Source organism: Enterococcus sp. AZ040 (assembly GCF_050499185.1).
Lineage (GTDB): Bacteria > Bacillota > Bacilli > Lactobacillales > Enterococcaceae > Enterococcus_D > Enterococcus_D entomosocium.
The window spans coordinates 740,172-797,842 of sequence record NZ_JBMHEW010000001.1 but is presented as its reverse complement, the minus strand read 5'-3'; the positions used below and the strand labels follow the sequence as shown (position 1 = coordinate 797,842).

Below are 57,671 nucleotides of genomic sequence, written 5' to 3'. Positions count from 1 at the left end.
TACGTCCATTTTCCTCAATAATTGAGTGATTTTCTTACCACTATTCAAGTCATAGAAATAGAAAATTATCTATTTATTCGTGGACCAGTTAATAAAATTATCCTCTTCACTAAAAGATTAAAGAAATGTTCCTCCATGATCTATGCATTTGTATCTGAAGGCTACAGCTAGCATTGATCCCTTAGAACCTAGATTTTCTGTCTTAAATTGAACAAATAAAAACGTGGATACAAAAAAGACGCTGAAGAGTCGTTTGTCACTCCTCCAGCGTCTTTGCATTTTTATAATTCCTTGATAAACCGTTTCTGTTCATGACTGCTGTGGTAGCCATGGTTTTCATAAAACTTGTGGGCAGCATGGCGTTTGACATTCGAATTTAATCGAATGCCTTGCATTCCTCGCTGTCGGGCTTCTGCTTCAATTGCCGACAGTAGTTTCCCGCCAACGCCTTGCTTTTGCACTTGATCATCCACTACCAAACCTAGGACATTAAAAAATCGCCCGGCAGAATAAACTGTTGAATATGGCTGTGCTTCAATCATTCCAACTGCTTTTCCCTCTATTTCAGCGACCAGCAAGAGATGATCCTCCTCAGCTAAAATTCTCTTTAGGCCTTCGATCAATACTTCTTCTTCGATTGGATAGCCTAGTACTTTCGACAAATGAGCTAGTTCTTTATGATCAGACAATGCAGCAGCTCTAATTCTCATAGTATTCTCCCACCTTTTGGCTTTTTATTCGGTCTTGTTTTAGATAACTCACATTCATTTATCAACTTAGAAATAAATGACAGCTAGTTGATTTGTACAAGTGCAATAGAAAAAAAGTATACAGACAATGTACTAGAAATCCCTTTGCTATGATCTTTTATGTTATTTAGCTAAACCAGTTTTTAATTTTGATCAAATGAAATGAGTGCATATTCGTTAGGAATATACCTGATTGTCGTATATTCGAATAATTTTCCCATATCATTATAGACCGCATTTTCCAATATTCCCACACAATTATTTTTTCCTAAAGCTAATTCTTTAAAGTCAGAATCTTTTGCAGATTCAACTTTCATTATAGACTTTGATGCAGCGATTTTAAAATCTAAGTTTTGTTTGATATGGTCGTAGATTGATCCGGCTATGATTTTCTCATTAAGACCCTTAACGATACTTTTTTTGAAATAACTCGTATCTGACATCATCGCTTTCCCATCAATGAGGCGTAATCGTTTCACAAGGTATACTCTTTCACCAACCGGAAATGAAATTTTTTTTGCTAATGAATCATCAACAGTCAACTCGTGAAATTCTTGCACAATTGTTTTTTTTTCGACCTCAGTATCTGCGGATAGTGCCTTCAATCCTTGAAAATTTCCTACCTTGAAAGACTTCTTGTCAATCTCGATTCTTTCAAGAATAACTACCCCTCTTCCTTTCACACTATAAACCAATCCATCTTCATTAAGCAGTTGAATCGCTCTGCGAACTGTATTTCTACTAGTACCAAATCGCTCAATTAACGCCATTTCGGTCGGTAAAACCATTGTATCGTTATAGAGTCCCTCATTAATTTCATTTTTCAAAGTGTCATATATATCCCGAAACTTATTCACCATAGTTCCACCTCACTCTTTCAGTTAATTATAACATGATATCATTCTACCTATAAAAAAACTTAAATTTGTTTAAACAAATGATTGATTATTTGTTTAAACAAATTTAAAATGAGCGTAACCGGTTAAAAGAAATGAGGAGGTTTTATTATGAGTGACAAACAGTTAGCGGAGTACATGATTGAGTACGTTGGTGGAAAAAATAATATCAAAAATGTCATCCACTGCATTACACGTGTTCGTTTCTATCTAGTGGACAAAGAGAAAGCCGATACAACTAAGATAAAAGAGTTGGATGATGTAATGGGCGTAGTAGAAGCTCAAGGACAATATCAGGTGGTTGTTGGAAACAAAGTAAATGCTATTTACGAGGAAGTAATGCGCCAGTTAAACAATGATCAAGTCTTTGATTCTACAGAGGGAGTGGTGGAAAATGATTCCAATAGTGATTTTCTTCAGCTATTTCGAAATGGCTTCAATCAGTTTATTGGCATAATTACAGGTTCAATGATGCCCGTCATCGGTCTTCTTGCAGGAGCTGGAATAATCAAAGGATTACAAGCTTCGTTGGTGACGTTTGGTTTATTACAAGATAGTTCGCAATCTTATCTATTGATTAGCACGATTGCAGATGGCATTTTTTATTTTTTACCTGTCATCTTAGGTTTTACTGCAGCTCAAAAATTAAAGGTGAATCCTATTGTTCTGGCAGTCGTCGGTGCGATACTCATTCACCCAAATATAGTCACTATTGCTTCAAGTACAGCTGCGAAGGTCGCTATTTTTGGCATAGAATTCCCCATTATGAATTATACAGCTTCGGTTTTCCCTATTCTGGTCGCTGCTTGGTTAGCAACGTATGTTGAAAAGTTTTTAAAGAAAATTGTTCCTCTCGTGATTTCTTCCATTGTGTCACCAATCGTTGAAGTTCTGGTACTAAGCTTAGCCGTTCTTCTTATCATCGGACCAATCATAACGATTATTAGTGATGGGCTAGCATTCGGAATTAGTACCATTTTTGACTTTAACACGATTATTGGCGGAGCAGTCTATTGCGCACTTTTTCCAGTCTTAGTGGTCTTCGGCATGCATTGGCCATTGATTCCGATCATCGTCAACGATTTAACTGTTAACGGATTTAGTATGATGAATGCCTTCTCGTCTGTATTGATGATGGGTATTGCGGGTGCAACATGCTCAATCGCATTGAAAACAAAAAAAGCTCAACTAAAACAAGTTGCCTTTGCTGCCACTCTTTCACAAATATGCGGTGTTGGCGAACCTGCAATCTATGGTATTCTACTAAAATACAAAAAAGTCTTCTATCTCGTGACCCTTTCAAATATTTTTGGTGGTGCTCTAGCAGGTTTCCTTCACTTGGTCAACTATGGATTCGCAGGTGGGGTTATAGGATTTGCCTCTTTTATCAACCCGGTTGCAGGGATCGATAAAAACTTCTATGCTTATCTACTCTCTCATATAGGAACATTTTTGCTATCCTTTCTTTTGACTTGGCTTTTTGGTTTCAATGATAAAATGAAAGCTGCAGATGAACTGTAAGGTGATATATGATGAAAAAAATAATTTGGCATCAAGTATTTTCTAATTACCAAGTACTAAACTTTTCTCCTAATGGACGTAAATTACGTTTAAGAATCAAGCAGCCGCTTTCTGGACAACGATTAGCACTCGAACTTTGTAACCGCTATGATTCTTTTGATTTAAACGTAGAGTCGATAAAAATCAGTAGTAATCCGGGAAACCAACAATCCAATGTTATTACCTTAGATAATCGACCACAATTCATTGTCCCAGCTGGATCCACTTTATGGACAGATGACGTTGATTTTTCAGTAACCAAAGGAGCCGATATTCTGATAGAGGCATTATTCTCCAACGAGATCAATCGAGTATCTTCCTCGGCAAACTTACTATCTGATCAAGTAGTCCATTCGAATATAAGAGAAACCAATAACTTTATTTTTGGGATTACTTCAGTTGCTCTAGAAACGAAAGTTGATGCAAAAGTCATTGCTTTTTTTGGCGACTCTTTGACGAATCAAGGATATTTTAGTGATAGTGTCATCGACAATCTAAACAAACGTGGTCTGATTGCAACAAGCTTTAATGCTGGCATATCAGGCAATCGTCTGACACATGCTGGTTCAGGGATTTCTCGTTGGAAAGACAGCTTTGGTGTTGCAGGAATCGACAGGTTCCAAGCAGATGTCGTGGATCAAAAGCCAGATTTGATTGTTTCATTGATTGGGTTAAATGACTTGTTTCACCCAGGAACTGGCTCACCGCTTTCAGAATTACCTATCAAAGAAGAGTTGATCCAACAATACAAAGTTCTAATAAATCTGGCAAAAAAAGCAGACATTCCGTTTGTTCCCCTCACGCTTCCCCCTTTTAACTATTCTTACAACCAAGGAAAGCCGAGTTGGACCGAGGAAAAAGAAGCTATCCGAACTGCGTTTAATCAATGGATAATGACTCAAGCAAATACGATCGATATCAATGATATGGTAAGAGATCCTTCTGATAAAACGAGATTAGCTTCTGCATTTGATTCGGGGGATCATCTGCATTTTTCTCAAACTGGAGGGGAAATTTTAGGAAAAGCTGTGGCTGAGAAAATTCTTTGCCTTTCATTGCTGTGAATTGATAGACTCTCAACAAAAACTGTTAAAAATAGTCAAAAATAAAACCTACCTCCCATACACATCTGGTTAAAATGTATACGGGAGGTTGACCTTTTCACTATGAATTTTCTTCAACTCTGCACTTGAATATCCTTACTCTCGATCACTAGCAATTATTCTACATACAATGTCACAAATTTTGCATGGCCTATCTTTTCAAGAGTGACTACATTCTTTTCCACAAGAAGTGCTTCTTTTGTAGCTTCTTTTAAATCGACTGTTTCTACTACGTTCACTGGATGGTTAAATGTGATCGTCGCGTGTCCAACTTCATCTAAAAGCCCATTGTATAGACGCAAAATATAACCTGGACGAGCTTCGGCTTTTTTCAATACACTTAGGGTCAAATTGCCATTGATCTCAAAAAGACTAAAGTTTGCCGGTAAGGTTGGTTCAACCGGCCCTAAAGTAAAAATCAATCGGGAATTCAGGAATTCTGCGGATTGATAAAGCGTGATCGGTGTTACTGCTTGTTTGGCACGTTGCGCAACATTTGCTTGATCAAATCCTTGCGCAAAGTAAGCAACAGAAAAATCAAAATGCATCGTTTTGTGACACTGCGCAGCTGGTGTCGCAATCACTGATTCTCCTGAAGCACGCCCTGGACGATACAGTAGATTCTCTTTCCCCATGAAGCCATAGGTTCGGAAAATCGTTAAGCGAATCGTATCAAACGCTTCCCCCACGATCTCATATTCACGTACACCCTGAGGCATTACTGCTACGCCATGGGATGCATCGAATAAACTGACAAACGATTGACACGTTTCTATGGCGATCGGTTGCTCATTCCATTGCTCTTTATTGGCTTCCCAAAGGGCCATTTCTTTTTCAAACATAACCGGACGCTGCAATGTACCAAACTGTTGGTCAGCCAGCGAAAATTTCGAGGCAATTCCGGTATCAAATAGCACACATACCCGATGGCTATCCACTTGTTGATTTTCAACCGTTAATTTGAAATCAATTTGTTGCGATTGTTTTTTTAACACGATCGTCAATTGGATCGGCAGTGAAGCCGAGATCTTCTTTTCTGCACGTTCAGCTAAATCCTTCGGAACCCTCAGGGTGAATGCCACATCAATCTTTTGGTAGATCGCTGATTGCTGAATCGAGATCGTTGGTTGCGCATCAATTGATGAAATCACAAAATCTTTCACAGGTGGTGAATAATTGAATGAATCACCATCGTCGCCATTTTCTTCAATAATCCCTTGATTTTGATAAAGTACTTGATTGGTTTTATCTAGAATATCCAACGAACCATTGCTATTGACAGTGATCTGATAGTACTCATTTTCGATCGTATTGGTTGTAATCTCCTGCAATGGTGCGCTTGTATCACCTTTTAAATCAATCGTCAGCTGGGTATACCCCATACTCGGCACGTCAGTCGTTTCTATGGCAATTTTTGCTTTATAGACTTTCTCCGGCAAATAGATCTCCTTGACTGGATCTAATATGTTCCCCTGATTCAACACATACTCCGTTTGGTCGGTAAGCTCTAAAATCGTATAAGGTAACGCCTGACCTGACTGGTCAAGGATCGCAAACTCTTTTTGCGGCAAATAAACCTCTGCTTCGATCACCCCATTACGTTTTGTGTCATAGGTATTGAAAAGCGTAAAAGTAATTTCTTTTGCTTGTGGGTTGTTGATTGCAGTAGAAATCTGTCGTAACGTCAATTCGACAAGATTCATAGAAATATCTCGCGCTTGCTTATAGCGCATATAGATATCTTCGTTGGTCGTATCAGAAACACAAGAACCAATCGAATCATGCGCCGCATTTTCAAACATTAACTTCCAAATCTCTATGACTGTTTCTACGGGGTACTCAAATCCTAATTGCATAGCCATGGTTAAGATAGGCTCCATGACATTGACTAAGTAATGTTGGATCTGGGTGTTCATCGCCTTCAAATCAGGACGTGAAGAAAAAATCGTTTTGTGGATTCGCATCAATTTGCCGTTGATCAGTTCACCAGCGATTTCTTCCAACTCAGGATGGCGTGCTTTGACCGCAGCAATGTATTTTTCGATCGTTGAAAATTGTAACACATACTCATCCTGATACAGTTGATTCATTCGATCAACCAATTCTGGAAGATTTTCTCTAACTGGTGCTTGATCGAAACCATTTGGAAAATACACTTGATCCGTTGCACTGCGTCCCCAAGTCGTTTTAAACGGTTCTTGATGTAAGAACTTTGCTAATTCTACTTCTCGCTCAGGAATGGCACCGCCAATGTAGTACCCACTTGGGATCTGATAAACATTGACCACAGAACCATCTTCTCCACGCCATTTGTACTCTGTGCATTTAACATCGTCATCACTGACACCGCGCCAAAACATCGTGTCAGTGATACCAAACTCACGATAGATTTGCGGCATACTAGCTGCTTGTCCGAAAGAATCTGGCACATAGCCGACATTCATGTAGGTTCCGAATGCTTCACAAATTTTCATGCCATATAACATATTTCGAACAATGCTTTCTCCCGAAATCACTAATTGATCGGTTTGTGTGTACCATGGACCAATGATCAACTTCCCTTGTTGAACAAGTTGTTGAATCCTTTCTTTGTCCTGCGGACGCCATTTCAAGTAATCATCTAACAGAGAAGCCTGTCCATCTAAGATAAAACTTTCATAAGGATCATCCTTTTCTAGTTGTTCAATGACGTTTTTTAGATCGTGCATCAAATAGATTTTCGAGCGACTCGTCGTAAAATACCATTCGCGATCCCAATGACTGTGGGGTACGACATGTACTGTTTTTTTCATTCAATCATTCCTCTCCCGTGATTAGAAAAGGCACGTAACGATGGGTGTCGTTCGTGCCTATTAATTTTTCTCAATTTTTTTACCATCTGGTACACATAATTTGATTCTTACACAAATACTTCGAATTTTGAAAATCGATTCTCTTCAAATACTCTCGTTTTCTTCCCCAAGTCTTGACATTGTCAGATGCCTTAAAGCGTTCTTGAAAAATCACCTGCTCGTGCCTTTTCTTTTGCTACTATTTAGCTAATCAGCCTTGTTGCTTAATTTTCAAAGCTCACTTCAATATCATCGAGGGCAATATCTTCTGTTTGTTCTTCTTGCTTATTGAAATTCACGAATAAAGGCGCGACAAAACCGATGAAGGCTGCTCCTGCAAATAGTCCAATCAAATACGCCCAACCGTTTCCAACAGTGAAGAAGCCGTATATTCCCCCAACTGGCGGCATTTTGTCATACATTCCTAATGCGATCCCCAAACCAGAAGCGATTGCTCCTCCCAACATGTTGATCGGCACAAGCCGTAATGGATTGACTAATGTAAAAGGAATTGCTCCTTCTGTGATTCCGATAAACCCCATAATAAAGTTATTACGCCCAGCATCCAGTAGCTCTTTGTTGAATCGATTTTTGTGGAACAAAGTTGCTAAGGCATATCCAAATGGTACCGCACAAATCGCAACATTCACGATGATAGCTGGCAAAAAGACCCCTTCCGCTAGTAACACATTTCCTGCCATCCAAGCAGCTTTGTTTACAGGTCCCCCTAAGTCAGAGCCAATCATTGCCCCCATGATGACTGCCAGTAAAATTTTGTTAACGTCATTTTCAATCATGGTTCGGATCCATTCAACCAAACTAGTATTGATCCACGCCAATGGCTCAGAGAGTAAGGCGCCCATGACGATTGCTACAGACAATGTAGCAATCAAGGGTAAAATTACCAGCGGCATCACCCCAGCAAACGACTCCGGTAATTTGATATGTTCTTTCGCCCACTTCACTAAGTATCCTGCTAAGAACCCAGCAATAACTGCCCCTAAAAACCCAGCATTGGTGCTAGAAGCGACTGCACCACCGATAAAGCCGGCACCTAGCGCAGCCTTATCTCCAACAGAATACGCGATAAAACCAGCCAAGACAGTATTGATCAAGCCGATTCCTGTCCACCCTACTTGTTCAATCAAATAAAGCGCATGTTTAAAGCCTTCCGTGTCAGCATAAGGATCTAAGCTTGTGATCCCCATACCAAGAGCAATCATTTTCGGAATGGCAACAACCAGTGAAGCACCAATAATCAATGGCAGTACAAAACTAATTCCACTCATCAAGTGGCCTTTTAAATCTGCTAGAACTCTTTTCATCATCCTTGCCTCTTTCCTTTAGTTTGCGTTTCTTTGTTCAACAGCAGCGACACATTTCTTCAGCACCGCTTCCGGTGCTTTGATACACGTATTGATATTTACTCGAATTTGCGGTTTTCCTTCAAACCGTTCCATCCCAACAACTTTTTGGTCAGTCGCTAAAAGCAAGAAATCTGCTTCTTTTGCTTCGGCTGCAGTGATCTCATTGACTTGCCCTAACGAGCCTTGCTGTTCGATCTTGACCTCATAGCCAAGTTTCGCACCAGCTTTTTCTAAAGCTTTTGCCGCCATCGGTGTATGTGCCAATCCTGCTGGACAGGCGGAAATCCCTACTATTTTCATATAATTTTCTCTCCCATCATTTCCTTTTTGATCAATTCTGCTAAATAAGCTTTGTCTTCTGATTGTTGAATCTGCTGGATGAATGTCTCTTCAAGCAATGCGGTTGCTAGACGACTCAGCATTTGCAGATGCACCGTTCCTTCATCTTTTTTAGGGACCATCAAAGCAAACACATTTTTGACTGCCGAATCATCGAAAGTTTCCCATTCGATGGCTTGCTCTAAACGAATAAACAAAACGGTCGGTTCCAAAACCGGTTCAGCTTTTGCATGTGGAATAGCAAAGCCTTCTTGTAAGCCGGTTGAATATTGTGCTTCCCGTTCAATGAATGCCTCACATGTATCTGCTGCATTGGTAACGATCCCTGATTCATAGGCATGATGCGCAATTACGTGAAACAGTTCTTCTTTTGATGTAACAGCCACATTCAAGAGAATATTTTTTTCCTGAAAATCCATCTCATCTGCTCCTTTCCTTTATTATGAAACCATTAGCGTAATTCGTGTGGTTTATTTTCTGTACACGTTTAATTTACGGTTTCTGATTCACCATGTAAACACAACAAATTTCCAATTCAAGCGGCAATCATTAGTAAAGCGTTTTCCAAAATGATTGCCAACTCTTCTGGAAACTTTCGGTACTGGTGAAGCATTTCCTTCTTATTCTTTCTATTGTATGATGAGAAAGAGCACGGAGGTGAAACAAGTGTCAAAACTTGCTTATCAACGATTAGATGATCTAATGGAAGTATTAACTAGACAAACGGCGCCGCTACCAATGAAGGAGTTAACAAAAAGCTTCTCGATTTCTGAGCGAACGGTTCGGACCGACATTGCAAATTTGAATGATTTGTTAACAAATGTAGGAGCCTCCATCAAGTTGATTCGAGGACAAGGCTATTTGTTGTCTATTGGTTCAAAAGAACGATTTCATGACTGGTGGACTGAAAGTATGTCGACTACCGAGTCCTTTCTAACTACGAGTGAAGAACGACAAGCTTATCTACTTTTCCTTTTATTTAAGAATGAAACCCCTTTATCCTTGGATGATTTTCTTGATCGATTATTTATTAGTAAAAACACCTTTTACTCATACTTAAAAACGGCTCGAGACAATTTAGCGACCTATCAATTAAAAATAGTAAATCGTCCAAATATTGGCTTTGAAGTCTTGGGTAACGAATTCGCCAAACGCCAAGCAATCAGTGATCTGTTGATTGAAAAAGATCTCCAAGAGTATTTGGTCGGCTTCACGGAAATGGAACTTGAGTTGTTTGATACGATTGATCTAACCCGCTTGCAAGAATTGTCATTAAATCATCTGGCACCCTTAGACTTATTAGACTCTGATTACTATCATAAAAACATTCTTTCTCATTTTGCTTTAGCAATCAGTCGCTTTATAGCCGGTCATCAGATCAACGAATTTCCCTTGCATGTGCCCGTGCTCAAAAAAGACGCCCAGAAAGTTGTAGGTCACTTCTTAGAAGAAATCGATCATGCATTTGATATACAATTGACTGCTGGAGAAAAACAATACTTCATTTACTATCTCGCGATGAACGCACCACGTTTAGTTGAAACAGGCGATGCAAGCGATTCTTCCACGAAAACTGCGAAAGCCATTGTGGAAGAATTATTAACTGCGATCAAACAGACGTCAAACTATGCATTAGAGACAGACAAGATGCTAATAGAAGATCTGACATCTCATATTGAGGGCTTTATCAATATGAATCTAATGGATGCACGCCGTAGCAATCCATTGCTGGCAACGATCAGAAAATCTTTTCCACAGGCTTATGATTTATGTTTGACTCATTTAGAAACGGTAAGCCTGAAACACGGTTTTTATTTTTCTCCTGATGAGATCGGCTATATCGCTTTGCACATCGCAGGTGCTATGGAAAGGAATTCCATCAGAAATCATCATAAACATCGCGTCATCCTTGTTTGTGGAACTGGTCGAGCCATGAGTCGTATTATTGAAGCAAAAATTATCAAGCACTATCAAGAAACGATCGAAGTCGTTGATCGCTTTTCTTACGTCGAGCTACAACAATGTGATCTTTCTGCGATTGATTTTGTGATCACAACCGTTCCATTAGAACAGTTTTCGGTTCCCTCTATTTACATCAACATGGCCAAGCTAGATAAAGAAATTGGCAAAATCGAACCGTTCATTGAAACGCTCAGTGAAACAAAAGACGGCATCTATTCATTGTTTCAAAAAGCATTTTTTCTTCATGAAAATCATGCAGATAAAGAAACCTTACTAAAGAAAATGGCGCAGCAATTGTACCAAAAAGATTTTGTGCCCCAAGATTTTTATGACAGTGTGAAAAAACGAGAAGCAATCAATCAGACCAATATTAACGAGTGGCTTGCTATCCCCCACCCCATGACATTGCTGGCAAAACGCTCAGCCGTTTCAGTGGCGATCATTCCTGATGGTGTTGATTGGGGAAATGGTGATTTGGTTAAATTTGTCTTTCTCTTTGCGATTCAAAAAGACGAATATGAAGATACCGAAGAAATCTATAGTCTTTTATTAGAATTGATGGATCGTGAAGATATTCAACAAGCAATCTTACAAAAAAGTGACTATCACCACTTTTTGAGCTGTATCAAGCAATTATAAAAGGAGCTGGGGAATCCAGCTCCTTTTGTTGATTCTAACTTTTGTGAAATGCATGCAAACTATGGTTAGTAAATGAAAAGATTCTGAATTCAGAGAGTTTGACAATCTCTCCCTTTTCAGCTAAGATTTTATTATTGTTACATTAATTGAATATCCAAAACACCACCGGGTGATAGAAGTGTTTGGTAAACTCATTAGGTCCTTGAAGAGTTTACTGAATGCTTATTTTTTTTTGAGGAGGAGAATAAATTATGACATGGATTTATTTACTTTTAGGAGGATTTTTTGAGGTCGTATGGGCATCTACCATGAAACTGAGCAACGGGTTTAGCCACTTTTGGTATAGTATTTCAACAGTCATCGGAATGCTTTTCAGTTTTGGCTTCTTGGCTTTAGCGGTCAAAAACCTACCATTAAGTATCGCTTATCCTGTTTGGACAGGGATAGGTGCGGTGGGATCGATTATTGTGGGGGTCGTGTTCTTTAAAGACCAGCTATCCCTTCTGACTTGGGTTTTCGTCGTCTTATTAATAGTTGGTATTTTGGGCATCAAGTTTACCAGCGGACATTGATTTAGCCATTTGATAATAGTTTTGCTAGCCTTTTTGTAGGTACCTTCATTAATCAAGCGCCTTGACTCATATATCGAAACACGGATCCAAATCGCCTTTTTCAGCCAATCTAAAGATTTTTTTGCAATTAGCCTATAGATAAAAAATATTTTCAAAAAACGTTTGACCTTATAGTCACTCTAACCTTTATGCTATTCATGTAAAGAAAACGGAGGGAAAATAATGAAACAATGGCATAATTTGGATATTGAAAAGGTGCAGTCAGCGACAAGTGAGACGTTTATCACAAATGAGGTACGTAAAGCGTATCAAGAAAAACACGGGAAAAATAAATTACAAGCATCAGAAAAGACACCCGAATGGAAGAAGTTTTTATCTTACTTCCACGATGCGTTAATGTATGTCTTGATCGGTGCAGCTGTTTTAAAATTTATTACGGGAAGTCTAATTGAAGGAGCGATCGTTTTACTAGTGGTCGTTTTAAACGCAATGATTGGTTATTATCAAGAGAGAAAAGCAGATGATTCACTATCTAGCATTTCAAAATTACTTAGTTCAAAGGCGACAGTCGAATCTGAAAACGGACGCCTTTTAATCGATGCAGAAGATTTGATTCCAGGGGACCGTGTTTATTTAGCACCTGGTGATGTTATTCCTGCTGATTTGCGTATGGAAACTGTGAATCAACTAAAAATAGATGAATCGATTCTGACTGGAGAGCCTGATGCAGTCGTAAAAACAACTGCTCGTTTAGAGGGGCAAATAGCACTTGCTGAACGAACCAATATGGCGTATTCAGGTACGCAAGTACAGTCAGGAACTGGAAAAGGGCTCGTTGTTGAAATTGGCTCGGACACTGAGATTGGTAAAATCAATGCTTCTTTAGCAACCATTGAAGTGAAAGAAACCCCTTTATTGAAAAAAGTGAACGAAATGAATCATGCTATTTTTAAAGGGATCGGCGTCTTTATCTTCTTATTAGGACTGATCAGCTACTTCATTTATGGCATGAGTCCGATGTATATCGTGTCAGCAATCATTGCTTTGATCGTTTCTTCTATTCCTGAGGGATTGCCTTCTATCTTGACGATTATTCTGTCTTCCGGCGTGAAAAATATGTCGGAGCAAAATGCGATCGTAAAGGGATTGCCTACTGTCGAAACACTTGGCTCAATGACAGTCATCTGTTCTGATAAAACAGGTACTTTGACCAAAAACGATATGACCCTTACCAATGTGTTTTCTAATAATCAGGTAACAGTGATTGATCATGAAGACCAAACAGATTCTTCGAACAACGAACTGCTAGCCAAAATCATGCAAAACTGTCAAGAAACACAGAGTTTCGGTGATCGCCACTGTCCAGTGACCGGAAATGCAACAGAATTAGCTTTATTACGTTGGACCAATCGTATTGGCACACCGCGGATCAAGAGTCTAGAAACATTACCTTTTGACTCAAAATATAAGTATATGGCAACAAGCCATTTGATCAATGGGAAAAAGCGGATTTTTGTAAAGGGTGCTCCAGATATCGTTTTAAATAAAGCGACTGCTGCACATATTGATGGGCAGATAGCGGAGTTTGATCATGCACAGTGGGAAAAGATCAATTTGGCTTTTGCTTCAGAGGGACAACGAGTGATCGCGTTTGCTTATAAAGATGTAGATACAACGACTGAATTGACTCATGAAGAGATGGACGAGCTCGTAATCATCGGATTAGCTGGCATTATCGATCCAGCAAAAGAATCAGCGATCGAAGCGGTAGCAGATTGTAAAAAAGCCGGGGTCAGAGTCGTAATGATCACCGGGGATCACCCAACGACCGCAAAAGCGATTGCCAAAAAATTAGGAATCGACCATTCTGAACGGGCAATCACTGGAACTGAATTGGATCGTTTATCCACAGATGAGTGGCAAAGAGTGGTAAAAAATACCAATATTTTTGCCCGAACGACACCTGAGCATAAACTGATGATCGTTACTTATTTACAAGAACAAGGCGAAATCGTTGGAATGACTGGTGATGGGGTCAATGACGCACCCGCACTTAGAAAAGCAGATGTAGGGATCGCCATGGGAATTAAAGGAAGCGATGTTAGTAAACAAGCTGCCGACATGATCCTCATTGACGATAATTTTGAAACGATTGCAAAAGCAATCAAAGAAGGCCGTCGAATTTTTGATAATTTAAAAAAGACGATCCTCTTCTACTTGCCAACCTGTCTGGCCCAGGGGCTTTTGCTGATCGTTTCTATGTTGGGAAATCTTCCTTTACCACTAAGCACAGTGCAGATTCTTTGGTTAAATCTAGTTGCGTCAATTACACTCTCCTATGCGTTAGGTTTTGAACCAGCTCACAAAATGATCATGAATCGAGCACCTCGTGATATGAAAGAAAAAATCATTTCCAAATATACACTCTTTCGAATCGTTTATGTCGGCCTACTCTTGACCTTCTTCGGCTTTCTAACGATGAATGCATTCGGCGACGAAGCTGTCAGACAAACCGTTTTGATCAATGCGATCGTTTTCGGTCAAGCTTTTTACATGATCAACTGTCGTGAGATCACGGATTCAGCCTTCAGTAACAAAATCAAGCAGAATAAAGCCTTGATTTACTCATTACTTGTTATGGCGATTCTCCAATTAGGAATGGTCTATTTTTCACCATTGCAAAGTATCTTACAGACCACCTCTTTAACTTTATCCGAACTGCTTATCAGTGTTATCCCAGCAACTCTACTTTTCTTATTAGTAGAATCTGAAAAGCACGTAACACGAGTCATTCTAAAGGAAACTACTCCCACCTACTCAATGGATACCAAAGTAGAGAAATAAGAACAGTTCTATTTCATAAGTCATCTTATCGATAAACTTGCTGAATCACTAAGTACCAATAGATACGTTTCTCCTTGATCGATCCCGTTTTAATCGGGTTGATCAAGGAGAATTTCTATTTTACTCACGTATTCTTCCGGTAAATTCGTCTCATGAAAATCAATCAAGTAGAACTCATAAAAATTTCCTTTCGCGACCAGTCTATTTTTCTTTAGGTAACTTTTTAGTTCTGCTAAAGCAGCTAAACGCTGCTTATATGTGCCCGTATAATAAATAGCGAGATACTCTCCTGCAGGCATTGTAAATGCCTTCTCATCTGCCAAATCGTTTGCCAGACAATAGAAAACTTGATGCCTAAATGCGTCTTCGTGCGGCAGTAAAATCGTTCCGAAAACATTTTGATTATTGGCATGCAGTTCTTTTTCAAATTGTTTGTGCAGGCGTTTAAGTTCAAAGTACAAGTCTTTCCCCATTGTGTCTTTCTCTTGACTTAAAACAAGGTACCGTTCTTCATAAAATGTACGTTCAATTTCATGGTTTTGCTTTTTTTCAGCGTAGACAAGCAAGTCAATTCGCTCTTTTAACAAATCTTGTTTCTCTTTTAACGCATGGATTCTATCTTCTAATTGCTCCATCTCGAAATGAAGGATTTCTTTAGTCAGCGCTTTATTCTTTGTATCCAAGTAGTTCTTAATTTCCTCAAGTGACACATCAAAAAAACGCAGGTCTCTAATGGTATTTAATCGCTCAATATCCTCGTATGAGTAATCTCGATACCCATTCTCAGTATAGTTGGGTGATAGCAAACCAATTTGTTCATAGTACCTAAGAGTATGTGGTGTGATATCATAGTTTTCACTCACTTGTTTTATCTTCATAGTTCCATCCCTCCCTTTATCTTTCATAGCGTGTCTCTGTCACAAAATCATATCATAATTTTCTTCAGAAAACGAAGGAGTTTTTCTATTGAAGTGGTCAGAAGATTTGGTGTGTGATAGTACTTGAACAAGCTTCAAATCATAATGAAAAGACTGCTGATAAATTTCCAAGATTAGTATGGGAAATTATCAGCAGTCTTCTACTTCGCCAGTATTCTATTCCATTTCATAAGAAAGCTTTTTCTGATTTCTTATTTTCGTTTCTGTCTTAAGCGTCTTAAGAAAAATGCTAGCAGGGATGATACCGCCATAGTCACTCCAGCGTATAATATGAAGGGTTCCTCTTTCTCTCCTGTTTTTGGAAGACTTTTTTCACTCGTGACTGTTCTTGTTGTTTCTGATACGTTAGTCGTTATTTTCATATCAGTAGACGGTGTGTTATCATCTGTTTTTGTCTGATCACTTGGCGTGTTGCTCGACTCTTTTGATGAGTCTGTTGGATTGGCTTCGTCTGTTGCATTTTTTATATACGTCACAGTCAGCTCCGTATCTTCATCTTCTGCAGTCATTCCTGTTTGTTCTTTGACTGTCGTCAGGTCTGCCGTGTAGCCCTCAATTGGCTTGCTTTTCACCTCATCAAATGTCGTGTCACCATTTGTGGCTGTCCAGTCAGTATATGCGACTTCACCAGTCAGCAGATTGGTTGTTTCCGTGCGTGTATAGGTTAAGGTTTCCGTATAACTTTCTGCCGCTTGGCTACCATCTTCATAAACATAATGTATCGTCCGCGAAACCTCTTTGCTTTCCTCTTTCGTTTCCGTATTTGCTTTGTAGATCACAGTCAACTCGGTATCTTTTGCATCGGGTTGAATATTCGTAATTGCTTCGATTAACTCATTATCTGGTGTGCAATATTCAATCATTGGGCTGGAAATTTCAGCAAAAGTCGTGTCGTTGTCTTTTGCCTTCCATTCGCCATAGGTCACTACACCAGTTGCCAAATTCTTTGCTATCACCCGGGTGAACGTGACTTTATCGGTATGATCGTCCGCCGCTTTGCTACCATCTTCATAGACGTAATGAATCGTTTGCTTGACTTCCTCAGTTTCTGTTGCGGTTTCCATTTTTGGCACATACGTAACGGTGACTTCGATGTCTTGATTATCAACCGCTACTCCTGTAACTGCTTCGATCGTTTCCTTATCGACGGTATAGTTCTTAATCTCAGGACTCTTCACTTCGTCAAATGTCGTATCGTTTTCTTTGGCTTGCCATTCTCCATAGATCTTGTCACCAGTTGCTTCATTCGTTGTCACTGTGCGTGTAAAGGTCACCGTATCGACACTGTCTGGCGCGGCTTCTTTACCATCTTCATACACATAATGGATCATTCGCTTGACTTCTTTGGTCTCCGTAGATTCAACCATCTTTGGCGAGTAAATGACAAATTCTTCAATATCTTCTGAATCGGCCTTTACATCGATAACTTCATCGATAAACTCCCTATCTGCATAGTAGTTGACTATCTCTGGACTTTTGACTAAATCAAATATCGTATCATCATCTCTTGCTTGCCATTCACCAAACGTTTCTTCGCCAGTGGCTAGATTCGTCCTTACTTCTCGAGTAAATTCAACTGTGTCTACTTTATCTGGAGCAGCTTCTGTACCGTCTTCATGCAAATAGTGAATGACTCGTGCGACAATTTTTCTTTCCTCATTACTTTCTATTTTAGGACTATAGATATACGTGACCGTTTGCGGAACATTGCTAAAGACAATTTTTTCCTCTCCTTGAACTTCCTTCAATGTATAGTTAGGGATCTCCTCAGGGACAACTTCAATTGAATCGCCAATATTTCCGCCAGTCAATACATTAGGTGGCAATAATTCATTACCCTCTTCATCTAGGTAATTGACTGTGACTGGTGCTCCTTCAATAAACCGAGGCTGCCATACATAGGTGTCAGCCATCGTCGTGCCATCGTAAATCAGCACTAGCTCCTCTGATTTTAATATATGTTCACCGTATGGCGCATCTATGGTACCTGTCCCTACATTTTGCCAGTAGCCGGTATAATAACTTGAATTCCATCCGTACATCCCACTTGGGTCAACCAAGTTCACCGGATAGGAATTGCCTGGCCAATTGTTCCACCCAACAAAACTGAATTTTGGTCCTAATGTTAATTCTCTTAGATAGCGTACATTTGCTAAAAACTGGTTCATCCCAGCACCTAAAGAATTTATAACACCGGTGCTATCAAAATTCGATAAATCTAATGTAGATCCGCTATAGCCATAAAACATACTATTCATCGTGGTGGCTTGACTCGTATCAAGATAAGTCAGCCCAACAATCTCATTCAATTGAGAGGGTACAGTGCCATAGTGGGAGTAGCTCTCGAACAAACCTGCCACATCGGCTGGCAGAATGACGGGCGCAGTGAGAATAACTTTTTTTATGACCATATTTTTAAGTTCTTCCGTTAAAGGAATCACTTGGTCCACCGCCGTTGTCAATGTACCTGCTCCTACAGTCAAAACCCCTTCAATATCTAATGTGGCTGGAGCGGTTCCCCAGTTACCTGACCAAAGGATATTTTCTGCTTCCGCTACTTTTGTTTTCGACTCCTCATCAGATGTTGTACTGCTCTCAGCGGCTTCTGGCTCACTGGAGGATTCTGTCATTTGCTCTGTGGATGGTTCCACTTGATCTTCACTTGCTTGTGATGACTCCGATGCCCCATGTTCCCCTGTACTTTCTACTACTTGTGTTTCTGAATCGACGGTTTCTTCACCTGTAGCTTGTTCGACTATTCCTTCTTGTTGTTCAGATATGAATTCATTTGTACTTCGTGTTACTTCTTCTGTCGTTGAAGTGCTGATCGTTTCAGCTACTGCCGGAACACTGACAATTGCTTGCGTGATCAATGGGCTGCCTAATATAAAAACAGAAGAACTGATCAGAATACGTGATAAAAGTTCTTTCTTCGCTGGTTTTTTCATTGCTTTTCCCTCTTTCAAATTAAGTAAATAAGATCAGCTACACTCTCTCCAATTAAAAAAAGCTGCCCATTGACAACTACTTCTTACATCTATGTAATACGTTCGCTGACTCATTCCTTATGACTGCATTATTGCATGGTTTTCAGGGACGAACACGACAATAATTGTCATGAATATGACAAAATAAGTCCTATTTTATAAAACGAAAATAAAGAATATGAATGATTGTGTCTCTGAAAGTGTGAACAAATTAAAGAAATATAGTTTAACTTACTTCCTAGAACTGGTTCACACTATGTTTACAAAGCGTTCGGAGTCCTCGTAAAAAACTTTGGGTGTAACCGATCAATCCAATTAACTCGAAGGAAATAATAGCTATATAGAGATACAAAAAAAGAGACTGGATATTCAGCCCCTTTTGTTTATCATTCTTATTCATAGAAACAGCCAAGACGCTCTTGATCTTCTCCCTTTATCCTACGGCTAACAAGCAAAAACATCGAAGCCCATTTTTGATTTCTACGAACTTACTTTCCCTGATCTTCCTTAAAAGCAATAGCATCGATTTGAAAAAGAATGCCTACCTCTCCAGAATGAGCGAAAGCTGTCTGAATTGATTTTCTAACCGGAAATTTCCCATGGAAGGTTTCTTTTAAGAGCTTCTCCATCACTGGAATATCAAACACATCTTTAAAAAGTACATCCATTTGAACCACATTTGCAAATGTCAAATCGACTAATTTCAAACGTTCTTCTAAATGATTCAATGCCCCTACAATCTGTTGCTCTATTGGCTGCCCGATGTTCCCCACGCAATAGCCCACGAAAACAAAATTTCCCGCTTCAATCACACCTGAAAGTGCCCAGTCCTCATTGATATCGTATCGCTTCATTCGTTTTGTTTCCCCTTTCTATTTATTTTCATAATAAAAACCATGTCTATTAATTGACTTGGTCATATTATTGCTTTTTTTGTCTTTGAGCGTCAATCCGTACATTCCAACTGATAAATTCCTACTCCACCGAAAAATGCAAGGAATGAGGGGTTGGGGCGATCAATGTCAGCCCGCACCTTTCTTTAAAGTAAGTCTTGCTGTCTTCTTTTGCCACTTGCAAGATTTCCGCTTCAGTAAAAGGCACAACACTGTCACTGCCTCGAAGCTCACTACACTCTAAAATAATCAAAATCTCTGCTTCAAGGGTATTGATTTTCGCAAGCTGTTCGAAAAAATTTTTTTGATTGATTTCTTGAATCGCCATGCGAATTTCTAAACAGTTTCTATGGATTTTTTCTTTGATTTTTCCATACTCATCTTTACTGAAAAGCCGTTCAGATTCCTCAATATAAAAGTTCAAATATTCTTGCAATGTGTGGATTTTAAATGGTTCCTCCATCTCCAGCACCTCCTGTATTTTAATGGTTGATTCTTATGTAAAATGATTTATTCCAGTTTTGTATGTCTGTATTATCACACGGTTTTTAGCTGGAAACGCGTCAATATGTGACTGATTAAATACAAAATACGTCCTGTTATATAAATACTGATTCTAGTTAGTACAGTTCATTTACATAATCACCTTTATCTCCGAACATACTTCGCAAGCTATAGAAGGTGTGACACTGTTGTTCAGCAAATTTCTATCCTCTGGCTATAAAGAAAAACAGGCAGTCCTCTCAGATTTGAGAATACTGCCTGTTTGCTGAATCTTGGGTAAATCAATCATTTTCATTGTATTTTTTATTGGAGGTATTCTGAAATGTTTCCACCGCTTCAATTAGTTCCAGCCACCGGTCACCGGTTGGAAAGCTATTCCACTTAAAAAATTGGACGTTTGGATTTTGGTCCAAAAAGGCTTGCCGATCAACTGGATAATCGGTCACCACAAAATCTGGTTTTTCTGAAACGAAAGCGAGGGTATAGCCAAACCAGCGTTTCAATCGTTCTTTTTGTCTGATTTCTTGAATTTTTCCAAATTTTGATTCATGAAAGATGCGGACTGTCGTTCGATCGATTTTTGCTACAATTGAAAGAAGCATGCTGTATTGAAAAAGCAGTCGATTATTGGAAGCATACATGGTAGTAAAAATTGGGGATTGTTGGGCTAACGATTGGTACATCTCCTGCACGAGTGGAAAAATTTTGGGAAAGACTCTGCGATAATCTTTATCCGTTGTCGTTTTTCCAAAAGCATCAATTTTATTTTTCGACGCAAAGAGGAGTGACACAGAATGAATGTTCAAGGCATTAACGAAAAGATACTCGATCTCCCCTTCAGGGACGAGAAAGATCTTCTGAGCAGTTTTTGCAAACAGTCTTGCTGTTGCAATTGATCCTTCCGAGAAGTGATCAACAACTCTTAGTTGGCTAGGAATCTCTTCAGGCAAATACGTCGTCATCACAGAAAACATATAATATAAGAAGAGAAACTCTGTTTCTGGAACGTCACTTAGAATCAAGTTAGCGTTTAGCAATGGTTTTATGAGCTCTTCTTTGAATTGCTCGTAGGAAATCGTGTGATGGACCATTTTCTTCATCTCTTGAGGAATCTCTTTTACCGGAAAACCTCTTTTAAAACGATAAAGACTTAGTGCAAGCAGTTGGATAAATTTTTCCTGATCGATACCGCGATAAAAACTAGGATAACTTGTCAACTTCTCCTTCAATGCACGAACACTTTGCTTCGACAATCCAATATAACGCACATTCGTCGCATCATAGATCTGCCAATACATGATATGGAAAAAATGACGAATTCGGTATTCTTCCGCTACAAATAACGGTTTCTTTTTTAAATTCAATTTGATTTGATAATTCTCAAGAATCGTTTCTACTTCCTTGAGCTTTCTTTGAACCGTGCGATTACTGACATAATGTTGTTGGGCGGTTTCTTCCAAAGACACGTATTTATCACTAAAGAGTCTGTCTAAAATTTGAAAGGGCATACTTTCTGCTAACATAACCGAATAGAATTTTGACAACAAAAAATTAGGCGCAAAATCAAGGGCTAGCTCCCTTCCTTCTCGCATGTCGATTTCAAAAAAAGGGTATGATTTTTGTAAGTCTCTTGCACGCTCAAAAACTAAAACGATTCTTCTTTTTGATAAATGCACATGATCCGCAAGGTCACTCAATAGTTCACGATCAATGGCATGTTCAAAAAAATACGCAAATAGCTCATAGACATCTTGATCCAATTTAGTTAAAAGAAATTTATACATAGTAATACCTCTTAACTTTAGTTTTACAGTAATTATACTCTTTTAAACGTGCATTTTCATTTCCTAGGTGTTGATTCATTCGTTTCTCTCAATGAAACATTCTTGCTAAATAATTCTGTTATTCGAGATTGTCTTGGAACGTTAGTCTGATAAAGAATCAGAGTCTCAAATGATCAGAAATTCTTTGAGCTACTGGGAATAGTCAGATAAAATCCATTCAAAGATTAAGGAGACGAGGAAACCGTCCAATCCATCCTACAAAAAAGGAGTGGATCGCCCCACTCCATAAAAGGTTAACTTTTTAAACCAATCGTCCATTCTGGACATATTTTACTCTTTATAGAGAAGCTTTAATTCTCAGTTTTTCTTTTTCTTCGCCAAATTGCTAAGAAAGAAAATAGAACAATGATCGTTCCCAAAAAGCCCATGATTCGTTGACCTGTTAGTTGCTCTCCTGTGGCAGGTAATTTACTTTTCCCGTTGGTTTGTGTGTTGGTTTGTGTGTTCATTTGATTGTCTTTGTTTCCTGATTTATCCTCTTTTTCTTCTTCAGGGGTTTTGTTTTCTGATTCAGGCGTATCTGCTCCTGAATCATCCTCTGGTTTATTCTCTTTTTCAGCACCGTACACATAGATGACTTCTTGTGCGGTAGTACTGAACATCCCTTTGGCATTGCTTGGTATTTGAGAAACCGTCCAGCCTGAAAGTTCTTTGGCTTCACTCTCATACGGCAAACCTACTTTGCCGTTCAGAATCGTTGGTTCGGCTAACTGATTGCCTTCTGTATCTTCGTATTTTACCGTCACTGGTGCAGCATCACTACGTTCATACACATAGACCACTTCTTGCGCGGTGTCGCTGAAGATGCCTTTGGCATTGTCGGGTGTTTGGGCTACATACCAACCAGAAATAGATTCTGACTTGCTCTCATACGGCAAACCTACTTTGCCACTTAAAATTGTCGGCTCGGTTAATTGATTCCCTTCTGTATCTTCGTATTTTACCGTCACTGGTGCAGCATCACTACGTTCATACACATAGACCACTTCTTGCGCGGTGTCACTGAAGATGCCTTTGGCATTCGCTGGCGTTTGAGTCACCGTCCAGCCTGAAAGTTCTTTGGTTTCACTCTCGTATGGCAAACCTACTTTGCCGTTCAGAATCGTTGATTCTGCTAACTGATTGCCTTCTGTATCTTCGTATCTTATCGTCACTGGTGCAGCATCACTACGTTCATACACATAGACCACTTCTTGCGCGGTGTCGCCGAAGATGCCTTTGGCATTGTCGGGTGTTTGAGCTACATACCAACCAGGAATAGATTCTGACTTGCTCTCATACGGCAAACCTACTTTGCCGTTCAGAATCGTTGGTTCGGCTAACTGATTGCCTTCTGTATCTTCGTATCTTACTGTCACGGGTGCAGCATCACTGCGTTTGTATACATAAACGACTTCTTGCGGGGTATCACTGAAAGTACCTGTTTTATCCCCTTGGATTTCTTTCAATGTATAGCCAGCAATCGGCTCTTCTTGTGTCGTATACGGTTCACCAACAACCCCTGATAAAGTGACGTCTGGTAACAATGTCTTTTTACTTTCATCAACATACTTGACGGTCACATCTTCTGCAGTATTCACATACTTCACAGGTAGTTGATAATTCACTAAATATTGAATGGTACCTGTACTAGCAACTCTTTCTGTGGACAAACGATTAGGAACAAGAGAAGTGATTGACAAATAATCAACATTGGCGGGAATATGTTTAAATTGAATCCCTTCTTCAGTCAATTCGAACCCATCATTTTCATATAAGGGAAAGATATAGCCATTTTTATCTACCCCCCGAATCGAATAAGAATACTTTTTGTTGGACAAAGAAGAGAGCAACGCATTTCCTTGGGTATCAACCATCATATGGTCTTTATAAAGAACATCAGATTGGCCGTCTTTTACTAACATTGACTCTAATAGTATTTTCTCCTGAGTCATAATAGATAGTTGGGAATTTTGATGGTGTTCTGCAGATAGCTCTAACTTAGAAAAATCCGTCATGCTACTTGCATAGACCGTCAGATAATCTGTAACCCATCCACTAAGATATTGACCAACCCCAATTAATTCTTGGGCTGTCAAATAGGCATCATAATTTCCTATGTGGATATTTGAAAAAGATCCTTTTGGAAAAATTTGTGCTAGTACATTAGGACGGGTAAACAATGTTGCATTGTCCGCCATAGTGATTTTGGGAACATTCGCAGCAATAATAGACGTCGTATATAACGCTTGTAAGTTGCTAGCGTATTCTAAGCCAGTAAAATCGACTACTGTGTCTTTGACTAAAGAAGAAAAATCTAGCTGTTTTAGATTCGCCATATCTTCTTGAGTGATTGTATCAACTGTTTTGTTTAGCCCTTTCGCTACCTCATTTTGCAAATTCTTATCCGGCATCCAAGCGTCCAATGGAACGCTGCGATCAGAGAATGCCTCTTTCATTTCTGCTGACGATTCGGTTGCCAAGCTAGCTGTGTCTTCACTTGAATCAGGTAGTTTTTTTTCTGTCCTTTCCATCGAGCCATTTTTCTCATCATCATTAAACACTTCTTGCGATTCTGAGTTACTTGTGGTGTCCCCGTTGAATTCTTCTATACGAGAAGAAGCGACTGTTTCAGTAGTCTCCTCCACTTTTTCTAATGTTCCTAGTGTCGTTATTTCCTTGTTTGATGGAATGGTTTCCTGTTCCTCAGCCATAACTTGTGCCAAAGGTGCCAACACAGGCTGACTTAACAAGATCGCCAATGACAAATAGCCCCAAAATTTCCTTTTCATAACATTCTCCTTTTATATTCGTTTAAATACGATACGCTTTCCTATCTTTCACCTATCTACAAACTTCGCCTTCTGATGATGGTGATGACTTGTTAATTACAACTTTTAGACACAGGATGCTCCTGTTCATTTTGATAGTATTGCATGGTTCATCATTCTGAACACGTCAACATTTGTATCAGAAATGACCAAACTTGTCAGGTTTCAACGAACAGGTTATTCAAACAAACAGATCGTTCACTTAACCTGCTTCTTCATGCTCCAAGCTTGGACTCGGTCAGCGCTACAATCACTTATTTAAATTGTTATTTTTACACACATAAAAAGAGACACATAACATGCATCTCTTTAGGCGCCCCATTGTAAGTTCAGTCTATTATTGATTTTTTACTAGTTATCCCGATACTCGATCGTCAATCCTTTTAAAAAGTTGCGGGCATATTTGTCTAAGCATGGCTTGTAATTGCGATGGCCTTCTTTGCGTAAAATGGCGCCCAGTTCACCTTTTGAAACCTTAACTCCCGCTTGCTCGAAAATGTTCAGCATTTCATCCGTTGTTAGGGAAAGGGCGATTTTTATTTTCTTCAGCATCAAATTATTCACATTGCCATTGTTCAACTCTAAGACAGGTTCTGCAGCATCTGACTTTGTTCCTCGTTGCGAGCGAATCAAACCATTTAAGAAACGCTCAAAGGCTTCATTGGTACACTCAATCTCGTAGGTCTCAGGGTCTTTTTTCTTCAATAATTGTCTTACTTCTTCTTTCGTGAAAGAAGCGCCGCCAAGTTCAAAAATTTTCACCATGTCAGTATCTTTGATATCCAAAGCATAGCGTAAACGCGTCAAGCGATCATTGTGATTCATTCTATACACCATCCATTTCTTAGGTTGATTATAACAAATAAACCTAGACGAGTAATCCCGTTTTCGCTTTTTTACTCTAAGAACCCATTGTTTTCGTTCAAATGTATATCGCTTCTCTCATTCTACTTCCTCCGCTATACTTGATTTAGGGAGTAAATTTATTCTAACAAAACAATAAACAAAAAAAAGCATCTATTACGATGATGTTTTGGATTGCTTTATTGTTTTTATTTTGTATACAAAAAGGAGAGGAAAGAAATGAAGAAGTATGGGAAATTTTTGGTAATGATTGGGGTATCGACGGTGATTATGTTTTGTATGATGTATTTCAATGTCTATGCCCTCGATCATATTTTTTTCAGCCAAACCCGCCTGTTTATGGCACTTATGATGGGCGCGATGATGGCGATCATCATGCTATTGTTTATGTGGAAGATGTATGACAACAAGAAAATGAATATCGGCATTCTAGTTGTCAGTGTTGCACTCTTTTTTAGTTCACTTTTTATGGTCAGAAGCCAAACTGCCGTGGGAGATACAGCCTGGATGAAAGCCATGATTCCCCATCATTCGATTGCGATTCTAACCAGTAAAAATGCCGATTTGTCTGATCCAAGAGTAAAAGAACTTGCAGAAAAAATCATCGACGCACAGGAAAAAGAAATCAAAGAAATGAAAGAATTGATCGAAGAGTTAGAAAACAAATAGCAATTTTATGTGCTCACTTAAAGAACCAGCAGATCAACTTTTTCCTCACGGATGAGAAGCCCTTCAAGCAATAGCTGAAGGGCTTCTTTTTTATCGTCAGCTACTTTCTTTCTACTGAAAAATCCTGACCGTTATTGCATCCGCTCTTGTTTGACTTTCTTATCCACAACATGACGCTTGGCAAGCTCTTGGCGAATAGCCGCTAAATCAATCCCCATTTCTGCCATTAAAACCAATGTATGATACGCCAAATCAGCAATCTCATAAACGGTTTCTTGACGGTCTTCCTTCATCGCCCCAATTACGACCTCGGTTGCTTCCTCGCCGATTTTTTTTAAGATTTTTTCACTGCCTTTTTCAAACAAGTAGCTGGTATAGCTTCCTTCTTGTGGCGTATCTTTACGACCTTTTATCAGCTCATACAACGCATCGATGGTTGGAGAGGATTTTGTACCATAAAGCACTTCTGTAAAGCAGCTTTCCGTGCCTGTATGGCAAGCAGGTCCGTCTTTTTTTACTTTGGCGACTAAGGCATCTTGATCGCAATCTGCTGTCAATGACACTAAATGCTGGTAATTGCCGCTGGTTTCTCCTTTGCGCCACAATTCTTGACGACTGCGGGAATAAAAGGTCATCAATCGGTCCTTCAAGGTCAAGGTCAAACTTTCTTGGTTCATATAAGCCAAAGTCAAGACTTCATTCGTTTCCACATCCTGCACGATCACTGGAACCAATCCTTGTTCATCAAATCGTACTTGCACCATGTTATCCACTCCTTCTGTTGCCTATCAAAACGCCTACTCTATACGATTCGTACGGGAATATCGACGGCCTGTAATTGTTTTTTCAGCTCTGGGATTTTTACCTCGCCATAGTGAAAAATCGAGGCTGCCAATCCTGCTTCAATATTTGGCAATTGAAACAGCTCGATAAAATCGGTACTTTTGCCAGCACCACCGGATGCGACGATCGGTAATTTGGTGATTTCGCTGACAGCTTTCAGCAAGTCGAGATCAAACCCCTGCTTCACGCCATCGGTATCCATGCTGTTGATGACTAGTTCACCAGCACCTAACTGCTCAGCTTGGTGAATCCACGCCAATGCTTCTAAGCCTGTATCTTCCCGTCCGCCTTTGGCAAACACATGCCAGTTCTCACCGACACGGCGAACATCAACGGATAAAACAACGCACTGGCTGCCATAGCGTTTCGCGCCTTCTGCGATCAGCTCTGGTCGGCGAAGCGCTCCCGAATTGACGCTGACTTTGTCGGCGCCACAGTTTAAGACTCGCTCAAAATCTGCTACTTGATTGATGCCGCCCCCCACCGTCAAAGGAATAAACACTTCTGACGCCACGCGCTGCAAAATGTCCGTGAATAAGCCGCGTTCTTCTGCAGAAGCAGTAATGTCATAAAAAACCAGCTCATCGGCGCCTTGTTCATTGTAAAAGCGCGCCAAAGTCACCGGATCATTGACATCTTTTAAGCCAGCAAAGTTGACCCCTTTCACTACTCGCCCATCTCGCACATCAAGGCAAGGAATAATTCGTTTGGCGATCATGCTTCTGCCTCCCCTGCTGCTAAGACATCGGCCAATTGGAGACTACCGTTATATAAGGATTTCCCGACGATCACGCCAGAGATCCCCAACTGTTTTAATCCTTTGATATCTGCCAATGAAGCCACGCCGCCAGAAGCCACGATGTCGCAATCCAATTGATTGAGTTTTTCGTATAAGGGCAGATTGATGCCTTCTCCTGTACCGTCACGGGAGATTTCGGTAAAGATGATCGTTTGCGCGCCCCATGCCACCAATTGTTGGCAAAAAGTAAACGCGTCTGTTGCCGTTTTCTCGAGCCAGCCTTCCACTGCCACTTTTTCTTCCTTGGCATCGACTCCAATGGCGATCTTATTGCCGTATTTCTTGAGCATCGCTTTTGTGAATGCTGGGTCTTTCTGGGCAATCGTGCCGAGGATCACCCGATGAACGCCTGCTGCCAAACAATGCTGGATCGTTTCTTCCTCACGAATCCCGCCGCCAACTTCGACAAACAGATTGGTCTGCTGGACGATGTTTTTTGCGATATCAAAGTAATGGAGTTTGCCGGCTTTGGCACCATCTAAGTCGACGAGGTGCAGATAGTTGGCACCCGCTTCTTCAAATGAACGAGCAAATGCCACTGGATCATCCCCAAACACTTCTTTTTGCTCATAGTCTCCTTGGTACAAACGGACCACTTTTTGATCTAACAGATCGATTGCTGGAAAAATTTTCATAGCGGCACCTCCGTAAATGCTTTTAAAATCTTCAACCCGACTGCCCCGCTTTTTTCTGGGTGAAACTGAGTGCCGAAGACATTGTCTTTTTGCACGATACCGGGAATTGCTAGACCATAGTCACTGTCTGCCACGACATACTCTTGGCAATCAGTAGCAAAATAACTGTGGACATAGTAGACAAAGTCTTGTTCCCCTAGCCCGCTGACGAGGGGACTTTCTTTTCTGACAGTCAAACGATTCCAACCAATCTGCGGCACTTTCAGATTCAGTTTGGCTTCTTCAAAGGCGCATTGCATGGAAACGATCCGTCCTGGAATCAAACCGAGCCCCGCATGTGTGCCAAACTCCTCACTGCTATCAAACAACAGCTGCATCCCTAAACAAATGCCTAAAAAGGGTTTGCCAGCTGCTGCCAATTCTTGGATCGGTTCGATCAGCGACAACTCTGCCAACTTTTGGCGAGCATCGCCAAAAGCCCCTACGCCGGGTAAAAGAATGCGGTCGGCAGCTTTTAATTCTGCTAATGAACGCGTGATTCGGCACTCAACACCCAAATAGTCCAGCGAACGAGACAAGCTGAACAAATTGCCGACCCCATAGTCGATGATTGCTAACATAATACGCCCCTTTCCTTATCTCATCCCTCTGTGTGGAAGATACGTAATCATTTTTCCCCTCATGAATCACTGGATCGTCCCTTTGGTTGAAGGGATCTCATCTGGGGCTGCTTGATTGATCGCCACCGCTTCACCTAAAGCACGCCCAAAACCTTTAAAGCAAGCTTCCACAATGTGGTGGCTGTTTTTGCCAGCGATTTGATGGAGATGAATCGTAGCACCTAATTCACGGGCAAAAGCAATGAAGAATTCTTCAACCAACTCCGTATCAAACTGCTGCCCGATTTTTTCACTCGGTATCGCCAACTCTACGACTGCCATGCCGCGACCGCTAATATCGATCGCTGTCATAACTAAGGCTTCGTCCATCGGCAGCAGCATACTACCATAGCGTTTGATGCCTCGTCGCTCCCCAAGACTTTCTGAAAACGCTCGGCCAATGGCGATGGCAACGTCTTCTGTTGTGTGATGGGCATCCACTTCTGTATCGCCATCACAAACCAACGTCAAATCAAAGCGACCGTGGCGGACAAATAATTCCAGCATGTGGTCTAAAAAACCCACACCAGTCTTGATTGATTGCTGACCAGTACCATCGATCGTCAACTGCAGGTGGATCTTGGTTTCCGTCGTATTGCGGGTAACTTCTGCTTTTCTCATTCCTTCACCTCTTCTATGATCGTTGTTAGCACCGTCATCAGTCGTTCCATCTGGGCCTTCGTTCCTACCGTAATTCGTAAATACTCTTTGATGCGGGGCTGATTGAACCAGCGGACGAAGATTTTCTGCTCTTTCAGTGCCTGATACAACTCTTCACCGGCAATCGCAGGGTGCCTTGCAAACAAAAAATTCCCTTGGCTGTCGGTCTGCTCAAAGCCGAATTTCGCTAGGGCTTGCTTGCTCCACTCACGCACGTGGATCGTTGCTTGGATTTTCTCATCGACATACGCTTGTTCCTGCAAAACGGCTGCACCAGCGGCTTGGGTCAAACTATTGACATTGTACGGATTCAAGCTAAATTTCAACCGATTCAAGTCTTGGATCAGTCCTTCATTGGCAACCGCAAAGCCTAAGCGTGCTCCTGCCAGCTGCCGAGATTTCGAAAACGTCCCCACAACCAAGAGATTTGGGTATTGATCGATCAAAGAAACCATTGAAGAGCCGCCAAAATCGATATAGGCCTCATCGACTATCACTAAGCGATCGGGATGCCGTTTTAGAAAGGCACAGATTTCGCTTTGTTCTTGATAAACCCCAGTCGGGGCATTGGGATTGGCAAAAATGACGGTCCCTTTGAGTGAATCGTAGTCCGTTAACGCGATTGAGAAATCTTCTTGCAGCGGAACAACGGTGGCAGCGACTTGGTACAAGGCACTATATACTTGATAAAACCCGTAGGTCACATCGGGAAAGGCGATGCCGTTTTCCGTGAAGCCTTGAAAGAGGTAGGACAAGACTTCGTCACTGCCATTACCGAGAAACAGTTGGGCTGGCGTAACGTCAAGATAGGCAGCCAGAGGGTTTGTCACCACTTCAGCAGCAATATCCGAGTAACGATTCAGCTTTTGGGCGGCATCAGCAACCGCTGCTTGAACACTTGGCGCTGGCGGATAAGGACTTTCATTGGTGTTCAGTTTAATAACGACTTGCTCATCTACTTGTTCCCCCGGTGTATAAGGAGTCAGCTTGTGATACTTTTGATGTAAAAAGGTCATTTTTCTCCCTCTCTTCGTACATTGATCGAACGGGCATGGCCGATCAAGTCTTCGGTTTCCGCGAACAACGCTACAGCTGGACCAGCTGCTTTCATGGCTGCCTCTGGGTAATACAAATAACTGCTTTTCTTAATAAAATCATCCACTGATAACGGCGAATAGAAACGAGCCGTCCCTTCTGTCGGTAGGGTATGATTTGGTCCAGCAAAATAATCTCCCAGTACTTCCGGTGTATGGTGACCTAAAAAGACACTGCCCGCATTTTCTACTTTTCCCAATAATGCAAAAGGATCAGCCACCGCTAATTCAAGGTGTTCTGGAGCAATTTGATTGGCAATGGTAAGTGCTTCGGTCAAATCTTTGACCAGAATCAGCTTTCCGCTAGATTCAAGCGCCGCAGCAGCAATGTCTTTGCGGGGCAGTTGCTTCAGCTGCAACTCAAGCTCGGCTTGGACTTCTTCAATCAAAGCTGCTTCTGTTGTGACTAAGATGGCTTGCGCTAAGGGATCATGCTCGGCTTGTGCCAAAAGATCCGCCGCCAGCCAGCGAGGATTTGCGCTGGCATCAGCGAGGATCAGCACATCGCTGGGCCCTGCGATCATATCGATATCAACTTCGCCGTACACCATTTTTTTCGCTGTGGCGACATAAATATTTCCCGGTCCGACGATTTTGTCGACTTTGGAAATTGTTTCTGTTCCATAAGCCAATGCCGCTACGCCATGGGCCCCACCGACTTTGTAGATTTCATCCACTCCGGCAACGGAAGCTGCCGCTAAAATAGCAGCCGGAACTTTTCCCTGACTGTCCGTCGGTGTGATCATAACGATTTTTTTGACCCCGGCGATTTTTGCCGGCAGGACATCCATCAAAACCGTACTTGGATAAGCTGCTGTGCCGCCAGGAACATAGACCCCGACTTTTGCTAATGGTAAGACCCGCTGTCCCATCACAACGCCATTTTCCTTCGTTAAGACAAAGCCTTGCTGGACTTGTTTTTGATGAAATGCCAAAATGTTTTCTTTCGCCTGTTCCATCACATTAAGCAGCTCGGGTGAGACGGCATGGACAGCCGCGTCTATCTCCCTTGGACTGACGGTTAAGGAAGACAAGGTCACTTGATCGATTTCCTCAATTAATTGAAACAACGCCTGATCTCCTTGCTGCTGAACACGGGCAATGATTTGGGCGACAACGGTTGAAACATCCTTCGTTTCCGACTGTTTCCTTGCCACAATCGTTTCGATCGTATCTTTTTGGGTCGAAAAAATTCTCATAATTGCTCCCTCACCTTCTCAATCACTGTTTGAATGCGTTCTTGCTTGAAACGCCACGTGGCGTGGTTGATCACTAATCGCGCTGAAGACGGCGCGATGTCTTGGATCACTTCTAAATCATTTTCTTTTAGTGTCGTCCCCGTTTCGACGATGTCAACGATCACATCGGAGAGACCTAATAAAGGGGCCAATTCAATCGATCCATGCAGTTGGATCAATTCCACCGAGCGACCTAACCCTTGATAAAACTGGCGGGTGATCTGCGGATATTTTGTAGAGACCCGCAGCGGTCGGGAGAAATCTTCCTCGAATTCCTTACGCGCCGCTACGGCCAAACGGCAGACCCCCATATGCAAATCAAGAAATTCGATGACTTCCGCCTTGCTTTCCATTAAAATATCTTTGCCTACGACACCGATATCCGCCACTCCGTGCTCCACATAGATTGCTACATCGCTAGGCTTGACTAAGAAAAAGCGCAGCTTGTTTTCTTCATCACAAAAAATTAGTTGGCGATTGTCTTTAAAGACGCCTTGCGCAGCGACTCCGGCTTTCGTGAACAAATCGTATACGGCATCCCCCATACGGCCTTTTGGCAGCGCAATGTTCAAATAGCCTGAACTTTCGTTGTCAGTCGGCAACTTTTGCCCTACATGGTTGAGCTTCATACCAAACCCGATCGCCCCTTGCGCTTTGCCTTGCCGACTCATTAAGCGATCATAACGGCCGCCATATAAAATCGTCTCTCTTGCTTCTTCGATAAATCCTTGAAACAGCAAACCACTGTAATAATCGGCATCATTTAAAATCGAAAAATCCAACCTTATCCGAATGGAGGCTGACAGTTGCTCTTTTTGCAATGCTTGATACAGTTGGTTCAGTTCTGCTAAACCAGCTTGAGCTTGGGGATATTCTGCCAGCAGTTCTTTGGCTTTTTGATACTTGGTTTCAAAATCACCTGACAAACGTACCAGTTTCGCTAATTTTTCAGCTTCTGTTGCTGACAAGCCAGCCTTTTCAGTCAGTGCATCCATGCCATGAGAACTCTTGTCCCGTAGGCAGTGCAGTACCTTTTGTCGATCCGCTTCGGGGAAGCGTTGGCAAATACCGTCCAAAATCCCCATATGGGACAGATCTAAGGTCCCTTTTCCCACCTGAGCCAAACTTTCCCACGCCAGTTTTACAACCTCCAGTTGATCTTCCCACGTGATTTGGTCAATGAGCTCCAAACCGATTTGATCGATTTTTTGGTATTCCCCAGCTTGACGATCCTGTCGATAGACATCTTCCACGTAATACACTCTACGCGCCTCTCCAGACGGTGTATTTTTGGCAATCGACAAGGTAACATCGGGTTTTAGAGCCATCGTCCTGCCATCCGTGCCTGTAAACGTGATGATGGAAGAACCACGCAAAAACTGATCATTTTGCTGATAGTTGCGATACTCTTCAAAGTTGTTCGAGTGATAAGGTGAAAAATGATGCTGCGTATACAATTTTCTTAATTTCAGTTCGACTTGTTCGGCTGGTTTCAATACATTCCATAACTCTTCCACACTTATCACTCCTATTTCATGCCACTGATTCGGCTTTCTCACTGTTAAAGGCTCGCTTTATCATCGATTCACCATCAGTTTTTCTAATAATACTAATGGTTTTGCCATAAATAAGCAATGGTATTTTTCGAAATATTCTGGAATTTTAGTCGATTTCAAGAGAACATAGCGATGTCGTTTCTTTGTTGACGATTATTCCATCGAAACTGGAAGTCAGTTTTCCTTTCTTAATGAAGTAACTTAGTACTTGTGCATCCTCCATCACTTAGTTGCACAACCATAAAAAAGTCCGAAATATACGACCATCTTGTTTCAGAAACTCGTTATCGATTACTCTATCCTTTGTACCGTACAAAGAATTGGCGCAAATGAAGCGATGATATGACAATCACCCAAAACGTTCATTGTTGTACTTATCGCTTATATTGCGGCACAAAAAGCACACTCAGAAGAATCAGAGAAAACAGCTAAATAGTACATGCTCTATAGCTTAATAAAGAGAGAAAAGTAAATGAACAAACTTATAGGAAAACAAATCTCATGGAACAACGCTTTACTAGGAACAGTCCTCGCAGGTATCGGTTTGGTCGGTCTTTTGTATGCCCCTGCCATCGTCAGCATCTTCTCATTATCGATTGCCAGCTATTTGGCATTACGGCTGGTTTACGGTAATGAGGCAGTCAAGCAGCTCTTTGGAAAACCCATCGCGCCAGTGAAGACGATCAGCAAGTATGTTCTTTTAAACATCCTGATCAGCTTCCTCGTTTCTCTCGTTTTGCAATATGGACTAAAATGGGATCTTCACGGAAATCCAGTGAACGAAGGCTTTCAATGGTTGACTCTGCTAGTTATTCCAATCATGTTACTTGGAGAAGAACTCTTTTCTATCTTCTTTTTAGCGATCTTTTCTAGTAAATGTACCTTGCCAATTGCTAGCATCCTTTCCGCGATCATCTTTGGCTTGGTTCATTACAGCACTTATGACAACGGCAATGTTTTCCATACCTTGATCCATATTCTTTTCATTCAAGGAGTGGCGCGCTTGCTATTTAACCAAGCTGCTATCAAGAGCAACTCGATCCTGACTAGTTGGGGCACACATGTCTTGTTCGACCTGTTTGCTATTTTAGTGGCTTATCTGACTGCTTGAGAAGAAAGAAAAAGACTGATTCAATTGGAATCAGTCTTTTTTGATACAACAAATAGTTACTTGTGTGCCCCTCCTTGAAAGGACGCATTGATCGCTTTTGTGCCTTTCACAAGGTTGGGTGTTTGTTCTATTCGCTGCGTTTCATAAGAAAATGGTCTTACTTTTTAAAGGTACCCTCTTTTACTTTCTCACAAATTTCTGCCTCACTGTACACCTTCATCAGCCGTTTGACTTCGCCTTCGATGTTGAAGCGCAAGGCTTTTGTCGCCTTCAGATTTTTCAATGCTTGTTCAAGATAACAAAAAAAGGTTGTTTCCTTCATTCAACTCAGCCTCCTTGTCAATCGTTGGTTTTACCGATCAGTTTAACAACATCGCTCAACTCCTGGTCAATCCCTCTAGGAAACAAAAGGATTGTGCAGACATCTGCTTCTTAGTGGTTACACCAGACCGTGCTTTTGGAGTGCTTGCGCAATCCCGCCGTCTTCTGGTCGAGCCGTCACCTCGTCAGCTACTGCCAATAGCTGTTCACAGGCATTGCCCATTGCAATTCCCGTCGCAACAGCTTCAAACATTTCGACATCATTATGGCCGTCACCAAACGCCAAGGTATCTTTGTTATCGATCCCTAAATGGTTCAAGAGAAAATCGATGGCTGTTTTCTTGTGGATATTCTTGATGCCGATCTCGCCGCTATCTTTGCCAAAAACAGGTACCGTACTGCGAATCATTTGGAATTGTTCGTGGTATTGGTCATGGACCCGTTCATAAGGAATGGAATGATTGATAAAGGAAACCTTGTTCACGTCATCGTAATCGATTTTCGCTTCGTCCTCAATCAGTAAATCAAGGAACCACTGAATAGTTTGAACGCGTTGTTTTCCTGCTTCACTTTCAACAGACTCACCTGCTAAGACGATCTCCAGCAAACGATTTCTTAGATTGGTACTTGCAAATAAACCTTGGTTCGATTCCAAGTAATACTCGATTTGGTTTTCTTTTAAGAAATCAATCAATCTTAATAAAGCTTCTTTTTCAAAAACTTTGTGCAAAATCACCTCATTATGCACCTCACAATAACCGCCGCCGGCACCAATCATCCCACTTAGGGGCAGTGCCAACACGTCTTCTGTAATTTCGGCCTTTGAACGACCGGTACATAAGAAAAATTCATGGCCTTTCTTATGCGCCGCTGTGATCGCTTGGCGTGCACTTTCTGGTACATTTCCAGCATCATCACATAATGTTCCATCTACATCTAAAAAGACAATTTTTTTCGTCAAATCATTCCCTCTTTTCTCACTCAATCAATAAAGCGCTCACATGAACGTACTTGCCGAACACAAGGTGTCAAGATCAGCTCCTTAGAATTAGTATAACAAATCACAAGGAAAGTGCGCTAGACTATTTTACTAGATCATAAGATGGGATTCTGTTATTATGATCCCTCTTTCTATTCCTCTACTCCCGTGTTCATCGCGTTATTGCTCCATGTGTTCTTTCTTGAGATGGTTGAATTATCCTAAAATATGCTTACTCCTCACTTAAATAAATTAAACTCCATTTTGGTACTTGATTGTTTTTTTGACCTGTAAGCTCGCGATAATAAGATTTTTTATCATTTTTGATCATACAAATAATTTCATGCTCATCCATACAAAACTCTTTGCATAGGTTTGTTCTACTATTTTCAAAAAGTTCCAGTAAAATTTGAATCTGCGCATCTATTGCTAGAAGTGCTTTGAGCTGAACAAATAAACTCTTTGATTGATCATAGTAAATGTGCTCAAATTCATCACAGAGTTCTTGATAATAATGAAAGATTTTTGGGTAATCAGTCAATACCCCTACACTTAGCAACACTTCTTTTGAATAACACAAATAGTCTTTCGGTTCCTTGATATTTTCTGATATCATATCCTTACTCCTTTACATCTATGTTTTTTTGGTGAAAGTAGCGCTATCCCTTCTGCTCGCTTTGATTTTCTTCCGATAGGTTTTTTAATTGAAGCTTAGCTGTCCAAAAACCACTAAAAATGATTGGGTCTTTAGCTCTTACCAATGCAGACACATTAAGAAAATCAGTTACGCCTATTATAGTTTCCCTTTCAGGTTCTCTTATAATTACTTTTTATTAAATAAAAGAAATAAGAGTGAAAAAGAGGCGGCCCCGTTCCCTTCTGCTAAAAAGTAGTGCCCGAATGCAACTAGATCGTCTCTAATGACAAGAAAATGACTATAATATCCATAAAAATCAACAGATAGCTAAAATTGTTGCTTCATGTAAATAGACGCCCCATATCCATACCAACAAAAAAAACCAATAATCGAATCTATCGATCATTGGTCGAAACCTCAAATATACTGCTGGAAGAAGACGTTCAGTCCATTCTATTTTTCACGCTACAGATCAAAAATAGAAATGATTTTTAAACTGTATCAGTAAAAATAGATCAAGCATAGATATAATCTAAAATATCCTGCGGCGCTTCTGCCAAAGCATCTGGTTTTTCAGCGGAAAGTTTTTTCGCATCGTGGCTGCCCCAGGTAACAGCGATGGTTTTGACACCGGCTGCTTTGCCCATCTGGATATCAAAAATAGCATCTCCTACCATGATCGTCCTTGTCGGATCAAACTGATAGTGAGTAACTACTTTATCGATTCCTTCTGGATGAGGCTTATAGTGGGACACCGCATCTGAGCCGATGATTTCTTCAAAGAACGCCACAAGGCTCTGAGCAGCCAAATTTCGTTTAACGACCGCTGTCTTCTTACTTGAAACGACGAAACAAGGAACCTTTCGTTTCATTAAGATTTCTAGGACATGGGGAATTTCAGGAAATACGTTCAAGGTACTTTCCTCGTATGTTTGATAATAGGTACGAAAAATCCGAATCAGTTCCGTTGCTGTTTCTTGATCCAATGGCTGTTCTGACATTTTAAAAAACGATTCTTCGATCGGTATCCCCATGTAATGTTCAATGACTACCTCACTCGGTACTTTGAGTCCCATCTCTGTAAAAGCTGCTTTTGTCGCCTTGATGCTGCATTCTCTCGAATCTAATAGGGTTCCGTCTAAATCAAATATCACACACTCAATCTTCTTCACGACATTTCCTCCTCTGAAAGATACTACAGCACGTTTCTCCAAAGTGCTTTTTAAATCCTGTAGTATTCCTTTTCATTACTGATTATCTCTATTTTAACACTAAAAAAAAGCATTATCATAATTTTCGATACCATCATTTATTTAATACTAATATTTTTATATAAAAAACGACTCAATTTGAAAACAGAGTCGTTTCTACCTGAAAAGCAGTCGAAGCTACAAAGAGGTCTATTCGTGAGAAATAAGGCTTCGATGCTCTTTTGATCACACAATTTTCTTTTTATTGTAAGATATAGCCTTTGCCCCAAGCGGTACGAACCCGTTTTTCAGTGTAGTCGTATTCATCTAATTTTTCATTGACTCGTTTCGCTAATATTGACAACTGAGATTTTCTCGAGTTTGTTCCACCATTTCCCCAAATTTTCCAACACAGGTCTTCTCGGTTAATAAATTGCTCTTCTCCTAAATTGTTAAAAAAGATCTGTTCTTGCAGACTAAGAAATTTAGGAAAGGATTCTTTCGTGACGGATGCTTTTTCTAACTTACGACTAATTGGTGGTAGTGCAGCCAAAAATTCTCTCAGCTCGACAAAAGAGCGATTCAGGTACGTGGCATTTTCAGCTTTTTCCATCCTACCTTCTTGTTCAATATTCCCTGGCAAGATACGGACGATTCGTTTTTGATAATAAGGAGCCAACGCCTGATTGATCAATAAAAATTCTGGATCTGCAATCGTTTCACTGACAAATAAGCAGTCAAATAATTTGGCGCTTTCTATCAACCATTCCGCCTCTTCTGTATTTTTCCCTACGAACACTTCATGACTCAAAATCTGTAACTCCCGCTGCAAATCAATCTCATATGATATATTTTTCGTCAGTATAATAATTCTCATGACACATCCTGCTTTCTTTCCCTTTTATTCAGAAATCATCTACTGAATCCTTTCCGACTCATTTCTGAATGCTTTATGTTGACATTATTACTTATTTTTATCAGTTTGAGGTGTCATTTTTTGTTCATAAATGATAGTCTACTGTCATGTTTTGTTGGAAGGAGCACCATTCGTTTCATGATTCGTTTTCTCGAGAGCTAATAAAAAAGCAACCTGTTGGTCAGGTTGCCTTATTAGTCATTTTGATTTTCTTTTTGCTGCTCCCACTTCAAATCTAACAGCTCCAGCATTTCATGGTAGGCGGTTTCTATGCGCTGTCGTTTTTCTTCAGGAACACGTTTGGCGTATTGTCCATCCGGTAGATAATCTTCGGCCAAGTAAACTTGAAAATCAAAGGCCTGTAAGACGCCGTATTCTGGATCATAATAGGTACGATCAGGGATCGGCTCTTTGGAGACCCAAGTTGGATGTAAGGCAATCTTACTTAAATAGGTCCGAGCTCCCTGTTTGGTGATCTCAACTTCTGGAATGACGCCGCGTTCGGTCCAATAGTTGTTATTGACGGTTTCATAACGTTGATTCGACAATAAGTTCCCCATTGAATAAATGATAAATTTCTTTTCACCGTCCTTTTCGATGATTTCGGTTGGTTCTGCTACATGCGGATGGCCGCCGAAGATAATATCAGCACCAAAATTGATCATCTTCCGATAAACTGTTTGTTGTTCTTCCGTTGGTTCTAAAGAATACTCGACACCAGACTGAGGCATCACGATGGTGATATCCGCCAAGGTTTCCGCTTCTTTGATCTCTGCTTCCACTTTATCGAGGGACAAGTCTTTCAAAAAGGTGTCATACTCTGCTTGAGTTAAGCTTTCTTCAAGTCCATTGAAGCCATAGGCATAGGCCAAGAGAGCAACTTTGATCCCGTTGACTTCTTTGACCAAAATTCCACTATTGTCGACCGTGACACCAATCGTTGCCAACCCTTGATCGTGAAAAGCAGCCGCCGTTGTTTTGACTCCTTCGATTCCCGTATCTAAGATATGATTATGAGCAAGATCGATCACATCAAAGCCCGCATCTTTGATGCTGGCAACGGCATCGATAGGCGCGTTGAATAAGGGAAAACCGCCAAGCGGTTTATTAGGATTGATGGTTCCTTCAAAATCACCCAGAGCAAGATCCGCCGATGCAATTAACGGTTTGACTTGCTCAAAATCATTGTCAAAATCATAACGCTTTCCATCGTAAGCGCTTAAATAAACAGGTGTATGATAAAGCATATCGCCACTAGCTGTCACTGTGATGGTTTTTACTTTTGGCTTTGTTTCGGTAGAACTACTTGATTCTTGCATTGGCTTTGTCGATTCTGCTGTAAGACGCTGTTCGGGGATGCTTGTCGCTTGAATCACTAGATAAATCACTCCGAATGTGATTGCCAATAATGCTACACTTAACCCAGCAATGATCCGCTGCCTTTTCTGATGTTCCTGTCTTCGTTGCTGTCTCATGAACCCACCCTTTCAATGTCCTTTTTCCCAAATTTTTATTCTATTACAATCGAAAGAGAGTGCTTCTATTCCCTTTCGCACAACATTCACTAAATAATATCTTTTTATTAAATAATTATACTATACTTTTTAGCCCCTTAATAGGTCATTTCATAAAGCATAAAAAACAGCCCGATCGTGATCGAACTGTTTCTCCACTTCTATGGTAGCTGATTTCCGAATGAATCTTTCTTGTAGAACTGGACTAACCTCAAACGGCATAAATTAGTATCATTAGATAATCCTTCGGCTGTTAACAGTTCTGGATGACATCCCTCGCTTTCGGATGAACAGCAGCAAACGATGAAAGCAAATTACTCCCCTTCGCACGCTTCTCTCAATAAAGACCAAAGAGTATATGCTTTATTCTATAATACTTACAGTTTTTTCGAAAAAATTTATACAACAGAAGTACGTAAAATCTCTGCAAACCAGTGATAAACTGTTTCCGGACATTCATGTTTTTCTAATTCTCGAAAAAAGTCTTTGGATTCAATAAGGGTAATAAACTGAGTCATCGCATTTAGATGCTGCTTGCTGTCTAACGCAGAAAGAGTAAAGATGTACTTTACAGGAATCGTTCCTAAGACATATACTTCAGATTCTAACGTTGTCAATCCCATGCCAAGTTTTTTTGCACCTGCTTCAGGAACCGTATGCGGTAAGGCAACTTGATCGACTATCACCATATAAGCACCTTCTGATCTGGTTTGTTGAATGATCGAATCGATGTAATTTCTAGTGATGATCTTTCTTTCAATCAATGGATTGGCTGCGAGATAAAAGGCCTCTTCCCACGTTCTGGCTTTTTTGTTTAATTGTATCAATTCTGGACGCATCATATCCAACAGCATTGCAGGTTCTTTTGTCTTTTTTTCTTTTTGAGACATGATAGATGCCGTTGGCGAGCAGGTCTCTTGTACAAATTTCTCTAAATGATGCCGCAGAGCTGACTCGCTGGTAACCGTTGAATATTGTTGAATAACTTGCATCAAGCCGTCGATCGTAACAGTATTGGGCTTTATACTTGTACTGGTTTCGAATTTGACATCTAAAAACAACTGGGTTCGTTCCTCGTAAGACATGATCGGGTTTACTACAAAAATCGGTTTTTTTAACGGATAAAGTTGAAAGTTGGGTTTTGTCGTAAAAATGATATCGTAAGACTGATCAAATGAATGCAGTTCGCTTGTTTCAATCGGTCCCAATAAGATAAAAGAGGGAAAGATTTCCTTTAATTCATTGTAAATGATTGCTGAGCTTCCAATACCATTTGGGCAAACAACGACCCCCACTTTTTGTTGCACCATATATTCTTCAGAATTCCTGATCAAAAGCGCAAAGTGCATTGTTAAAAAGGCTACTTCTTCATCTGGAAGCTTTGAATCAAAGCTATCACTGATTGGTCTCAAGGTTTCTTTTACGATCTGATAAAGGTCATTATATTTTTCAAAAATTTTCTCCTGCATAGGATTGATGATCGGTAATCGAAACAGCATTCGGAAATAGGTCGGTCGAAAATGACTATATAATTGCTTGATGACAGAGTGTTTATCCTTGAAACGAATACCTGAAAGCAATTCAAATCGCTCGACGATTCTTTCTACCAAGTCAATGATGACCAAATTTCCTTGAAGCCATTCCTTTTCATTCCCTAATGCCATTCCCAGGACCCACCCACAGAGATAGTTCTTTTCTATACTATTCATCACCCCTGCGTTTTCTAAAATTTCTTCAGCAAAGCGGTACTCCTTCATTTTTACTAACTCATGATCATTAGAAAAGGGCTTTAGATCAAATTCATTCAAGCCCATTCTTGGGTATAAAAAAATAAGGATATAGTTCAATTCAATCAACCTATTTTCAACTAACTCTATCGCATGTTTTTCTAAAAGAAGAGAAAGATAGGTGTCCTGCTCATCCGCCAATTGTATTCGTTCGTTATGAATAAAGTAACGGTAAATAAAATCATCATCCTTGCTAGTCACATCTTCCAAAATCATTCGAAATAAAGCGTAACGAATCATCAGTTCATCACCTGCTAAGTGATACCCCTCTTTTCTTGAATAACTGATTGAAATATCGTACCCATGTAATTCCGCTTGTAATTTGCGCAGATCACTCATAAAGGTTGTTTTGCCGATTTTTAACGCATCTAAAAAATGGTTGACCGACAGATAGTCTTTCTCGTAGTAAAAGAGCGTCAAAAAGATATATTTTCCTCGTTCTTTTGAACTCATCTCATAATACTTAAACATACGCTCACGTAAAAATGACTCCAACAAATATTCCTTGCTTTTTTCAGGCAGTCGAATCACACTTTCCTTATTCACGCTAAGTGGTAGTTTTTGGGCAGATAGAAACTGGTTGATTTTATCAATGGTATACTCTATTTGAGTGCGGTTCATAGAATAATTCCGCTGAAGATAATCGTAACTGATGGTCGGTTTTTCAATCAGAGCCATCATCATCTTTCTCGTCCTATAGTCAATTTTTACCATCAATGTTCCCCCATTTCTGCAGCCTACTGTTCTACTTTCAATGTAAATCCTTCCGCTTGTACATATTTTTGAAGCACTTGATCTACCTGCTGCTTTTCTTCTTTGGTAAGATCTAGAACAGGCAGTTTCGGTAACCCAACATCCTGTCCGATTGCCCGCAAACAGTATTTCAGCCCAGACGGAATCGTTGAGCATTTGCAGGCTTCTCTAAAATCATCAATACTTGCTTGTTCTTGCCGCGCTTGTTCTATGTTTCCAGCTACAAATTGTTCATAGATCGACACATCTGTTTTCGTCACAACATTTGCGGTTGAAGCCACAGAGCCATCTGCTCCTAACTGTAATGCTTCTAAAATCTTAGAGTCGCTTCCCATCAGCAAAGAGAAATCCTCTCGATGATTTAATTCAAGATAGCCCTTGAAGTTTTCTAGATCACCGCTTGAATCTTTTATCCCAATGATCGAATCAATTTTGAGTAATTCCGAGAAAACATGACGATTGATGAAATTTCTAGTATTTGGCGGAATATTGTACAAAATGATTGGTAGTGTCGTTTGCTCAGCAATCATTCGGTAGTGATGGATCAACTCCTCATCGGTATATTTCAAAAGATACGGCGTAATGATGGACGCAGCATCAACGCCGATTTTTGCAAACTCATTTACTAACTCAATCACTTTATTCGTTGCGATATCTCCGGCACCTGCAAATACTGGTACTCTGCCCGATACTTCATCGACAACGATTTTTGCAAACTGGATTTTCTCTTCTTTGCTTAAGGTATGAAATTCGCCATTGGTTCCTAAAATAAACAACCCGTGGACACCACCAGCAATCAAATGCCTTACAAGCTTTCTGGTGCCCTCTTCATTGATGCCGTTCTCATTTAATGGTGTGACCATTGCTGGTATAATTCCTCTGATTTTCATTGCGTAAGCTCCTTTTTTGTCGTTGCTCCTAAGCTTCCCCCTGGATGCCATTTAAGGTAATCTTCTAAATTGATTTTTTTTGCTTCTTGCAGCAACACCGACAGAACCTGCAGCTGGATCATTTGGGCGATCACAGAGGAACGTGGCGGTTTATTCAATGAGTCCCCTTCTTGGGAAACATAAGAAGACAATGTGACTTCAGCACAGGAAGCTAGGGAAGAATCTTCATTTCCTGTTACCGCTAAAATTACAGCGCCATTGGCTTTTAAGGCAGCAAGTGCATATTCTAATTCTTTGGTGTTCCCACTATTACTTATCGCAATCACTACATCGCCAGCCACGACTTGTCCTGCCGATCCGTGCACAGTTTCAGTTGTGTCTAAAAAATAGGTTGGCGTGCCGACAGATGAGAAAAGTGAAGCTGCATAGCCTGCTACATAGGAACATTTTCCCACGCCTGTTACATGAACACGCTTATGATTTTTTTCTGCATGGAGAATAAGTTCTTTGGCCTTCACCATCTGTTGATAGACTTCTTCTTCTTCAAGCCGATAAAATTGAGCATCGCTTTGGGCTTTTAAATTCGTACTATATTCAAACAAAACGTTTTTTTCATTCAATACAGATTTTCCTTCCTTATAGCAAGGAGAAATTGTATCCACCTTTCTCCTTGCTAATCATACTGTTTAACTAAATAGTTTTAAGATTTTATCTAGTAAAATTCCGATAATATTGTAGTCGATTTGAGGAAATCCAGCGTCTGTGATGCCTAATTCAGAAAAAGCTGGGAAAAGCACCAAAGGCAATGCAGTCAGCAAAATACCGCCTAAGAAGGATGCGATGATCGCCCCTTTCAACCCGCCTCTTATTGAACCAAAGACACCCATTGTTCCACCCGAGAAAAAAGCAATCCCAGCTGCTGGCAAAAGTACAACGGGAGAACCCATAGCAGCCATGGCAAACGTCGCTGTTAAGCCACCTATAAACGAGGTAATAAAACCGACAGGAACCATGGTTGGCGCATATTGGAAAAACACAGGAACATCTACTGCCGGCATTGATCCCGGGATATATTTTTCAGAGATCGCCACGAAGGCAGCCGTTAATTCAGCAATAAATTGACGCACACCATAAATCAGTACAGACATACCCGCCGCAAATTGCAACCCTTGAATCAACGGATACAAGAACCATAAGTCGTTGCCAGCCATTTCTTGAACGACATCCATATGACCACTTAAAACTGCTGCGATCGTTGCAATGTAGAAAAGAATAATCATGAAAAATGCAACAGAGAAGACAAAATCTCGGAATACGGAGAAGAAATCAGGAAGCTCGCGATTGGCTGCTTTCTCTTTCTTTGCTTGCCAATTTTTCCCGCCAATGACACTGCCGATGACACCTGAGAACCAGTAAAAAATTAAGTTAAAGTGACCTAGTGCAACCCCTGCATTACCTGTCAGCTCATCTGTATATTTCTGAGCCAATTTGGGCAACCCTGCTCCTGCAAAACCTAGTACCAAAGAACCAAAGATAACTGTTACCCAAGTGGGCATACCATTCGAAATAAAAATCAACCCAATGACAGCAGCAAAGAAAAGATAATGCTGACCGGTTAAAAAAATTGATTTTAAAGGCGTCAATTTCGCAATAACTAATCCGAATATGAACCCTAGCCCCATAATCATTGATATTTCAAAACCATATACATCCATAGCTAACGCTGTAGCAGGCTCTACTGCCAGAACCGTCCCTTGAACACCAAATGCGGTCTGAAACAACGTGGCGAAATTTGCAGCAATCGTTCCTACATGACCACCACCAATATTAAAAATCATAAACCCAATGCCCACTTTGAGGACACCGCTCAGGGTCTCCTTCGCAGGCTTTCTTTGTGCAAGTAACCCGATCAAAGCTAAAATCATTAGCAACACAGCAGTATTTCTGAATTGGTTCATTACTAAAATTGCCATTCAATTTATTCCTCGCTCCATCAATTTATTTTGTTTGCATCGTTTCAAGAAATGTTTCTAGTTTTCCTTGGATCTCTTCTTTACTCATAATATTTTGAATGCCTATGACTTCATAAGGTTTGTTTTGAAAATCAGGTTCCGCTGCGATATCTGCCATACTCATAAAGGCATCACCCGTAAAACCAATGAGAACGTCTAGATTTCCATGAATCGTTTCAATGGGATAGCCGTTTTCTTCAATCACTGATTTTACCTTTATGTGAAGCAGCGTTGAACTCCCCATCCCAGCACGACATGCAACCGCTATCAAAAATTTCTTGCCATTACTCGCCTTAGGTTTTGCATCTGATTGGATCGATGCATCATTTTTCTTTTTTTGAAAGAATCCCATCTTAACTCCTCGTTTCTTCTAATAGTTGTATAAATGCTTCTGGTGTCTCCACATTTGCTAAACGATCAATGATATTGTCCCTTGCTAAAACCTCTGCTAACTCACTCATCAGTTCCAAATGACTGGTCGGGTCTATCGCTGCCAAACAGAAAATGACTTTCACTGGATCATTGGGCGAACCAAATGAGATGGGGGTATTTAAGGTCATCGCACTTAGTCCTAAACGACAAACCCCATCTTCTGATCGGGCATGGGCCAAAGCAAACCCAGGCATAAGCACGATATACGGCCCGGCATCTAAGACGGATTGAATCATCGCTTCGACATACTGTTTTGAAACGCTGCCATTCCTCAATAACGGCTGGGCAGCTTTTTTGATTGCTTCTTGCCAACTGGTACTGTCTTGCTGAAGTAAAATGTTTTCTTTTGTTAATAATGTAGTTTGCAAACGACGATTTCCTTTCTAAAAAAATTTCTTTAGGTTTTAGTAAAAGAATTTCTCGAGATAATTCCTATACACACACTATAATTGAAAAGTTCTGACCTGAATAGACGATTTGCGACCACATATTTGTACACGCTTCCAGATTAAGTGAACTGCTCTTCTCAAAAAGACCAGGAATACTGCCTATTTTTTTTGCTAGCCTCCAGTTTTTCTCGATAACCTTCTTGAGCAGTTCACAAAACTTATTCTATCAAGGAAAAAATGAACCAAAAATGGACAGATCCTTTGCTTGCACCCACAATAAAAAAAAGAAGCTCTTAAATAAACTAAGAACTTCTTAAAGCAAACACTCTATTCATGGCTATAGATCTACCGTTTCAATTGTATTTCTACCCGTAGGTGTTTTCACACGAATTTTTACTTACAACCGCTATTTTCTACTTTGCTTCCTCATGCTTCACGGGACAACTGCTGTGGCAATCAGAACAATGATCCTTTTTCACCATGCGGTACACCACACGACCGCCATAGCCAAAAATCAGTCCGCTTAGAATTACTGTAGCGATCATTTTTCGCCTCCTACGACTTGGATCAAGGGCGCACTCCCTCGGAATGGTTTCTTCACCAGAGCAAATACTAATAGACCAGCAATGACTATTGCCGCAAAAACACCTAGCGTGAGGTGTCCGCCTTCAAAGATGACGTGTCCGAATTGGTAGACCAGAAAACTGGCGCAGTACGCCAAGCCGCATTGATAGCCAATGGCTAACCACGTCCACTTGCTGTCCCCCATTTCACGGTGGATAGCACCGATGGCAGCAAAACAGGGGGCACATAGTAAATTAAAGACGAGGAAAGAGTATGCCGCCACAGCAGTGTAATCGCCGCGCAACACTTGCCAAATCTCCGTCCCACTTTCTGACAACTCACCGGTTTGTCCGTAGAGAATCCCGTATGTGCCGATCACATTTTCTTTGGCCACCAAGCCAGTGATCGTCGCCACGGCGCCTCGCCAAGTTCCCCAGCCTAGGGGAGCGAAGAGGGGCGCCAAAAGTCGACCGAAAAAGGCCAAAATGCTTTGGTCTTCACTGACCCGCTGCAAGGTAAAGCTGTAGCTGGAGGTAAACCAGACAAAGATACAAGCTACAAAAATTATCGTACCGGCTTTTTTTACAAAAGCAACGGCTCGATCACAGGCACTTTTCAAAATCGTTGTGAGCTGCGGCAAGTGATACGCTGGCAGTTCCATAATGAATGGTGCCAGATCACCTGCAAAAAGCGGCGTTTTTTTCAAGACGATCCCTGAAAAAATCACAGCGCCCATGCCGACAAAATAGGCCGATGGTGCGACCCAACTATAATGAGGGAAAAAGGCACCCGAAATCAATGCAATGATCGGCAATTTGGCAGAACAAGGCATAAAGGTCGTGACCATCACCGTCAACCGACGATCCTTTTCGTTTTCAATCGTTCGGCTTGCCATCACCCCCGGCACGCCGCAACCTGTAGCAATCAACATGGGGATAAACGACTTGCCAGATAGACCAAACTTGCGAAACAGTCTGTCCATGACAAATGCCACCCGTGCCATGTATCCACAGTCCTCCAAGATAGCCAAGCAAAAAAACAACACGAAAATCTGCGGCAAAAAGCCTAAAACCGCACCGACCCCAGCCACAATGCCATCCAAAATCAGTTCTTGTAGCCACTGGGCGACCTGCAGCTGTTCTAGCCAATGCGCTGCTGTTTCGGGAATCCAGCTGCCAAATAATACATCATTGACCCAATCAGTGCCGATCGTGCCAATCGTCTGAATCGATAAATAGTAGATTCCCCACATAATGAAGGCAAAAATCGGTAGTGCCAATACGCGATGAGTCAACACGCGGTCGATTTTGTCGCTGAGGGCTAAGTGCTGATCTGTTTCCTTGATGACTGCCAGCGCCAACAATTCTTCAATGAAGCCATAGCGCTCATTAACGAGAATGGCGTCACTGCTGTCTTTAAAGATCATCTCTAAAATCGAAATCGTCTCCTGAAGGACTGCTTGCTGGGAATCAGTCAGTTTACACATTGCTTGAATCGCTTCATCTTTTTCAAAGAGTTTTATGGCAAACCAGCGTTTTTGCTGCTGAGGGATCGTCTCTGGCAAAATCGCCATGATCTCGGTCAAGCCAGCTTCTAAACGATCATCGTAGCGGGGAGGGAACTGTTGTGTGTTGACTGCGTGCTTCGCTGCCTCGATCATTTTGGCTAAACCACGTTGTTTCAAAGCACTGATCCCCACTACAGGAATCCCTAATCCGTAAGCCAATTTTTCGAAGTTGATCTGCAAGCCTTTTTTCTTTAATAGATCGATCATGTTGATGGCTGCCACAGTCGGAACATTCATTTCTAATAATTGCAATGTTAAATACAGATTTCGCTCAAGATTAGTTCCGTCAATAATATTGATCACCGCATCCAGCGATGCTTCCATCAAATAATTGCGGGAAATCAGTTCTTCCGGCGTATAAGGCGACAAGGAATAGATCCCGGGCAGATCTTGGATCAGCACGTGCCGGTCTTTTCGCAGTCGCCCCGCTTTACGTTCTACGGTGACACCCGGCCAATTGCCCACTGTTTGTTTGGCACCAGTCAATTGATTGAAAGTACTTGTTTTCCCGCTATTGGGATTTCCTGCTAATGCAAATTGATAGGTCATCAAGCTTCGACTCCTTTTTCGATAAAAACCAACGCTGCTTCTTGCTTTCTCAAAGACAATTCATAGCCGCGGAGCCGAATCTCCATTGGATCACCCAATGGAGCCAGTTTCACTACTTCCAAATGAACGTTTTTCGTAAGCCCCATATCCATCAAACGACGGCGCAAAGCACCTTTTGCACCAATCTGATTGACCTTCCCGCTTTCACCAACTTGCAGCTGATCCAAAGAGGTAATGACCGTTTGCTGCTGGATTTCTGTGACATCGATTTGTTCCATGACCCGTGCATCTAAAGCAATCCGCGTCCCTTGGTGCAAAATGATGCCGCCTTTGCGATCTTTTTGCACCACAACGATTTCAACCCCCGTGCGAATGCCAAGATCGTTTAAATGAACCGTGATTTCTTTGGTTGTTGCCAACGAGTCGATTTTGTATGTCCCAGAAGCCCAAGTTTGCGCCATTTTCATTGGTTCTTACTCCTTTTGTGAAGTGTTTTTTAATTAACCTACTTTAATTGAGAATGATTATCATTATAATAGAGCCATTTTCATAGGAAGTCAATCTGTTTTCGACTTAACTTTGAATCTTCCTTCACAATAGAGATTTTTTTTACTCATTTTGATTGCATATCCCCTCTAATAATTACGCAAAAACCTTGTAATTCTAAGTATTTTCCGCTTTTTTCATTTGCATAAAAAACACAGAAACACTATAAATTGTGTATGCCGAATTCACAAGCACAAGATATAGTGTTTTTTCGTTGACTTTCTCCGTGACTTATTTATACTAGGTTTATAACTATTACAACTCGGAGGAAACAATTATGAATATCAAACTATTTTCTAAAAACAACTGCATGCAATGTAAAATGGCGAAACGCTTTTTAAGTGAAAATCAGATTGCCTTTGAAGAAATCAATATCGATAATGAGCCTGAAGCATTAGAATTTTTGAAAGAACAAGGATTTCAAAGTGTGCCAGTCATTACCTCTGATGCGCAAACGATCATCGGTTTCCGTCCAGATCAACTACGTCAATTAGCGAGCTAAGATTTTTCTCAATGTGATGCTTTTGAGGGATTTGTCAGTCGTCCAGACCGCAAGTCCTTTTTTATACGAACAAAACAAGAAAAGAGGTTAGCCATTTATGAGCTTGAAAGAAATCAAAGATGTCAGTTATTTCAAATTGAATAATGAGATCAACCGTCCAGTAGATGGTCAAATTCCATTAAATAAAGACAAAGAAGCCCTAGCGGCATTCTTTAAAGAAAACGTTGAACCAAATACCTTAACCTTTGCGACTGCAATGGACAAAATCAATTATTTGATTGAAAATGATTATTTAGAAGAAGAATTTATCAAAAAGTACCGTCCTGCTTTTATTGAGGACTTGTATCAATTCTTAGATGAGCAACACTTTACTTTCAAATCATTTATGGCTGCTTACAAGTTTTATTCACAATATGCATTAAAAACGAATGATGGTACCGCGTATCTTGAGCGTTACGAAGATCGGGTGGCGTTCAACGCCCTTTACTTTGCGGATGGGAATGAAGAGTTAGCCATGAGCTTGGCAGATGAAATGATCTACCAACGTTACCAACCAGCAACCCCTTCTTTCTTGAACGCAGGACGCAAACGTCGCGGTGAATTAGTTTCTTGTTTCTTGATCCAAATCACTGATGACATGAACGCGATCGGTCGTGGGATCAACTCCGCGCTGCAACTTTCACGGATCGGCGGCGGTGTCGGGATCACATTATCAAACTTGCGGGAAGCTGGCGCGCCTATCAAAGGCTACGAAGGTGCAGCAAGTGGTGTGATGCCTGTAATGAAATTGTTTGAAGATAGCTTCAGCTACTCAAACCAATTGGGTCAACGGCAAGGGGCTGGCGTGGTCTACTTGAACGTCTTCCACCCAGACATCATCAGCTTTTTATCAGCGAAAAAAGAAAATGCAGATGAAAAAATCCGTGTCAAAACCTTATCATTAGGTGTGATCGTACCTGACAAATTTTACGAATTGACGCGTAAAAATGAAGAGATGTATCTCTTTAGTCCGTACAGTGTCGAAAAAGAATATGGCGTACCATTTTCTTATGTCGATATCACCAAGGAATACGACAACTTAGTCATGAATCCACGGATTCGCAAGACTAAAATCAGAGCTCGCGATTTAGAAAATGAAATTTCTAAATTGCAACAAGAATCTGGTTATCCTTATATCATTAATATCGATACAGCAAACCGCAGCAACCCGATCGATGGCAAGATCATCATGAGTAATCTTTGTTCCGAGATCCTTCAAGTTCAAGCACCATCTGAGATCAACGGCAAGCAAGAATACGAGGTTTTAGGAACAGATATCAGCTGTAACTTAGGTTCCACCAATATCGTGAACTTGATGGACAGCCCTGACTTTGGGAAATCTGTTCGAGCAATGACTCGTGCCTTGACCTTCGTTACTGATGCGTCTGACATTGACGTGGTACCATCGATCCAAAATGGGAATGCCTTGAACCACACGATCGGGTTAGGCGCAATGGGCTTGCATACCTATTTTGCAAAAAATCAAATGGAATACGGTTCACCAGAATCCCTTGAATTTACTGATCTTTATTTCATGTTGTTGAACTATTGGACATTGGTTGAAAGCAATGCCATCGCCAAAGAAAAAGGCGAAGTTTTCCATAACTTTGAAAAATCAGCTTATGCAGATGGCAGCTACTTCACTGATTATATCCAAGGTGACTACCAACCAAAATCGGAAAAAGTCAAAGCATTGTTTGAAGGCGTCTTTTTACCAACTGGTGAAGATTGGGCAGCCTTGGCACAAACCGTCAAAGAAACCGGCTTGTATCACCAAAACCGCTTAGCCGTTGCACCAAATGGTTCGATCTCTTATATCAATGATACGAGTGCCAGCATCCACCCGATCACTCGGATGATCGAAGAACGCCAAGAAAAGAAAATCGGCAAGATCTATTATCCAGCACCTTACTTGAGCAATGAGACGATCGGCTACTACAAATCAGCCTACGATATGGATATGCGCAAAGTGATCGATGTTTACGCAACTGCTCAAAAACACGTCGATCAAGGGATGAGTATGACCTTGTTTATGCGTTCAGATATTCCAGAAGGTCTTTACGAATGGAAAGAAACGACAAAACAAACCACCCGTGATTTGAACATCTTGCGTCACTATGCTTTCCACAAAGGGATCAAATCGATCTACTATGTACGGACCTTTACAGATGATGCAGAAGAGATCGGCAGCAACCAATGTGAAAGCTGTGTCATCTAATCCAACTTTTGCCTGAAAACGAACCAATAGCCTGCCCCTGCTCTTTCTTGAGAGCGGGTCGGCTGTTGTCTTGATACGATTATTGGAGGAACCGACTATGGGTAAGACTTACTATGAAGCAATCAACTGGAATGAGATCGAAGATATCATCGATAAATCCACTTGGGAAAAATTAACAGAGCAATTCTGGTTAGATACGCGGATCCCTTTATCAAATGACCTTGATGATTGGCGGACGCTATCACCATTAGAAAAAACGACGGTGGGCTACGTCTTTGGCGGCTTGACCTTATTAGATACCGTTCAATCAGAAAGCGGTATGGATCAACTGCGTAAAGATGTCCGCACCCCACATGAAGAAGCGGTCTTGAACAACATCCAATTTATGGAATCTGTCCATGCAAAAAGCTATTCATCGATTTTCAGCACCTTGAATACAAAAGCGGAGATCGCCGATATTTTTGAATGGACCAATACCAATCCTTACTTACAAAAGAAAGCCGAACGAATCAATGAGATTTACAAAAATGGGACACCGCTAGAGAAAAAAATCGCCAGTGTGTTTCTAGAGACCTTCTTATTCTATTCAGGTTTCTATACACCCCTTTACTACTTAGGTAATAACAAACTAGCGAACGTAGCGGAGATCATCAAATTGATCATTCGTGACGAATCCGTTCATGGCACGTATATCGGCTACAAATTCCAATTAGGTTTCAACGAATTACCAGAAGACGAACAGCAAAAGCTGAAAGACTGGATGTACGACTTGTTGTATGAGTTGTATGAAAACGAAGAACGTTATACCGAAGAATTATACGATGAGATTGGCTGGACCGAGGAAGTCAAAACCTTCTTGCGTTACAATGCCAATAAGGCTTTGATGAATCTAGGACAAGACCCGCTTTTCCCAGACACCGCCAACGATGTCAATCCAATCGTCATGAACGGTATTTCAACTGGTACCAGCAATCACGACTTCTTCTCACAAGTTGGGAACGGGTATCTGCTTGGTTCCGTTGAAGCGATGAAAGACGATGACTACTTCATCGGACTTGATTGATTTGCTTACAAATAAACACCTTGTTTCTCGCCAATAGAGGGTGAGAAACAAGGTGTTTTTAGTTAGCCAGCTGGTCTTTGATAAAGGTCAACGTTTCTGTCAAACATTCCTGTGCTTGCGGCAAGCTATAATCAAATTGGTATTCGTGGGTCACTGTTTCCGAATCCCCTTTGTAAAAACGACTTGTCACGGGAATATCAAGAGCTTGCAGCTGGTTGGCAAAGGCAATGCCTTGGTCTTCAAAGGAATAGGCGTTGCCATCAGTGATATACGTTGGTGGAAAATCAGCCGTCAATTTATCCACCAGTGAGATCTCCTGCAGTTGGGGACTATCTTGCCATTCTTTTTTGCCTAATAACGACCAAGCCACCGTTTTAACAAAGAATTTCATAAAACGATCATCCGAAGAAGTTCCAACGATCTGCTTCAAATCAAGGGGGCCGCAATAGGAAATAAACCCTTTCAGGGCCGATGCAGGAATGTCTTGATCAAAGGACATTTCCTTCGCATACGCTGGATTGGTTTGCAGCGCCACATATTGCCCGGCAATTTGGGCACCTGCAGAATCTCCACCGAAGAAGAGTTGATCGAAATCAAGCATGGGGTATGCTTGGGCATCTGCTTTGATCGAGTCTACCGCTTGGGCTAATTGTTTGACCTGTCCCGGATAATGCAAACTTGGCGCCCATTCATAATTAATCGAAATCACAGCGGCTTTGGTTTCATCGACGACATAGGTCGCAAATTCTTTGACGCCTTCTTTGTCTCCCCCGACATATCCGCCCCCATGGACCCAAAAAATGACTGGAACAGGGCCTTGTGCATCTTTGGGATAATAAAGATCAAAGGTACTGCGTTGATAATCCGATTGATAAGCCAAGTCCTGTTTGACCGTCACATTCGGCAAACTTTTTTGATAAGCCGCCTCATCCTTGATGGTCACTTCTTGGTTAAACAGATGACCGATCAAAAAAGCCCCCGGTCGTGGGGAGAGTTGAAAAGCCAGAAAAACGGCAGCTAAGAGTCCGATCAGGACAATCGCCACCCACATGAAAAAGCGCAGAATTTTTTTCACGCAAAAGCTCCTTCCTTCGTTCTGTTTCAGCTTTTTCATTTAACCATGTTTTTTTAGCAAATTCAATGACAATCGCTAAAGATTAAAAAAGGATGATACCAATAGGCACCATCCTTAAAATAACATCGTTTATAATGGCAACATCATAAACAAACCAGCTGCGATCGCTGCACCGATCATTGGACCGATGATTGGTACTAACGCATAGCCCCAATCGGAAGTCCCTTTGTTTTTGATTGGTAAGATTTGGTGAGCGATCCGTGGTCCTAAGTCCCGTGCCGGGTTGATGGCATAGCCTGTTGGTCCACCAAGAGACAGTCCGATCGCTAAGATCAAGATCCCAACAACGATGGGATTTAATCCATCCGTAAAGGTATTGGCACCAAAAGCCAATAAGCCAAAGACTAAGACAAAGGTACCAATGACTTCAGTGATCGTATTCGATACTAAATTACGAACTGCAGGCCCTGTTGCAAAGGTACCTAAAATCGCGCCTTGGTCTTTTGTTTCATCCCATAATGGCAAGTAGTTGAGCCAAACGAGGATTGCTCCTACGATCGCACCAGCAATCTGCGCCAGCATAAACGGTATAGCCAAACTCCAAGAAAAATTCCCTGTCATCGCCATGCCTAATGTAACGGCTGGATTCAAGTGAGCAGGTCCCATGTACCCTGAAACGTATACGGCTATGGTCACCGCCGTTGCCCAGCCCATCGCGATCACGATCCAGCCAGAGGCTTCTGCTTTACTCTTTTTCAGATTGACAGCCGCACACACGCCATCCCCTAACAAAACCAAAATAGCCGTTCCTAGAAATTCACTAAAGATCTGTGTTGTTTCATTCATCTTTTTTTCCTCCTTTTAAGGCTGTTAAATCTGATTCTGCGATCACTTGGTTCATTTCTGCTACATAGGCTGCTTTTTCTTCTTCGCTCCAGCCAAAGAAGTCGGTCATAGCTGCGACGACACCGGCTTTGACTTCATCTAAGGTATCTCGCATAAATAGGATATGGTTGGTCCGACGCAATAGATAATCGACAGGCGTCAGAACCATTTCTTCATGTAAGGAATAGTTCAAGGCAGTGCTTTCTTTTTCATCTAAGCCCTCAAACTTCGTCTTGTAGTTCAACACTTGGGGAAGATTCGACCCATAAAGATGAGCCAAATACGTCGCAGCTGCTTCATTGAACCCAGCGGTTTGTGCTTGGTCAGCCAGCTTCGCTAATTCTTCCTCTACATTGGCTGCATCAAGCTCACCACCAGAAACTGGGTACGTGGTTGAATCCACCAACTCGAAGGAAGCACCGCTTTCTTGGAGCAATTCATTGATCCGTTTGACTGCTCCTTCCGCCATCAAACGATAGTCGGTGATTTTTCCGCCTGCCAACGTCAATAGTCCGTCTTTTGAGCGTTCCAAACTGCTGCCGCGAGAAACTTGCGATGGATCCACTTTGCTGGCTTCTACTCGTTCTTGCGCTTGTTTTACAGCTTTTTCTACAACTGGTCGCTGCCGCTCATCTGCAAGATATTCTTTGACGCTTTCAACGATCTGCTCAAAGCTTTCATCAGATAATTTGCCTTTACCACCACCATTATAATCCGAACCACCATTATTCGTAATCAATGGACGTAGACCAGCCCAGCTCGCTTCGATATCATCAAGGGTGATCTGTGCATGTGGAAAGCGTTCATTCACGATGGTCAGTAGATAATCGACATCTTCTTGTGTGACCGTCGGATGGGCAAAATCGCCTGTATAGTCCGTATCGGTTGTGCCAAAATAGGTCTTGTTTTCTCTTGGTACCACGAAAACCATCCGACCATCATTTTTCCCAGTATCAAAATAGGTTGGTTGCGGTACTTTTAGTTTTTCCCGATCGACCACTAAATGGACGCCTTTTGTCGGACGCATTTGTGGTGGCAGCTCATCATTCTTGTCTAATTGACGAACGATATCTGACCAAGGGCCGGTCGTGTTGATCACGACTTTGGCGTGAACCTCAAAGCGCTCGTTTGTCAGTTGATCCTCCACTTCTACCCCATTGATGATGCCTTGCTCATCATGTAAGATGCCGACGACTTTGGCTTTACTGATCATTGCTGCCCCATCGGCTTGTGCTCGTTTAATGTTTTCGATCACCAAGCGGGCATCGTTGTTGCGAAAATCAAGATAGACTCCGCCACCAACTAAGTTTTCCGCCTGCAGCTGTGGTTCGCGTGCTAAGACCTCTTCTTTCGTCAGCAGATAATTTTCGTATTTACTGCCTGTCACATTTGCTAAGCGATCATAAAGATCCATCGCCACTTTGACAGAAAACAAGGAGAAGGTTGCCCCCGGTTCATCGTAAATCGGTAAAAGCATCGGATCTGGTTTCGGGATATGCGGAGCAATTTGTTGGACGATCGCCCGTTCCCGCACGGTGTCAGCGACCACTTCCACGTCAAAGGTTTTCAAATAGCGAATACCGCCATGAACGAGTTTCGTGGACCGCGAAGACGTCCCTTCGGCAAAGTCTTGCATTTCCAAAAGAACCGTCTTCATCCCAGCCGCTGCTGTTTGAACGGCAACCCCTGCGCCGGTAATCCCACCACCAATGATCAACACATCATAGGTGGTATTTGCCGTTTCTTGAATGGTTTCCTTCCGATCTTTCTGAGAAAAGGTCATGGCTTACTCGCCTTCTTTCTTCGCTTTGAATTTGAAGGTCTGAGTAGCCGCCACCGCTTGTTTCCAACCTTCGTACAAATTGTCTCTTTCTTCT

Annotated in this window: 50 protein-coding genes (1 of these 50 only partly in view); 10 read left to right on the top strand and 40 right to left on the bottom strand. The window is 41.2% G+C overall.

The window, feature by feature from the left end; translation table 11 throughout:
• Nucleotides 1-281 precede the first annotated feature (281 nt).
• Both IGK63_RS03635 and IGK63_RS03630 read right to left on the bottom strand, forming a co-directional pair.
• A complete protein-coding gene (locus tag IGK63_RS03635) occupies nucleotides 282-710 on the bottom strand; it encodes a GNAT family N-acetyltransferase (protein ID WP_008377173.1) in 429 nt (142 codons plus the stop codon).
• Between the two features lie 182 nt (nucleotides 711-892).
• A complete protein-coding gene (locus IGK63_RS03630; RefSeq protein ID WP_005237422.1) occupies nucleotides 893-1,609 on the bottom strand; it encodes a GntR family transcriptional regulator in 717 nt (238 codons plus the stop codon).
• 147 nt (nucleotides 1,610-1,756) lie between these two features.
• On the opposite strand from IGK63_RS03630, the gene IGK63_RS03625 reads away from it, so the two are divergent.
• Nucleotides 1,757-3,166 carry a PTS transporter subunit EIIC gene (locus tag IGK63_RS03625; RefSeq protein WP_016613049.1) on the top strand — a complete coding sequence of 470 codons (1,410 nt, stop codon included), beginning with the start codon at nucleotides 1,757-1,759 and terminating at the stop codon, nucleotides 3,164-3,166.
• 11 nt (nucleotides 3,167-3,177) lie between these two features.
• Nucleotides 3,178-4,269, top strand: coding sequence for a GDSL-type esterase/lipase family protein (locus IGK63_RS03620; RefSeq protein WP_233499088.1), 1,092 nt, complete (start codon nucleotides 3,178-3,180; stop codon nucleotides 4,267-4,269).
• Nucleotides 4,270-4,424: 155 nt separating this feature from the next.
• On the opposite strand, the gene mngB is transcribed toward IGK63_RS03620, so the two are convergent.
• The 4 genes from mngB to IGK63_RS03600 form a co-directional block, all read right to left on the bottom strand.
• Entirely contained in the window at nucleotides 4,425-7,100 is a 2,676-nt protein-coding gene (gene mngB, locus IGK63_RS03615; protein ID WP_005237425.1) for a mannosylglycerate hydrolase, read from the bottom strand.
• Nucleotides 7,101-7,363: 263 nt separating this feature from the next.
• Nucleotides 7,364-8,464: a PTS fructose transporter subunit IIC gene (locus tag IGK63_RS03610; RefSeq protein WP_008377165.1), complete on the bottom strand. Its 1,101-nt coding sequence runs from the start codon at nucleotides 8,462-8,464 to the stop codon at nucleotides 7,364-7,366.
• A gap of 18 nt (nucleotides 8,465-8,482) precedes the next feature.
• On the bottom strand, nucleotides 8,483-8,806 hold the full coding sequence (locus IGK63_RS03605) for a PTS fructose transporter subunit IIB (RefSeq protein WP_005237427.1): 324 nt from the start codon (nucleotides 8,804-8,806) through the stop codon (nucleotides 8,483-8,485).
• Nucleotides 8,803-9,264, bottom strand: coding sequence for a PTS sugar transporter subunit IIA (locus IGK63_RS03600; RefSeq protein WP_005237428.1), 462 nt, complete (start codon nucleotides 9,262-9,264; stop codon nucleotides 8,803-8,805). Before IGK63_RS03600 ends, IGK63_RS03605 begins: the two co-directional genes overlap by 4 nt.
• Nucleotides 9,265-9,511: 247 nt before the next feature.
• Here IGK63_RS03600 and IGK63_RS03595 point away from each other — a divergent pair, with 247 nt between their 5' ends.
• From IGK63_RS03595 to IGK63_RS03585, 3 genes are all read left to right on the top strand, one after another.
• The gene (locus tag IGK63_RS03595; protein WP_034872182.1) at nucleotides 9,512-11,446 is read left to right on the top strand and encodes a BglG family transcription antiterminator; all 1,935 of its coding nucleotides are present in this window, start codon (nucleotides 9,512-9,514) and stop codon (nucleotides 11,444-11,446) included.
• Between the two features lie 251 nt (nucleotides 11,447-11,697).
• Nucleotides 11,698-12,018 carry a DMT family transporter gene (locus IGK63_RS03590; RefSeq protein ID WP_005237430.1) on the top strand — a complete coding sequence of 107 codons (321 nt, stop codon included), beginning with the start codon at nucleotides 11,698-11,700 and terminating at the stop codon, nucleotides 12,016-12,018.
• Between the two features lie 222 nt (nucleotides 12,019-12,240).
• Complete coding sequence (locus tag IGK63_RS03585; RefSeq protein ID WP_016613044.1) at nucleotides 12,241-14,862, top strand: HAD-IC family P-type ATPase; 2,622 nt, start codon at nucleotides 12,241-12,243, stop codon at nucleotides 14,860-14,862.
• Nucleotides 14,863-14,951: 89 nt separating this feature from the next.
• Here the strand turns inward: IGK63_RS03585 and IGK63_RS03580 are convergent, their stop codons facing one another.
• The 7 genes from IGK63_RS03580 to IGK63_RS03550 all read right to left on the bottom strand — a co-directional run bounded on the left by IGK63_RS03580 (nucleotide 14,952) and on the right by IGK63_RS03550 (nucleotide 25,663).
• Entirely contained in the window at nucleotides 14,952-15,740 is a 789-nt protein-coding gene (locus IGK63_RS03580) for a MerR family transcriptional regulator (RefSeq protein ID WP_005237432.1), read from the bottom strand.
• Between the two features lie 251 nt (nucleotides 15,741-15,991).
• A complete protein-coding gene (locus IGK63_RS03575) occupies nucleotides 15,992-18,748 on the bottom strand; it encodes a mucin-binding protein (RefSeq protein WP_429972436.1) in 2,757 nt (918 codons plus the stop codon).
• 527 nt (nucleotides 18,749-19,275) lie between these two features.
• Nucleotides 19,276-19,641 (bottom strand): RidA family protein, encoded by a 366-nt coding sequence (locus IGK63_RS03570; protein WP_008377153.1) that lies wholly within the window; start codon nucleotides 19,639-19,641, stop codon nucleotides 19,276-19,278.
• A gap of 121 nt (nucleotides 19,642-19,762) precedes the next feature.
• Nucleotides 19,763-20,143: a DUF7006 family protein gene (locus tag IGK63_RS03565; protein ID WP_008377151.1), complete on the bottom strand. Its 381-nt coding sequence runs from the start codon at nucleotides 20,141-20,143 to the stop codon at nucleotides 19,763-19,765.
• Nucleotides 20,144-20,465: 322 nt separating this feature from the next.
• Nucleotides 20,466-21,968 (bottom strand): helix-turn-helix domain-containing protein, encoded by a 1,503-nt coding sequence (locus IGK63_RS03560; protein WP_008377149.1) that lies wholly within the window; start codon nucleotides 21,966-21,968, stop codon nucleotides 20,466-20,468.
• 350 nt (nucleotides 21,969-22,318) lie between these two features.
• Nucleotides 22,319-24,799 (bottom strand): MucBP domain-containing protein, encoded by a 2,481-nt coding sequence (locus tag IGK63_RS03555; RefSeq protein ID WP_422708608.1) that lies wholly within the window; start codon nucleotides 24,797-24,799, stop codon nucleotides 22,319-22,321.
• A gap of 390 nt (nucleotides 24,800-25,189) precedes the next feature.
• Nucleotides 25,190-25,663, bottom strand: coding sequence for a DUF1456 family protein (locus tag IGK63_RS03550; RefSeq protein WP_008377143.1), 474 nt, complete (start codon nucleotides 25,661-25,663; stop codon nucleotides 25,190-25,192).
• 258 nt (nucleotides 25,664-25,921) lie between these two features.
• On the opposite strand from IGK63_RS03550, the gene IGK63_RS03545 reads away from it, so the two are divergent.
• Nucleotides 25,922-26,371, top strand: a complete 450-nt coding sequence (locus IGK63_RS03545) for a DUF305 domain-containing protein (RefSeq protein ID WP_005237438.1) — start codon at nucleotides 25,922-25,924, stop codon at nucleotides 26,369-26,371.
• 131 nt (nucleotides 26,372-26,502) lie between these two features.
• Here IGK63_RS03545 and hisIE read toward each other — a convergent pair whose 3' ends face one another.
• The 8 genes from hisIE to hisG all read right to left on the bottom strand — a co-directional run bounded on the left by hisIE (nucleotide 26,503) and on the right by hisG (nucleotide 33,816).
• Complete coding sequence (gene hisIE / locus IGK63_RS03540; RefSeq protein ID WP_008377139.1) at nucleotides 26,503-27,135, bottom strand: bifunctional phosphoribosyl-AMP cyclohydrolase/phosphoribosyl-ATP diphosphatase HisIE; 633 nt, start codon at nucleotides 27,133-27,135, stop codon at nucleotides 26,503-26,505.
• A 38-nt stretch (nucleotides 27,136-27,173) separates the two neighbouring features.
• Entirely contained in the window at nucleotides 27,174-27,932 is a 759-nt protein-coding gene (hisF, locus tag IGK63_RS03535; RefSeq protein ID WP_008377137.1) for an imidazole glycerol phosphate synthase subunit HisF, read from the bottom strand.
• Complete coding sequence (gene hisA, locus IGK63_RS03530) at nucleotides 27,929-28,648, bottom strand: 1-(5-phosphoribosyl)-5-[(5-phosphoribosylamino)methylideneamino]imidazole-4-carboxamide isomerase (protein WP_016611981.1); 720 nt, start codon at nucleotides 28,646-28,648, stop codon at nucleotides 27,929-27,931. Before hisA ends, hisF begins: the two co-directional genes overlap by 4 nt.
• A complete protein-coding gene (hisH, locus tag IGK63_RS03525) occupies nucleotides 28,645-29,268 on the bottom strand; it encodes an imidazole glycerol phosphate synthase subunit HisH (protein WP_016611979.1) in 624 nt (207 codons plus the stop codon). Before hisH ends, hisA begins: the two co-directional genes overlap by 4 nt.
• Before the next feature lie 66 nt (nucleotides 29,269-29,334).
• Nucleotides 29,335-29,928, bottom strand: a complete 594-nt coding sequence (gene hisB / locus IGK63_RS03520; protein ID WP_005225202.1) for an imidazoleglycerol-phosphate dehydratase HisB — start codon at nucleotides 29,926-29,928, stop codon at nucleotides 29,335-29,337.
• Entirely contained in the window at nucleotides 29,925-30,983 is a 1,059-nt protein-coding gene (hisC, locus tag IGK63_RS03515) for a histidinol-phosphate transaminase (protein ID WP_016611977.1), read from the bottom strand. Before hisC ends, hisB begins: the two co-directional genes overlap by 4 nt.
• On the bottom strand, nucleotides 30,980-32,260 hold the full coding sequence (gene hisD, locus IGK63_RS03510; protein WP_016611975.1) for a histidinol dehydrogenase: 1,281 nt from the start codon (nucleotides 32,258-32,260) through the stop codon (nucleotides 30,980-30,982). Before hisD ends, hisC begins: the two co-directional genes overlap by 4 nt.
• Nucleotides 32,257-33,816: an ATP phosphoribosyltransferase gene (gene hisG, locus IGK63_RS03505; protein ID WP_034872864.1), complete on the bottom strand. Its 1,560-nt coding sequence runs from the start codon at nucleotides 33,814-33,816 to the stop codon at nucleotides 32,257-32,259. Before hisG ends, hisD begins: the two co-directional genes overlap by 4 nt.
• 511 nt (nucleotides 33,817-34,327) lie before the next feature.
• On the opposite strand from hisG, the gene IGK63_RS03500 reads away from it, so the two are divergent.
• Nucleotides 34,328-34,966, top strand: coding sequence for a CPBP family glutamic-type intramembrane protease (locus IGK63_RS03500; protein ID WP_016611971.1), 639 nt, complete (start codon nucleotides 34,328-34,330; stop codon nucleotides 34,964-34,966).
• A gap of 157 nt (nucleotides 34,967-35,123) precedes the next feature.
• Here the strand turns inward: IGK63_RS03500 and IGK63_RS03495 are convergent, their stop codons facing one another.
• The 15 genes from IGK63_RS03495 to IGK63_RS03425 all read right to left on the bottom strand — a co-directional run bounded on the left by IGK63_RS03495 (nucleotide 35,124) and on the right by IGK63_RS03425 (nucleotide 49,933).
• Nucleotides 35,124-35,288, bottom strand: a complete 165-nt coding sequence (locus IGK63_RS03495) for a hypothetical protein (RefSeq protein ID WP_016611970.1) — start codon at nucleotides 35,286-35,288, stop codon at nucleotides 35,124-35,126.
• Between the two features lie 117 nt (nucleotides 35,289-35,405).
• Entirely contained in the window at nucleotides 35,406-36,248 is an 843-nt protein-coding gene (locus IGK63_RS03490; RefSeq protein ID WP_034872862.1) for a Cof-type HAD-IIB family hydrolase, read from the bottom strand.
• Between the two features lie 250 nt (nucleotides 36,249-36,498).
• Complete coding sequence (locus tag IGK63_RS03485; protein WP_016611968.1) at nucleotides 36,499-36,882, bottom strand: DUF7006 family protein; 384 nt, start codon at nucleotides 36,880-36,882, stop codon at nucleotides 36,499-36,501.
• Between the two features lie 536 nt (nucleotides 36,883-37,418).
• Nucleotides 37,419-38,075: an HAD family hydrolase gene (locus tag IGK63_RS03480; RefSeq protein WP_034872860.1), complete on the bottom strand. Its 657-nt coding sequence runs from the start codon at nucleotides 38,073-38,075 to the stop codon at nucleotides 37,419-37,421.
• A 280-nt stretch (nucleotides 38,076-38,355) separates the two neighbouring features.
• Nucleotides 38,356-38,970 carry a helix-turn-helix domain-containing protein gene (locus IGK63_RS03475; protein WP_429972435.1) on the bottom strand — a complete coding sequence of 205 codons (615 nt, stop codon included), beginning with the start codon at nucleotides 38,968-38,970 and terminating at the stop codon, nucleotides 38,356-38,358.
• A gap of 233 nt (nucleotides 38,971-39,203) precedes the next feature.
• A complete protein-coding gene (locus IGK63_RS03470; RefSeq protein ID WP_005237457.1) occupies nucleotides 39,204-40,484 on the bottom strand; it encodes a CapA family protein in 1,281 nt (426 codons plus the stop codon).
• A 437-nt stretch (nucleotides 40,485-40,921) separates the two neighbouring features.
• Entirely contained in the window at nucleotides 40,922-43,024 is a 2,103-nt protein-coding gene (locus IGK63_RS03465; protein WP_429972434.1) for a BglG family transcription antiterminator, read from the bottom strand.
• Between the two features lie 23 nt (nucleotides 43,025-43,047).
• A complete protein-coding gene (gene dapA / locus IGK63_RS03460) occupies nucleotides 43,048-43,953 on the bottom strand; it encodes a 4-hydroxy-tetrahydrodipicolinate synthase (protein WP_016611964.1) in 906 nt (301 codons plus the stop codon).
• The gene (locus IGK63_RS03455) at nucleotides 43,950-44,615 is read right to left on the bottom strand and encodes an SIS domain-containing protein (protein ID WP_016611963.1); all 666 of its coding nucleotides are present in this window, start codon (nucleotides 44,613-44,615) and stop codon (nucleotides 43,950-43,952) included. Before IGK63_RS03455 ends, dapA begins: the two co-directional genes overlap by 4 nt.
• Before the next feature lie 24 nt (nucleotides 44,616-44,639).
• Complete coding sequence (locus tag IGK63_RS03450) at nucleotides 44,640-45,926, bottom strand: PTS ascorbate transporter subunit IIC (RefSeq protein ID WP_016610457.1); 1,287 nt, start codon at nucleotides 45,924-45,926, stop codon at nucleotides 44,640-44,642.
• A 25-nt stretch (nucleotides 45,927-45,951) separates the two neighbouring features.
• Entirely contained in the window at nucleotides 45,952-46,317 is a 366-nt protein-coding gene (locus IGK63_RS03445) for a PTS sugar transporter subunit IIB (protein WP_005237463.1), read from the bottom strand.
• A 1-nt stretch (nucleotide 46,318) separates the two neighbouring features.
• Nucleotides 46,319-46,765: a PTS sugar transporter subunit IIA gene (locus IGK63_RS03440; protein ID WP_016611962.1), complete on the bottom strand. Its 447-nt coding sequence runs from the start codon at nucleotides 46,763-46,765 to the stop codon at nucleotides 46,319-46,321.
• A gap of 434 nt (nucleotides 46,766-47,199) precedes the next feature.
• On the bottom strand, nucleotides 47,200-47,331 hold the full coding sequence (locus IGK63_RS03435; RefSeq protein WP_005237465.1) for a hypothetical protein: 132 nt from the start codon (nucleotides 47,329-47,331) through the stop codon (nucleotides 47,200-47,202).
• Nucleotides 47,328-49,466: a ferrous iron transport protein B gene (feoB, locus tag IGK63_RS03430; RefSeq protein WP_016611961.1), complete on the bottom strand. Its 2,139-nt coding sequence runs from the start codon at nucleotides 49,464-49,466 to the stop codon at nucleotides 47,328-47,330. Before feoB ends, IGK63_RS03435 begins: the two co-directional genes overlap by 4 nt.
• Nucleotides 49,466-49,933 (bottom strand): FeoA family protein, encoded by a 468-nt coding sequence (locus IGK63_RS03425; RefSeq protein WP_005237467.1) that lies wholly within the window; start codon nucleotides 49,931-49,933, stop codon nucleotides 49,466-49,468. Before IGK63_RS03425 ends, feoB begins: the two co-directional genes overlap by 1 nt.
• Nucleotides 49,934-50,289: 356 nt before the next feature.
• Between IGK63_RS03425 and nrdH the strand changes: the two genes are divergently transcribed.
• The 3 genes from nrdH (at nucleotide 50,290) to nrdF (ending at nucleotide 53,834) form a co-directional block, all read left to right on the top strand.
• Complete coding sequence (gene nrdH, locus IGK63_RS03420; RefSeq protein ID WP_005225182.1) at nucleotides 50,290-50,514, top strand: glutaredoxin-like protein NrdH; 225 nt, start codon at nucleotides 50,290-50,292, stop codon at nucleotides 50,512-50,514.
• 97 nt (nucleotides 50,515-50,611) lie between these two features.
• The gene (gene nrdE / locus IGK63_RS03415) at nucleotides 50,612-52,771 is read left to right on the top strand and encodes a class 1b ribonucleoside-diphosphate reductase subunit alpha (protein WP_008377092.1); all 2,160 of its coding nucleotides are present in this window, start codon (nucleotides 50,612-50,614) and stop codon (nucleotides 52,769-52,771) included.
• 97 nt (nucleotides 52,772-52,868) lie between these two features.
• The gene (gene nrdF, locus IGK63_RS03410) at nucleotides 52,869-53,834 is read left to right on the top strand and encodes a class 1b ribonucleoside-diphosphate reductase subunit beta (protein WP_005225180.1); all 966 of its coding nucleotides are present in this window, start codon (nucleotides 52,869-52,871) and stop codon (nucleotides 53,832-53,834) included.
• 58 nt (nucleotides 53,835-53,892) lie between these two features.
• Here the strand turns inward: nrdF and IGK63_RS03405 are convergent, their stop codons facing one another.
• The 4 genes from IGK63_RS03405 to glpK all read right to left on the bottom strand — a co-directional run.
• Nucleotides 53,893-54,948, bottom strand: a complete 1,056-nt coding sequence (locus IGK63_RS03405; RefSeq protein ID WP_016611960.1) for an alpha/beta hydrolase — start codon at nucleotides 54,946-54,948, stop codon at nucleotides 53,893-53,895.
• Between the two features lie 90 nt (nucleotides 54,949-55,038).
• A complete protein-coding gene (locus IGK63_RS03400; protein ID WP_005237471.1) occupies nucleotides 55,039-55,755 on the bottom strand; it encodes an MIP/aquaporin family protein in 717 nt (238 codons plus the stop codon).
• Nucleotides 55,748-57,577 carry a type 1 glycerol-3-phosphate oxidase gene (glpO, locus tag IGK63_RS03395; protein ID WP_016611959.1) on the bottom strand — a complete coding sequence of 610 codons (1,830 nt, stop codon included), beginning with the start codon at nucleotides 57,575-57,577 and terminating at the stop codon, nucleotides 55,748-55,750. The genes IGK63_RS03400 and glpO overlap by 8 nt, the downstream gene beginning before the upstream one ends.
• Before the next feature lie 3 nt (nucleotides 57,578-57,580).
• Nucleotides 57,581-57,671 carry the end of a glycerol kinase GlpK gene (glpK, locus tag IGK63_RS03390; protein ID WP_008377082.1) on the bottom strand. It continues 1,430 nt past the right edge of the window, so the window shows 91 of its 1,521 coding nt (coding positions 1,431-1,521); its start codon lies beyond the right edge, outside the window — the gene reads right to left on this strand; the stop codon is at nucleotides 57,581-57,583.

What these genes read in the sequence shown, in the direction of transcription:
- IGK63_RS03590 (WP_005237430.1), top strand. Translation starts at nt 11,698, where the DNA reads ATGACATGGATTTATTTACTTTTAGGAGGATTTTTTGAGGTCGTATGG.
- IGK63_RS03450 (WP_016610457.1), bottom strand. Translation starts at nt 45,926, where the DNA reads ATGGCAATTTTAGTAATGAACCAATTCAGAAATACTGCTGTGTTGCTA.
- hisD (WP_016611975.1), bottom strand. Translation starts at nt 32,260, where the DNA reads ATGAGAATTTTTTCGACCCAAAAAGATACGATCGAAACGATTGTGGCA.
- IGK63_RS03575 (WP_429972436.1), bottom strand. Translation starts at nt 18,748, where the DNA reads ATGAAAAAACCAGCGAAGAAAGAACTTTTATCACGTATTCTGATCAGT.
- IGK63_RS03625 (WP_016613049.1), top strand. Translation starts at nt 1,757, where the DNA reads ATGAGTGACAAACAGTTAGCGGAGTACATGATTGAGTACGTTGGTGGA.
- nrdF (WP_005225180.1), top strand. Translation starts at nt 52,869, where the DNA reads ATGGGTAAGACTTACTATGAAGCAATCAACTGGAATGAGATCGAAGAT.
- hisIE (WP_008377139.1), bottom strand. Translation starts at nt 27,135, where the DNA reads ATGGTGCAAGTACGATTTGATGAACAAGGATTGGTTCCAGTGATCGTG.
- IGK63_RS03550 (WP_008377143.1), bottom strand. Translation starts at nt 25,663, where the DNA reads ATGAATCACAATGATCGCTTGACGCGTTTACGCTATGCTTTGGATATC.
- IGK63_RS03580 (WP_005237432.1), bottom strand. Translation starts at nt 15,740, where the DNA reads ATGAAGATAAAACAAGTGAGTGAAAACTATGATATCACACCACATACT.
- IGK63_RS03570 (WP_008377153.1), bottom strand. Translation starts at nt 19,641, where the DNA reads ATGAAGCGATACGATATCAATGAGGACTGGGCACTTTCAGGTGTGATT.
- hisH (WP_016611979.1), bottom strand. Translation starts at nt 29,268, where the DNA reads ATGTTAGCAATCATCGACTATGGGGTCGGCAATTTGTTCAGCTTGTCT.
- nrdE (WP_008377092.1), top strand. Translation starts at nt 50,612, where the DNA reads ATGAGCTTGAAAGAAATCAAAGATGTCAGTTATTTCAAATTGAATAAT.
- nrdH (WP_005225182.1), top strand. Translation starts at nt 50,290, where the DNA reads ATGAATATCAAACTATTTTCTAAAAACAACTGCATGCAATGTAAAATG.
- IGK63_RS03470 (WP_005237457.1), bottom strand. Translation starts at nt 40,484, where the DNA reads ATGAGACAGCAACGAAGACAGGAACATCAGAAAAGGCAGCGGATCATT.
- IGK63_RS03620 (WP_233499088.1), top strand. Translation starts at nt 3,178, where the DNA reads ATGAAAAAAATAATTTGGCATCAAGTATTTTCTAATTACCAAGTACTA.
- IGK63_RS03600 (WP_005237428.1), bottom strand. Translation starts at nt 9,264, where the DNA reads ATGGATTTTCAGGAAAAAAATATTCTCTTGAATGTGGCTGTTACATCA.
- IGK63_RS03555 (WP_422708608.1), bottom strand. Translation starts at nt 24,799, where the DNA reads ATGAAAAGGAAATTTTGGGGCTATTTGTCATTGGCGATCTTGTTAAGT.
- IGK63_RS03545 (WP_005237438.1), top strand. Translation starts at nt 25,922, where the DNA reads ATGAAGAAGTATGGGAAATTTTTGGTAATGATTGGGGTATCGACGGTG.
- hisA (WP_016611981.1), bottom strand. Translation starts at nt 28,648, where the DNA reads ATGAAAATTTTTCCAGCAATCGATCTGTTAGATCAAAAAGTGGTCCGT.
- IGK63_RS03405 (WP_016611960.1), bottom strand. Translation starts at nt 54,948, where the DNA reads ATGAAAAAGCTGAAACAGAACGAAGGAAGGAGCTTTTGCGTGAAAAAA.
- IGK63_RS03425 (WP_005237467.1), bottom strand. Translation starts at nt 49,933, where the DNA reads ATGAAAATGGCGCAAACTTGGGCTTCTGGGACATACAAAATCGACTCG.
- dapA (WP_016611964.1), bottom strand. Translation starts at nt 43,953, where the DNA reads ATGAAAATCAGAGGAATTATACCAGCAATGGTCACACCATTAAATGAG.
- IGK63_RS03610 (WP_008377165.1), bottom strand. Translation starts at nt 8,464, where the DNA reads ATGAAAAGAGTTCTAGCAGATTTAAAAGGCCACTTGATGAGTGGAATT.
- IGK63_RS03495 (WP_016611970.1), bottom strand. Translation starts at nt 35,288, where the DNA reads ATGAAGGAAACAACCTTTTTTTGTTATCTTGAACAAGCATTGAAAAAT.
- IGK63_RS03635 (WP_008377173.1), bottom strand. Translation starts at nt 710, where the DNA reads ATGAGAATTAGAGCTGCTGCATTGTCTGATCATAAAGAACTAGCTCAT.
- IGK63_RS03475 (WP_429972435.1), bottom strand. Translation starts at nt 38,970, where the DNA reads ATGAGAATTATTATACTGACGAAAAATATATCATATGAGATTGATTTG.
- IGK63_RS03605 (WP_005237427.1), bottom strand. Translation starts at nt 8,806, where the DNA reads ATGAAAATAGTAGGGATTTCCGCCTGTCCAGCAGGATTGGCACATACA.
- IGK63_RS03465 (WP_429972434.1), bottom strand. Translation starts at nt 43,024, where the DNA reads ATGGTAAAAATTGACTATAGGACGAGAAAGATGATGATGGCTCTGATT.
- hisC (WP_016611977.1), bottom strand. Translation starts at nt 30,983, where the DNA reads ATGACCTTTTTACATCAAAAGTATCACAAGCTGACTCCTTATACACCG.
- IGK63_RS03565 (WP_008377151.1), bottom strand. Translation starts at nt 20,143, where the DNA reads ATGGAGGAACCATTTAAAATCCACACATTGCAAGAATATTTGAACTTT.
- IGK63_RS03585 (WP_016613044.1), top strand. Translation starts at nt 12,241, where the DNA reads ATGAAACAATGGCATAATTTGGATATTGAAAAGGTGCAGTCAGCGACA.
- IGK63_RS03560 (WP_008377149.1), bottom strand. Translation starts at nt 21,968, where the DNA reads ATGTATAAATTTCTTTTAACTAAATTGGATCAAGATGTCTATGAGCTA.
- IGK63_RS03435 (WP_005237465.1), bottom strand. Translation starts at nt 47,331, where the DNA reads ATGATCGCTACAGTAATTCTAAGCGGACTGATTTTTGGCTATGGCGGT.
- glpO (WP_016611959.1), bottom strand. Translation starts at nt 57,577, where the DNA reads ATGACCTTTTCTCAGAAAGATCGGAAGGAAACCATTCAAGAAACGGCA.
- IGK63_RS03485 (WP_016611968.1), bottom strand. Translation starts at nt 36,882, where the DNA reads ATGATATCAGAAAATATCAAGGAACCGAAAGACTATTTGTGTTATTCA.
- IGK63_RS03500 (WP_016611971.1), top strand. Translation starts at nt 34,328, where the DNA reads ATGAACAAACTTATAGGAAAACAAATCTCATGGAACAACGCTTTACTA.
- IGK63_RS03445 (WP_005237463.1), bottom strand. Translation starts at nt 46,317, where the DNA reads ATGGGATTCTTTCAAAAAAAGAAAAATGATGCATCGATCCAATCAGAT.
- hisB (WP_005225202.1), bottom strand. Translation starts at nt 29,928, where the DNA reads ATGAGAAAAGCAGAAGTTACCCGCAATACGACGGAAACCAAGATCCAC.
- IGK63_RS03630 (WP_005237422.1), bottom strand. Translation starts at nt 1,609, where the DNA reads ATGGTGAATAAGTTTCGGGATATATATGACACTTTGAAAAATGAAATT.
- mngB (WP_005237425.1), bottom strand. Translation starts at nt 7,100, where the DNA reads ATGAAAAAAACAGTACATGTCGTACCCCACAGTCATTGGGATCGCGAA.
- hisF (WP_008377137.1), bottom strand. Translation starts at nt 27,932, where the DNA reads ATGATCGCCAAACGAATTATTCCTTGCCTTGATGTGCGAGATGGGCGA.
- feoB (WP_016611961.1), bottom strand. Translation starts at nt 49,466, where the DNA reads ATGACCTATCAATTTGCATTAGCAGGAAATCCCAATAGCGGGAAAACA.
- IGK63_RS03400 (WP_005237471.1), bottom strand. Translation starts at nt 55,755, where the DNA reads ATGAATGAAACAACACAGATCTTTAGTGAATTTCTAGGAACGGCTATT.